Source organism: Streptococcus castoreus DSM 17536 (genome assembly GCF_000425025.1).
GTDB lineage: Bacteria > Bacillota > Bacilli > Lactobacillales > Streptococcaceae > Streptococcus > Streptococcus castoreus.
The window spans coordinates 1-57,671 of record NZ_KE384294.1; the positions used below are offsets into that span (position 1 = coordinate 1).

General features: G+C 37.9%; 55 protein-coding genes. 5 read left to right on the plus strand and 50 right to left on the minus strand.

Annotated elements, in window-relative coordinates:
• On the plus strand, positions 1–878 hold an 878-nt coding region (locus H346_RS0108065), incomplete at its 5' end, for an IS30 family transposase (RefSeq protein ID WP_027970616.1).
• A gap of 53 nt (positions 879–931) precedes the next feature.
• Here the strand turns inward: H346_RS0108065 and H346_RS0108070 are convergent.
• From H346_RS0108070 to H346_RS0108140, 15 genes are all read right to left on the minus strand, one after another.
• The gene (locus H346_RS0108070; RefSeq protein WP_027970627.1) at positions 932–1,822 is read right to left on the minus strand and encodes an LPXTG cell wall anchor domain-containing protein; all 891 of its coding nucleotides are present in this window, start codon (positions 1,820–1,822) and stop codon (positions 932–934) included.
• 118 nt (positions 1,823–1,940) lie between these two features.
• Entirely contained in the window at positions 1,941–3,602 is a 1,662-nt protein-coding gene (recN, locus tag H346_RS0108075; RefSeq protein ID WP_027970628.1) for a DNA repair protein RecN, read from the minus strand.
• An 18-nt stretch (positions 3,603–3,620) separates the two neighbouring features.
• Complete coding sequence (locus H346_RS0108080) at positions 3,621–4,091, minus strand: arginine repressor (protein WP_027970629.1); 471 nt, start codon at positions 4,089–4,091, stop codon at positions 3,621–3,623.
• A complete protein-coding gene (locus H346_RS0108085) occupies positions 4,078–4,905 on the minus strand; it encodes a TlyA family RNA methyltransferase (RefSeq protein ID WP_027970630.1) in 828 nt (275 codons plus the stop codon). The genes H346_RS0108080 and H346_RS0108085 overlap by 14 nt, the downstream gene beginning before the upstream one ends.
• Positions 4,898–5,767 (minus strand): polyprenyl synthetase family protein, encoded by an 870-nt coding sequence (locus H346_RS0108090; protein WP_027970631.1) that lies wholly within the window; start codon positions 5,765–5,767, stop codon positions 4,898–4,900. The genes H346_RS0108085 and H346_RS0108090 overlap by 8 nt, the downstream gene beginning before the upstream one ends.
• Positions 5,767–5,982, minus strand: a complete 216-nt coding sequence (locus tag H346_RS0108095; protein WP_027970632.1) for an exodeoxyribonuclease VII small subunit — start codon at positions 5,980–5,982, stop codon at positions 5,767–5,769. The genes H346_RS0108090 and H346_RS0108095 overlap by 1 nt, the downstream gene beginning before the upstream one ends.
• A complete protein-coding gene (gene xseA, locus H346_RS0108100) occupies positions 5,960–7,300 on the minus strand; it encodes an exodeoxyribonuclease VII large subunit (RefSeq protein ID WP_027970633.1) in 1,341 nt (446 codons plus the stop codon). The genes H346_RS0108095 and xseA overlap by 23 nt, the downstream gene beginning before the upstream one ends.
• Positions 7,301–7,458: 158 nt before the next feature.
• Positions 7,459–8,313 (minus strand): bifunctional methylenetetrahydrofolate dehydrogenase/methenyltetrahydrofolate cyclohydrolase, encoded by an 855-nt coding sequence (locus H346_RS0108105; protein WP_027970634.1) that lies wholly within the window; start codon positions 8,311–8,313, stop codon positions 7,459–7,461.
• A 154-nt stretch (positions 8,314–8,467) separates the two neighbouring features.
• Entirely contained in the window at positions 8,468–10,162 is a 1,695-nt protein-coding gene (locus H346_RS0108110; protein ID WP_027970635.1) for a phospho-sugar mutase, read from the minus strand.
• Between the two features lie 228 nt (positions 10,163–10,390).
• The gene (locus tag H346_RS10565) at positions 10,391–10,543 is read right to left on the minus strand and encodes a hypothetical protein (RefSeq protein WP_027970636.1); all 153 of its coding nucleotides are present in this window, start codon (positions 10,541–10,543) and stop codon (positions 10,391–10,393) included.
• The gene (feoB, locus tag H346_RS0108120; protein ID WP_027970637.1) at positions 10,543–12,702 is read right to left on the minus strand and encodes a ferrous iron transport protein B; all 2,160 of its coding nucleotides are present in this window, start codon (positions 12,700–12,702) and stop codon (positions 10,543–10,545) included. The genes H346_RS10565 and feoB overlap by 1 nt, the downstream gene beginning before the upstream one ends.
• Entirely contained in the window at positions 12,699–13,175 is a 477-nt protein-coding gene (locus tag H346_RS0108125) for a ferrous iron transport protein A (RefSeq protein WP_027970638.1), read from the minus strand. The genes feoB and H346_RS0108125 overlap by 4 nt, the downstream gene beginning before the upstream one ends.
• 204 nt (positions 13,176–13,379) lie before the next feature.
• Positions 13,380–14,114, minus strand: a complete 735-nt coding sequence (locus tag H346_RS0108130; RefSeq protein WP_027970639.1) for an amino acid ABC transporter ATP-binding protein — start codon at positions 14,112–14,114, stop codon at positions 13,380–13,382.
• Entirely contained in the window at positions 14,114–14,800 is a 687-nt protein-coding gene (locus H346_RS0108135; protein ID WP_027970640.1) for an amino acid ABC transporter permease, read from the minus strand. Before H346_RS0108135 ends, H346_RS0108130 begins: the two co-directional genes overlap by 1 nt.
• 128 nt (positions 14,801–14,928) lie before the next feature.
• A complete protein-coding gene (locus H346_RS0108140) occupies positions 14,929–15,159 on the minus strand; it encodes a YkuJ family protein (RefSeq protein WP_002983885.1) in 231 nt (76 codons plus the stop codon).
• Positions 15,160–15,458: 299 nt separating this feature from the next.
• Between H346_RS0108140 and H346_RS0108145 the strand changes: the two genes are divergently transcribed.
• From H346_RS0108145 to H346_RS0108155, 3 genes are all read left to right on the plus strand, one after another.
• A complete protein-coding gene (locus H346_RS0108145; RefSeq protein ID WP_027970641.1) occupies positions 15,459–17,726 on the plus strand; it encodes an ATP-dependent Clp protease ATP-binding subunit in 2,268 nt (755 codons plus the stop codon).
• A 126-nt stretch (positions 17,727–17,852) separates the two neighbouring features.
• Positions 17,853–18,317, plus strand: coding sequence for an NUDIX hydrolase (locus tag H346_RS0108150; protein WP_027970642.1), 465 nt, complete (start codon positions 17,853–17,855; stop codon positions 18,315–18,317).
• 36 nt (positions 18,318–18,353) lie between these two features.
• Positions 18,354–18,656 carry a DUF1827 family protein gene (locus H346_RS0108155; protein ID WP_027970643.1) on the plus strand — a complete coding sequence of 101 codons (303 nt, stop codon included), beginning with the start codon at positions 18,354–18,356 and terminating at the stop codon, positions 18,654–18,656.
• A gap of 165 nt (positions 18,657–18,821) precedes the next feature.
• On the opposite strand, the gene ileS is transcribed toward H346_RS0108155, so the two are convergent.
• From ileS to H346_RS0108245, 18 genes are all read right to left on the minus strand, one after another.
• On the minus strand, positions 18,822–21,617 hold the full coding sequence (ileS, locus tag H346_RS0108160; RefSeq protein WP_027970644.1) for an isoleucine--tRNA ligase: 2,796 nt from the start codon (positions 21,615–21,617) through the stop codon (positions 18,822–18,824).
• 261 nt (positions 21,618–21,878) lie between these two features.
• Positions 21,879–22,637, minus strand: a complete 759-nt coding sequence (locus tag H346_RS0108165; RefSeq protein WP_027970645.1) for a DivIVA domain-containing protein — start codon at positions 22,635–22,637, stop codon at positions 21,879–21,881.
• A 9-nt stretch (positions 22,638–22,646) separates the two neighbouring features.
• Entirely contained in the window at positions 22,647–23,438 is a 792-nt protein-coding gene (locus tag H346_RS0108170) for a YlmH family RNA-binding protein (protein ID WP_027970646.1), read from the minus strand.
• Positions 23,438–23,692 (minus strand): YggT family protein, encoded by a 255-nt coding sequence (locus H346_RS0108175; protein WP_027970647.1) that lies wholly within the window; start codon positions 23,690–23,692, stop codon positions 23,438–23,440. Before H346_RS0108175 ends, H346_RS0108170 begins: the two co-directional genes overlap by 1 nt.
• A gap of 4 nt (positions 23,693–23,696) precedes the next feature.
• Entirely contained in the window at positions 23,697–24,341 is a 645-nt protein-coding gene (locus H346_RS0108180) for a cell division protein SepF (RefSeq protein ID WP_027970648.1), read from the minus strand.
• Between the two features lie 12 nt (positions 24,342–24,353).
• Positions 24,354–25,025 carry a YggS family pyridoxal phosphate-dependent enzyme gene (locus H346_RS0108185; RefSeq protein WP_027970649.1) on the minus strand — a complete coding sequence of 224 codons (672 nt, stop codon included), beginning with the start codon at positions 25,023–25,025 and terminating at the stop codon, positions 24,354–24,356.
• Positions 25,026–25,027: 2 nt separating this feature from the next.
• Complete coding sequence (gene ftsZ / locus H346_RS0108190) at positions 25,028–26,347, minus strand: cell division protein FtsZ (protein WP_027970650.1); 1,320 nt, start codon at positions 26,345–26,347, stop codon at positions 25,028–25,030.
• A gap of 23 nt (positions 26,348–26,370) precedes the next feature.
• Positions 26,371–27,735 (minus strand): cell division protein FtsA, encoded by a 1,365-nt coding sequence (gene ftsA / locus H346_RS0108195; RefSeq protein ID WP_027970651.1) that lies wholly within the window; start codon positions 27,733–27,735, stop codon positions 26,371–26,373.
• A gap of 264 nt (positions 27,736–27,999) precedes the next feature.
• The gene (locus H346_RS09975) at positions 28,000–29,082 is read right to left on the minus strand and encodes a cell division protein FtsQ/DivIB (RefSeq protein WP_083940771.1); all 1,083 of its coding nucleotides are present in this window, start codon (positions 29,080–29,082) and stop codon (positions 28,000–28,002) included.
• Positions 29,083–30,162 carry a UDP-N-acetylglucosamine--N-acetylmuramyl-(pentapeptide) pyrophosphoryl-undecaprenol N-acetylglucosamine transferase gene (locus tag H346_RS0108205; protein ID WP_156888886.1) on the minus strand — a complete coding sequence of 360 codons (1,080 nt, stop codon included), beginning with the start codon at positions 30,160–30,162 and terminating at the stop codon, positions 29,083–29,085.
• Positions 30,159–31,517, minus strand: coding sequence for a UDP-N-acetylmuramoyl-L-alanine--D-glutamate ligase (murD, locus tag H346_RS0108210; protein ID WP_027970653.1), 1,359 nt, complete (start codon positions 31,515–31,517; stop codon positions 30,159–30,161). The genes H346_RS0108205 and murD overlap by 4 nt, the downstream gene beginning before the upstream one ends.
• Before the next feature lie 356 nt (positions 31,518–31,873).
• Positions 31,874–33,478: a transglutaminase domain-containing protein gene (locus H346_RS0108215; protein ID WP_027970654.1), complete on the minus strand. Its 1,605-nt coding sequence runs from the start codon at positions 33,476–33,478 to the stop codon at positions 31,874–31,876.
• A gap of 317 nt (positions 33,479–33,795) precedes the next feature.
• Positions 33,796–34,047, minus strand: a complete 252-nt coding sequence (locus H346_RS0108220) for a DUF3165 family protein (protein ID WP_027970655.1) — start codon at positions 34,045–34,047, stop codon at positions 33,796–33,798.
• Positions 34,048–34,159: 112 nt separating this feature from the next.
• Complete coding sequence (gene typA, locus H346_RS0108225) at positions 34,160–36,001, minus strand: translational GTPase TypA (protein WP_027970656.1); 1,842 nt, start codon at positions 35,999–36,001, stop codon at positions 34,160–34,162.
• 196 nt (positions 36,002–36,197) lie between these two features.
• The gene (locus H346_RS0108230; RefSeq protein WP_027970657.1) at positions 36,198–36,578 is read right to left on the minus strand and encodes a rhodanese-like domain-containing protein; all 381 of its coding nucleotides are present in this window, start codon (positions 36,576–36,578) and stop codon (positions 36,198–36,200) included.
• Positions 36,579–36,587: 9 nt separating this feature from the next.
• The gene (locus tag H346_RS0108235; RefSeq protein WP_027970658.1) at positions 36,588–37,559 is read right to left on the minus strand and encodes an ROK family glucokinase; all 972 of its coding nucleotides are present in this window, start codon (positions 37,557–37,559) and stop codon (positions 36,588–36,590) included.
• Positions 37,534–37,767 (minus strand): YqgQ family protein, encoded by a 234-nt coding sequence (locus H346_RS0108240; protein ID WP_027970659.1) that lies wholly within the window; start codon positions 37,765–37,767, stop codon positions 37,534–37,536. The genes H346_RS0108235 and H346_RS0108240 overlap by 26 nt, the downstream gene beginning before the upstream one ends.
• 146 nt (positions 37,768–37,913) lie before the next feature.
• Positions 37,914–38,444 carry a Dps family protein gene (locus H346_RS0108245; protein ID WP_027970660.1) on the minus strand — a complete coding sequence of 177 codons (531 nt, stop codon included), beginning with the start codon at positions 38,442–38,444 and terminating at the stop codon, positions 37,914–37,916.
• Between the two features lie 420 nt (positions 38,445–38,864).
• On the opposite strand from H346_RS0108245, the gene H346_RS0108250 reads away from it, so the two are divergent.
• Entirely contained in the window at positions 38,865–39,287 is a 423-nt protein-coding gene (locus tag H346_RS0108250; RefSeq protein ID WP_425262083.1) for an A24 family peptidase, read from the plus strand.
• Here the strand turns inward: H346_RS0108250 and H346_RS0108255 are convergent.
• The 17 genes from H346_RS0108255 to argF all read right to left on the minus strand — a co-directional run bounded on the left by H346_RS0108255 (position 39,282) and on the right by argF (position 57,478).
• The gene (locus H346_RS0108255; RefSeq protein WP_027970662.1) at positions 39,282–39,878 is read right to left on the minus strand and encodes a response regulator transcription factor; all 597 of its coding nucleotides are present in this window, start codon (positions 39,876–39,878) and stop codon (positions 39,282–39,284) included. The two genes, H346_RS0108250 and H346_RS0108255, sit on opposite strands and share 6 nt — an antisense overlap.
• Positions 39,859–40,971 carry a sensor histidine kinase gene (locus H346_RS0108260; RefSeq protein ID WP_027970663.1) on the minus strand — a complete coding sequence of 371 codons (1,113 nt, stop codon included), beginning with the start codon at positions 40,969–40,971 and terminating at the stop codon, positions 39,859–39,861. Before H346_RS0108260 ends, H346_RS0108255 begins: the two co-directional genes overlap by 20 nt.
• Positions 40,971–41,696: an ABC transporter permease gene (locus tag H346_RS0108265; protein ID WP_027970664.1), complete on the minus strand. Its 726-nt coding sequence runs from the start codon at positions 41,694–41,696 to the stop codon at positions 40,971–40,973. Before H346_RS0108265 ends, H346_RS0108260 begins: the two co-directional genes overlap by 1 nt.
• Before the next feature lie 3 nt (positions 41,697–41,699).
• A complete protein-coding gene (locus tag H346_RS0108270; RefSeq protein ID WP_027970665.1) occupies positions 41,700–42,584 on the minus strand; it encodes an ABC transporter ATP-binding protein in 885 nt (294 codons plus the stop codon).
• Between the two features lie 146 nt (positions 42,585–42,730).
• Complete coding sequence (locus H346_RS0108275; protein WP_027970666.1) at positions 42,731–44,464, minus strand: ABC transporter ATP-binding protein; 1,734 nt, start codon at positions 44,462–44,464, stop codon at positions 42,731–42,733.
• A complete protein-coding gene (locus H346_RS0108280; RefSeq protein ID WP_027970667.1) occupies positions 44,454–46,202 on the minus strand; it encodes an ABC transporter ATP-binding protein in 1,749 nt (582 codons plus the stop codon). Before H346_RS0108280 ends, H346_RS0108275 begins: the two co-directional genes overlap by 11 nt.
• Positions 46,203–46,283: 81 nt before the next feature.
• Positions 46,284–46,796, minus strand: coding sequence for a VanZ family protein (locus H346_RS0108285; protein WP_027970668.1), 513 nt, complete (start codon positions 46,794–46,796; stop codon positions 46,284–46,286).
• On the minus strand, positions 46,793–47,884 hold the full coding sequence (rlmN, locus tag H346_RS0108290) for a dual-specificity RNA methyltransferase RlmN (RefSeq protein ID WP_027970669.1): 1,092 nt from the start codon (positions 47,882–47,884) through the stop codon (positions 46,793–46,795). The genes H346_RS0108285 and rlmN overlap by 4 nt, the downstream gene beginning before the upstream one ends.
• Before the next feature lie 3 nt (positions 47,885–47,887).
• Positions 47,888–48,481, minus strand: coding sequence for a YutD family protein (locus H346_RS0108295; RefSeq protein ID WP_027970670.1), 594 nt, complete (start codon positions 48,479–48,481; stop codon positions 47,888–47,890).
• A 576-nt stretch (positions 48,482–49,057) separates the two neighbouring features.
• Entirely contained in the window at positions 49,058–50,095 is a 1,038-nt protein-coding gene (locus H346_RS0108300; protein ID WP_027970671.1) for a SepM family pheromone-processing serine protease, read from the minus strand.
• Positions 50,082–50,573 carry a pantetheine-phosphate adenylyltransferase gene (gene coaD / locus H346_RS0108305; RefSeq protein WP_027970672.1) on the minus strand — a complete coding sequence of 164 codons (492 nt, stop codon included), beginning with the start codon at positions 50,571–50,573 and terminating at the stop codon, positions 50,082–50,084. Before coaD ends, H346_RS0108300 begins: the two co-directional genes overlap by 14 nt.
• A complete protein-coding gene (gene rsmD, locus H346_RS0108310; RefSeq protein WP_027970673.1) occupies positions 50,563–51,102 on the minus strand; it encodes a 16S rRNA (guanine(966)-N(2))-methyltransferase RsmD in 540 nt (179 codons plus the stop codon). The genes coaD and rsmD overlap by 11 nt, the downstream gene beginning before the upstream one ends.
• 99 nt (positions 51,103–51,201) lie before the next feature.
• Positions 51,202–52,194: an aspartate--ammonia ligase gene (gene asnA / locus H346_RS0108315; protein WP_027970674.1), complete on the minus strand. Its 993-nt coding sequence runs from the start codon at positions 52,192–52,194 to the stop codon at positions 51,202–51,204.
• A gap of 302 nt (positions 52,195–52,496) precedes the next feature.
• Positions 52,497–53,447, minus strand: coding sequence for a carbamate kinase (gene arcC / locus H346_RS0108320; RefSeq protein ID WP_027970675.1), 951 nt, complete (start codon positions 53,445–53,447; stop codon positions 52,497–52,499).
• A 24-nt stretch (positions 53,448–53,471) separates the two neighbouring features.
• Positions 53,472–54,800: a dipeptidase gene (locus H346_RS0108325; RefSeq protein WP_027970676.1), complete on the minus strand. Its 1,329-nt coding sequence runs from the start codon at positions 54,798–54,800 to the stop codon at positions 53,472–53,474.
• Positions 54,801–54,817: 17 nt separating this feature from the next.
• Positions 54,818–56,311 (minus strand): YfcC family protein, encoded by a 1,494-nt coding sequence (locus H346_RS0108330; RefSeq protein ID WP_027970677.1) that lies wholly within the window; start codon positions 56,309–56,311, stop codon positions 54,818–54,820.
• 153 nt (positions 56,312–56,464) lie between these two features.
• Complete coding sequence (gene argF / locus H346_RS0108335; RefSeq protein ID WP_027970678.1) at positions 56,465–57,478, minus strand: ornithine carbamoyltransferase; 1,014 nt, start codon at positions 57,476–57,478, stop codon at positions 56,465–56,467.
• Between the last annotated feature and the right edge of the window lie 193 nt (positions 57,479–57,671).

The window sequence follows — 57,671 nt, forward strand, 5'->3', positions numbered from 1 at the left end:
TCAAAATAGCTCAATCGCTTAAGCGAAGCCGACAAACGATTCATAAGGTTGTAACTTTCCTAAAACAAGGAAAGTCAGCCAATGACTATTATCAGTTCTACAAGGCCAATAAATCTCGCTGTGGACGTCGTCAAGCTATTCTTTCTGATGATGAAAAGACCTTCATCCAAAGTTATCTGAAGCAAGATTGGAGCCTAGATGTGATTAAAGGGACCTTTCCAGACTGCATTTCTTATTCTATGAAAACCTTGTATCGTCTGGTAGATCGTGGGGGACTCAAGGCAGAGGAGATGCCTTGGAAAGGCAAACGGAGACCAAATGGTTATTCAGAGAAACGTGGGAAACAAGCTTTTCGACGTAATCTACGTGAGCGAGCCGAGAAATACCCTGACTTTGAGACAGAATTTGGTCATTTAGAAGGGGACACCATTGTCGGTAAGAACCATAAGAGTGCTGTTATCACCTTGGTAGAACGCTTATCTAAAGCCATCATTACCCTTCAAACAAATGGAAGAAAAGCTAGCGATGTCGAAACCTCTATTCATCGTTGGTTGGCTAGATTTCCAAAGCATGTGTTCAAGTCCATTACCTTTGATTGTGGCAAGGAATTTTCAAACTGGAAATCACTGTCCAATGCGCACGATATTGACATTTTCTTTACGGATCCTGGTTGTCCAGGTCAGCGTGGTCTCAACGAGCATTCGAATGGTCTCCTAAGAAGGCATGGTTTACCCAAACAAATGGACTTTAGTGGCATTTCTCAAGAAGTATTATCAGACATAGCTGATAAGAGGAACATAATCCCACGAAAATCCTTGGACTATAAAACACCCTACCAACTATTTCTGAGTCACATCATGATGTCCAACTTAATTTGACAATTTGAGAGTTAATTAATCATAATTGTTCCCCTTTGAAAGGAATGCTTTGATTAGTTTGTTGACTTTCTTAATTTGATAAACAAGGCTGCCACTAAAGAAGTTATCCCTAGTAAGGAAATTAGCATGGACGATTTGTCTCTCGTTGCTGGGAGAGTTATCTTTTTCTTGGTGACAACCATGCTCACTTTACGGTTATAAGGGATGGAAATATCCTTTTTATAGCCTCCAATATAGGAAATAAGGCGCCCCAACTCATCAATAATGGCACTTGGTTTTTCAATGGTCTGATCGAGGTATTTAGTTTTATAAAGAGATTGCTCCATTTGTTTCTTTTCGTGGTAAGCAGCCATTACTTCACCAAAAGAGTCACCAACAGAATAAACTTGAGTCGTCAAATCAGATTTTTGCGCCATCATCGTAGTGAATTTGGCAGTGGCACTATTGAAAGCTTCCATTTTCTCAAATAAGTTATGTTTAGCTATCATGTATCTTAGAATTGAACTTGATGAACTCCTCATATGTGGTGTTGGATTGGTATCTAATTGGTCATCAGCAGTAGGTAAACAAGTAACTCTGGCATCTTCTAAAGGTAAATTATCACTCTCTCCACCACGAATAGGTAAAGGCTTAAGATCCTCTGAATTGTCTAGATTGACTGACTTATCTAACTGAGACGATGAGAACTGCCCATGAGTCACATTTTCTAATTTTTCTATTTGAGAAGCTTCCGGAAAATCTTCAAACGTCTTTTCTGTCGATTCCCCCGTCTGATCTTCCATCACATGTTCTTCTTTAGAGGGTAAGGCGGATTCAGTAGGAGACATCTGTTTTTCCACCTTTGTTTCCATCATCGAAAGCTGATCGGCTGTAATCGTCCAACTGCCACAACTCAAAGTTGCTAACACAATAATGCTCGCTAAACACACTTTTTTATTAAGCATCTATGCCTCCCAGCTTAAAATTCTCTTATCTATTCTACTATTTATCATAGCTTTGTCAAGAGAACTAACAAAACATAGCTGCCCGCTTTACAACTCCATTTTTTACTCTATATGATTATTAATACTTGAATAGCAATTCGCGAGCCTGTGTCAAGGCAGCCTCAGTTATATCAGTACCAGCAATCATCTTTGCAATTTCTTCAACACGCTCTTCTGATGTGAGTAGTCTTACTGTAGAAACGGTTGAATCTTTCTTACTTTCTTTAGAAATAAAATATTGATAATCTGCAATAGCTATCACTTGGGGCAAATGAGAGATCGCCAAAACTTGACCATGGCGACCAATTTTAGATATTTTCTGTGCAATTGCCTGGGCAACACGTCCTGAAACACCAGTATCAACCTCATCAAAGACAATACTTGTCTTATCTTCTTTTTTTGAAATGGCTGCTTTAATAGCCAACATTAACCGTGATAATTCACCACCAGAAACGACTTTTGCCAAAGGTTTAAAGCCCTCGCCAGGGTTAGTTGAAATATAAAATTCTAGATGCTCATTCCCCTCACGATTAAATTTTGATTTGGTAAACTGAACGCTAAAATCGGCATTCTCCATGCAAAGATCTTTGAGTTCAGCTTTAATAGCCGCTTCTAATTGTTCGGCAAGGGCATGGCGTTGTTCACTCAATTCTAATGCAGCAGTAACTAATTGCCTTTCTAGTGCTTTTAATTCCAACTCTAAATCTCCTGAAAAACCATCATTACCTGTTAGTAATTGATACTCTTTTAGACTATTGTCATAGTAATCAAGAAGATCATTTACATTCCCACCATATTTTTTGGTTAAACTATTGAGAGTATCCAAGCGAAACTCAACTTCTTGCAATCTTCCTGAATCAAAATTCAACTGATCAATGGTAGCTGATAATTGTTTACTCACTTCTTCTAAAATATAGTAAGCTTCTGAAATCGTTGCTGACATGGTTTTATAATTAGAATCAAAACTTTCAATAGACTGCAAGTCATTCATACTAGAACGAATATTGGAAAGACTTGAAAAATCTTCGTTATCTAACATGGCATAAGCATTAGTCAAGGTGTCTGCAATTTTCTTATGATTCAGTAGGCGGTCTCTTTCTTGATTTAGACGCTCATCTTCTCCTCGACTTAGATCTGCTGCTTCTATTTCTGCTATTTGAAAAGCTAACATCTCAATACGAGCCTTGTGCTCTTTTTCGTTCTTTTGCTTTTCAACAACTTGTTGTCGTAAGGTTTTATAACGATCAAAAATAACTTGATAGTTTTTTTTGGCATGATCAAAATCAGCATCACCAAACGCATCTAAAATCTGTTGATGCAATTGTGGTCGCATTAACTCTTCTTGATCGTGCTGACCATGAATATCGACTAGAAATCGACCAACCTGTTTCAAGGTTGCCAAATTGACCATTTGACCATTAATGCGACTAACACTTCTGCCATTAGCAAAAATATCACGACGAATAATTAATTCCTCTTCCATCGCGATACCTGAAGCTTCCAAACAAGCAACTAAACCAGGGCTAGCATCCACTGAAAAGAAGCCTTCAATTTCTGCTTTATTAGCTCCATGACGAATCACCTCTATGCTAGCACGCGCCCCTAGCATCATATTCATCGCATCAATAATAATGGATTTTCCTGCACCAGTTTCCCCAGTTAAGACTGTCATACCATTTTCAAAATTTAGGGAGATTTCCTCAATAATGGCAAAATTCTTAATAGAAATTTCTAATAACATCAATTTCTCCCTATTTTCTTAGGCTAGACCCTTCATCCAAAGTGATACCTCTTGACGAATAAGACTAGCATCTGCTTCTGATTTGGCAATCAATAATAAACTATCGTCATCTGCAATAAGGCTAAAAATAGCTTCTGAAAAATCTGTTAGTAGGTAACGCTTGATTAATTTGCTATTTCCAGGAACAACCTTTAAATAAATGTGTTGCTCCAAACCTTCTGTCTTATCAGAGATGCCTAAAATAGTACTTTTAATAGACCTTGGACCTTGGATAACTTTCTTACCACTATCTTGTGACAAACCGTAAACGTAACGACCACTTCCTGATGGAATTTTGACAATACCAATCTCATTCATATCTCTTGAAATTGTTGCCTGTGTCAGTTCCAAACCATGCTCGTTTAGTAATTTCAACAAATCATGTTGCGTCTCAACAGCATGTGTCAAAACCATCTTTTTAATTAATTCAAGTCGTTTATTCTTTTTCATGTTTCTCAAATTCCTTATGTGCATTGGTAACCACTTCCTGAATCACATGAGATGCCACCGTTTCAGGAACATCTGATTTAATAAGATGAACTAAAAACTCAATATTGCCATGACCACCTTGGATAGGAGAAAAATCAAGCCCCTTAACTATAAATCCGTAATCTAGCGCAAAATCAACAACTTTTTGGATAACTTTTTCATGAATCTGTCGATCTTTAACAATCCCTTTTTTGCCAATTTGATCACGCCCCGCTTCAAATTGCGGTTTAATCAAGGCAACAACCTGCCCTTGATCTGGCAAAATAGCATGCAAGGCTGGTAAAATCAAACAAAGCGAGATAAAAGACACATCAATACTGGCAAATTCTGGTTGACCCTCAGTAAAATCTGCTGGCTTGGCATAACGGAAATTGTACTGTTCCATACTTCTTACACGAGGATCTTGTCGCAATTTCCATGCTAGTTGATTGGTGCCAACATCAACTGCATAAACCAACTTTGCCCCTGCTTGCAGCATGACATCTGTAAAGCCACCTGTTGAAGCGCCAATATCAATACCAATTTTTGCGGCAATGGATAAGCCAAAAACTTGTAACCCTTTTTCCAATTTTAAACCGCCTCGGCTAACATACTTGAGTTTGTCACCTTTAAGCTTCAATTCTATGCCGTCATCAATTTTTTCTCCTGGCTTATCATAACGTTCACCATTAATGACTGAAACCACCAAGCCCGCCATAACACCACGTTTTGCTTGCTCTCGTGTTTCAAATAACCCTTGCTTATAGGCTAATACATCTACTCTTTCCTTAGGCATTGAGTCGCAACCCTTCTATCATTTTAATAATAGTCTGAGGTTTAAAGTCTATTTCACTTTCTAATGTTCGGAAAATAGCAAGAGCCTGATCTAATGTATCATTTAAGACAAAGTAGGATTGTTCTAGCCCAAGTAAACTTGGATAAGTCACTTTTTCAGCTGCCAAGTCTTTTTGAGGTGTTTTTCCAATATCCTCAAAGCTAGCTGTGACATCTAAAATATCATCTCTTATTTGAAAAGCATGCCCAACCAACAGGCCCACTTGCCATAATTGTTGACAGATATGTTCTGCTTGCTCTGCCACAATGGCAGCTGCCAAAAAAGGATAGGCTAGTAATTTTCCTGTTTTATTGGCATGAATCGCTGATAATTGGGAACTATTCAAGTTTTGATTTTCCCCTTTCATATCTAGCATTTGACCACCTACCATGCCAGAGGTTCCAGAGGCAAGCGAAAGATGGTGAATTAACTGAATCTTGATTTTGCTTGGTAAGCTAGCTTGTGCAACAAGTCCAAAAGCATCTAGAAACAGACCATCTCCAGCCAAAATAGCGGTTACCTCATCAAACTGCTTGTGGTTGGTCAATCTCCCACGACGATAATCATCATTATCCATAATCGGTAAATCATCATGAATAAGGCTACCTGTGTGAATCATTTCAAGTGCCGCAGCGAGGTCAAAATGTGCCTCATTTAAAATGACACCAAAGCCCTCCAAAACTTCTAATAACAACAGTGGGCGAATGCGTTTGCCACCACCGTTAATAGAATATAAAATAGCTTCTGTAAGTTCCTCAGAAACTGTCAAAGAACTTTTATAGTATCGACAAATAGCAGCATCAATTTTAGCTAATTTGTTCATTAGGTGTCCATTTCCACTTCCGTATCATCTGCCTGCATTACCTTAACAAGTGTTTTTTCTGCTGTTTGTAAGGTTTTTTGTAAGTCTTTTGACAGAAGCATTCCTTTTTGGAATTCTGAAATAGCTTCTTCTAGAGGCACATCACCATTTTCAAGTTTAGTGACAATCGCTTCTAAATCCTGTAAGTTTTCTTCAAATGTTTTCGTTTTTGACATTTTTTACCTCTACTTCTAATTGACCATCACGCATCATAATACTCAGTTGATCTCCTTTGACAACGTCTCGTATTGAAGCCACAAGTTCTTGATCCTTTTTTACCATAGCATAGCCACGTGCAATAATGCGATTGGTATCAAGCGACAACAAAGCATCCTGTGCTTTCTCAAAGCGTGCTAATTGACCATCATACTGGTTTGTCATATTGGAGATGAGCAAACGACTTGTAGTTCTAACACGGTCCTGATAGCGCTCAATTTTTGTTTGTAACTGTAAACCAATCAGTTGATGATCAAGTTGTAATTTTCTTTCCCTTGCCTTTGTTATCCTATCTTTCAAATTGGCTCTCAAGGCAACATCAAAGCGATCAATTTTTTGCACATAAGCATCGTAAAGCCGTTCTGGCTGTCTAAAAATAACTGATTGGGATAGGTTCGCCACTTTTTCTTGATTTTGTTTAATCCGACGTAAACAGGCTTGATAAGACCTATTTTGCTGCTGTGCGATCCAAGAAATAAGATCTGCTTTTGTGACCGGGGTTGCCAGTTCTGCAGCAGCTGTTGGTGTAGCGGCTCTACGATCTGCAACAAAATCTGCCAAGGTTGTATCGGTTTCATGACCAACACTAGAAATAATTGGAAGCTTAGATTCAAAAATGGCTTGAACCACTATTTCTTCATTAAAGGCCCAAAGATCCTCTATCGAACCGCCACCACGCCCAACAATCAAAAGATCTAAATCATCTCTCTGATTGGCTCTCATAATGTTAGTTCTAACTTCTTGCGCCGCACCTTCTCCTTGAACTTTGGTGGGAAATAACAAAATCTCGACCCCCGGAAATCGTCTAGATAGGGTCGTAATAATGTCTCTGATAACAGCTCCGCTTGAACTCGTAATAACTCCGATTTTTGACACAAACTGTGGAAGAGGTTGCTTATGTTTCTGATCAAAATATCCCTCAGCTGTCAATTTTTTCTTTAATTGTTCAAACTGCAAAGCCAAGGCACCAACACCATCTGGCTCTGCTTTTTCGATAATAATCGAATAAGACCCTCCGGGTTCGTAAAGCTGCACACGACCGATAACATTAAGTTTCATGCCCTCTTCAAGATCAAACCCTAATTTTTTATAGGCTCCCGCCCACATAGTGGCTTGAATGACAGCCCCTTCGTCTTTCAATGAAAAATACTGATGGGTCGGTCTTTTGCGAAAATTGGAAACTTGACCAGTTAGATAAACTCGCTCCAAATAAGGATCCCGGTCAAATTTCAATTTCAAATATTTTGTCAAATGAGTAACCGTTAAATATTCTGTCATCAAGCCACCTTTCACTTATTTGAATTATTAGGATACCAATGTATACTAACGCAATTATACCATTTTTTGGAATAAATAGTGAGCAGAAGATCAGAAAAAGAGCCAAGTCCGACTCCTTTTTCTGTTATATCTATCAAACCAGTTGAACGATTACTACTTCAATGACTAACGCTACGAAGAGCTGCCTGGTAAGTTTGTTCTAACAACATGGTAATGGTCATCGGACCAACACCACCCGGAACAGGGGTTATCTTGCTAGCAACTTCTGCAACCTCGTCAAAGGCGACATCACCAATCAATTTACCGCTATCATCACGGTTCATGCCAACGTCAATCACAACAGCCCCCTCTTTAATAAACTCCTTTGTGACAAAATGCCCTTGACCAATTGCCACGATGAGAACATCCGCATGACGACAAACCTCTTTTAAGTGACGAGTTCTAGAATGCGTTAGGGTTACTGTTGCATTTTTATCTAGCAACAGCTGTGCCATAGGCTTTCCAACAATATTTGATCTTCCAATAATAACCGCATGTTTGCCTTCAAGGTCAACTTTATAGTTACGAAACATCTCCATAATTCCAGCTGGTGTGCAAGGGACCATTAAGGGACGTCCTGACCAAAGATGACCTGTATTCATAGGATGAAAACCGTCAACATCTTTTTTGGGATCAATGGCGAGAATGATCTTTTTATCATTAATATGTTTTGGCAGAGGGAGTTGTACCAAAATACCATGAATAGAGTCATCTACATTATAGTGTTCAATCACTGCAATAAGTTCTTCTTGGCAAATTGATTCTGATAGCCTAACGGTCTCGCTCTTAAAACCAGCTGCAAGGGCAGCAAGTTCTTTATTACGGACGTAGACTTGACTCGCAGGATTATCTCCCACGAGAATCACTACTAGACCTGGAACAATCCCTTTTTCCCGCTTTAATTGGGTAACTTTTTCCGTCAATTCTGTTTGCATTTTTTGGGCTAGGACCTTCCCATTAATTATTTCAGTCATCGACATCCCCCTTCATGTTAATTCTCTATATTATATCAAAAAATGGCATTATGCTCTCTTATTTTATCTTTTGATGTTACTAAATTCCTCTTACCTGACCTTGGTTATAAATCAAAAGAGACTTTGAGTTTCTCTCATCGCCTCTTATCGTTTTTTAAATGATGTTATCCATTTTTGCCTGACAAGCTGCTTCAATAGCATCTAACTTGGCAATGCTATCTGCTTGCGTTTGACCGATAGTATAGAGATATAGTTTAATTTTAGGCTCTGTTCCTGATGGTCTAAGGGCATACCATGACCCTTCATTAAAATAATATTTTAGACAATTTTGTTTTGGAAAATTTTGATAGCCGTCTTTAAAATCAATTCTTGTTTTCAAGGTCATGTCATCCACCGTTTGTATCGGATTTTGCCGAAAATCTTCCATAATTCTAGCAATACGGTCTTGACCCTCAACACCCTCTAATTCTAAAGCAATTTGACGTTCATTGTAATAACCGAACTCCGTATAAATGGTTTGTAAAACATCTAAAAGAGACTGTCCTCTTTTTTTATAATAAGCAGCCATTTCCACTACCATCATTGAAGCACTAACAGCATCCTTATCTCGCACGAAAGTGCCATAACAAAAGCCAATACTTTCCTCGTAGCCAAACAGATAAGTCTTTGATTTGGTCAGTTCATATTCATTAGCCTTACCACAAATATTTTTAAAGCCAGTTAAAGTTTCGACAGTTTCAATACCATACTGATTGGCAATCTTCCGTGACAAATCTCCCGTGACAATCGATTTTACCAAAACCGGATGATCCGGTAAATTCCCCAAGGCAAAACGTTGTGAAAAAATGTAGTAAGAAAGCAGGGCACCTATTTTATTTCCATTCAGAAAGACATAATTGCCGCTTGCATCTTTGACTTCTAGAGCTAATCGATCACAATCAGGATCAGTTGCGATAAGAATATCAGCCTCAACAGCTTTGCCCAGTTTTTCTGAATAAGCAAAGGCTTTTGGAACTTCTGGATTTGGGTAGCCCACTGTCGTAAAATCAGGATCTGGCAATTCCTGTTCTGGAACAACATAAACATGATCAAACCCACGACGTTTCAAAATTTCACGCACTGGTAAATTCCCAACACCATTAAGCGGCGTATAAACCACACGCACAGTTTTATCAATAGCAGTGTCATTAATGGACAAGTCAAGCACTTCTTCTTTGTAAGCTTCTTCAATATGCTCATCAATATAACTTGCTAAGCCACTCGTTAAGGCATCTTCAAAAGGCATTTGTTTAATCGCTTGATAATCTGTAATAACTGCCATGTGAGTGGCAATCTGGTCAGCAATCGTCTCTAAAATCTGCGAGCCCTCTTCCCAATAAACCTTATAACCATTATAATCTTTTGGATTATGACTGGCGGTAATCATCACACCTGATATACATCCCAAAGCACGGATGGCATAAGAACACATTGGAGTCGGACGAATCCCTTTATAAAGATAAGACTTAATGCCATTTGCTGCCATAACAGAACAGGTGAGTTCTGCAAATGCCTTAGACTGATGACGAACATCATAACTGACCGCAATTCCACGTGCCACTGCTTCAGGTCCATAATCAATAATCGTATCAGCTAACGCCTGCGCTGCTTTACCAACCATATAAGTGTTCATACGATTAGTACCTGCACCAAGCTTTCCTCTTAGCCCTGCGGTTCCAAACTCAAGTGTCTTGTAAAAACGATCCTGAATCTCAGCCTCGTCAGTTTTAATGGCTTCTAAATCTGTCTTAATGTCTTGACTTAGAAAATCATTGGCTAGCCACTCTTGGTAAATGTCTTTGTCATTCATATTACTTATCCTCTTCTAAGACCAAATGGTAAAATTCACCCCATTAGGAGACACTCATTTCATTGAAAGAGCTATCTAAATGGTAACAAACAACCGTTGTAAAGTCAACTTAAATTATTAATTAACTGCACCTTATACAATTACTTTGACCTGCTAAGGACATCTTGAATAATTATGTCGCTAAAAATGGTCTAGGCAGTTCCTAAACCAATTATCATAATATGTCATTTACCTAAGAGTTGATTTATTAGAAGACTTCATTTCATCTTTAATCGGACAAGAACAGTGACAATCGCCACAAGCTCCCTTTTGTCTAAGCAAGTGAGTAACACTTAAAATAACCAAAATACCTAATAACACAGCAATGAGTAATGTTGACATTAGTAATCTTCCTCCTGACTCATTTTTTCAAGATTAGTGATACCAATTACTTGAGAGTAACCCGTATAAGGTTTTCTAAAAAGAACATACAAAAGTCCTAGCAAACAAATCAATGCCCAGATTGTAAAGAAACTTACAGGAGATCCTGCTAGCAATAACCCAAATTGATACAAAATCATGCTTAGTAAATAGGCTAACCCTGTTTGAAAACCAATCGCTGCTAAAGACCACTTAACACTACTCATTTCACGTTTTATGGCACCAATCGCTGCAAAACATGGGGCACACAAAAGATTAAAGAGCAAGAAAGAATAGGCTTCCAAAGCAGAATAATCCATCTGCAAACTGGACCACAAGGCTTGACTTGTCTCGCTGGCATCTACCTGATGATATAAAATACCAAAAGTAGCAACGACTGTTTCTTTGGCCAACAAGCCAGTTAGAGCCGCTACTGTTGCTTTCCAGTTCCCAAAGCCTAAAGGCTTGAAAATCCAAGCAAATAAGTGACCAAAATGAGCCAAAATACTTTGCTCCGTCTCAACAGCCTGTAGCCGAATGTTATAGTTAGACATAAACCAAATCAAGATGGTTAGTACAAAAATAATGGTTCCCGCCCGTTTCACAAAACTCCAAGCTTTCCCCAAAGCATAGTGAGTAACTGTCAACAGATTTGGCAGATGATAAGCTGGCAGTTCCATAATAAAAGGACTGGCTTGACCACCCAAAAGCTTGGTTTTTTTAAGCGCAATTCCTGATAAAATAATCGAAGCAATGCCAACAAAATAAGCACTTGGAGCGATGAACGGATTATCAGAGAAGAAAGCACCCGAAATAAGGGCAATAATAGCTAACTTGGCAGAACAAGGCATAAAAGTAGCCGTCATAATAGTGATTTTGCGATCACGTTCATTTTCAATCGTACGACTTGCCATAATAGCCGGTACACCACAACCAGTAGCGATAAGCATCGGAATGAAAGATTTCCCAGAAAGACCAAAACGTCTAAAAATACGATCCATAACAAAAGCAATCCGACTCATATAACCAATATCTTCTAAAATACCTAGACAGATAAAAAGAACAAAAATTTGGGGAACAAAACCTAAAACAGCCCCAATTCCTGCTAAAATGCCATCAATTATCAAGGATTGCAACCAAGGTTCAACGTTTACATAAATCAAAAATGCCTTAGTTGCATCAGGAAGCCACTGACCAAACAAAACATCATTCACCCAATCCGTTCCTAATGTTCCAACCGTTTGAATTGATAGAAAGTACACCAAAAACATCACCAAGGCAAAAATTGGTAGGGCCAAGAAACGGTTGGTGACAATCCTATCAATCTTGTCTGACAATCGCCACTCAAAATCATTGATCTCAATTTGTGCCATATGGCAAACCCGCTCAATATAGGCATAACGTTCATTAATTATAATCGATTCTGCCTCTTCTTCAAAGACCGCTTCTGTGATATTAATAATGTTTTCAATTTCAGCTACCACCTCTTGATCCAATGCCAATGTCTCTTGAACCAAGGGATCACGCTCAAATAATTTAATGCTATAATAACGGGCTCTATTAGCTAAATCAACTTCTTGCAATACATCAACAATTTGTACCAACGCAGCTTCTAAACGATTATCGTAAAGAGGAAAATAAGGAACTTCTTTAGGATGTGCGATTTCTTGCTTGCAACTGTTAACTAACTGGCTAAGACCTTTATTTTTCAAAGCACTCGTTGCTATAACTGGAATGCCAAGTTGGTAACTCAACTGATCAAGATTAATCTGTTTTTGGCTAGTTTCTAAAATATCTGACATATTGAGCGCCATGACCAAGGGTAACCCCATTTCCATAAGCTGGGTTGTCAGATAAAGATTACGTTCTAGATTAGTGCCATCCACCACATTAATAATCGCTTGAGCTTCTTGACCCAAGAGATAGTCCCTTGCAATCATTTCTTCAGGACTATAAGGTGACATGGAATAAACACCAGGTAAGTCTTGAATTTCAATCTCCTTATCAGACTTTAAAAGACCACTTTTTCGATCAACTGTTACCCCAGGCCAATTCCCAACCCGCTGATTCGTTCCGGTTAACAAATTAAAAAGACTCGTTTTTCCACTATTAGGATTACCAATTAAAGCTATTTTTTTCATAGTAAATCCTCTTTTTCTAGCTTCCTCACCGAAATTAATTGGGCTTCCGACTGACGTAAACTTAATTCATAGCCCCTCAAACTAATTTCTAAAGGATCACCCAAAGGGGCCCGTTTACGCAACTGAATAGTTGTCCCCCTAGTTAGCCCCATGTCCATTAAACGGCGCTTAGCTTCTTTGCTAGCATAAATATCTTGAATCACAGCAAAATCGGAAACAGCTAGTTCTGACAAAGGAAAACGGTGTTCTTGCTCCGCTATTTCACTAACCTCAATTGCTTCTAGAATACTATCATCAAAGGCCAATCGGCTTTTTTTAACTACAATAATAGCACTTTGCTTGGTTTTTGAGATCACTTTTAAATGACTCTTTTCCTTGATTCCAAGATGCGCCAAATGTCTTTGATGATCTTTTGACAAGCCAATTTTAACAACCTGATAATCTATTCCAATGGTTGCTTGAGATAATTTCACCATAAAAGCTCCTTTTAATTACACTGTCAATTATAGCATATTATCCAATGACCCACTCATTCTTATTTTAGTTTTTTGTCTTTTTAATCTCAGATAAGAATGACTCTAATAAAGGGATTGCCCAAAAGGAGCTCATACTTTTATGAGTTATTATTAGAATATTTTAAACAAAAAAGCCCGAGAAACTTCCCAAGCTTTAAAACTCTATAAAATCTTACTTAAAAAATCTCTTGTCCGCTCTTCTTTGGTCTGTTCAAATAACTGGCTTGGACTACCTTCTTCCACAATGAGACCACTATCCATAAAAATAACACGGTCTGCTACTTCTTTGGCAAAGCCCATTTCATGGGTAACAATCACCATGGTCATTCCTGATTTAGCCAAATCCTGCATAACTGCCAAAACTTCACCCACCATTTCTGGATCAAGTGCTGATGTTGGTTCATCAAATAATAAGACGTCTGGATCCATAGCCAGACCACGTGCAATCGCAATCCGCTGTTGTTGCCCACCAGAAAGACTAGCTGGATAGGCATTGGGTTTTTCCGCCAATCCAACTCTTTTCAACAATCTCAATGCTGCCTTTTTAGCTTCTGCCTTAGGAATGGCTTTTGTTTTAATAGGTGACAAGGTGATATTATCTAAAACAGTCATATTAGGGAATAAATTAAATTGTTGAAAAACCATCCCCATTTTTTCACGCATTTTGAAAATATCATTCTTCTTGTCTGTAATGTCAACCCCCTCAAAAGTAATTTGTCCTTTGGTTGGAATCTCCAATAAATTTATGGTACGCAACAAGGTTGATTTCCCTGAGCCAGATGGACCAATAATCACCACCACTTCACCCGGCATAATGTCAAGGTCAATACCTTTTAAAACTTCATTTTGACCATAATATTTGTGCAAATCCTTAATTGAAATAATTGCGCCAACCATCAGTGATTACCTCCTTGTGCCATACGGCGTTCCAATATTCTCAACAACTGTGACATCACTGTCGTTATCACCAGATAATAGAAAGCAGCAAACAATAATGGAGCAATTGGCGAATAGGTTGCTGTCACAACAGACTGTGCCCCATTCCAAAGTTCCATAACTCCAATCGTTTGTAGGAGAGCGCTGTCTTTAATAATCGTAATAAATTCATTTCCCAAGGCTGGTAAAATATTCTTTAACGCTTGAGGTAAAATCACATAACGCATGGCATTTTTAGGACGAATCCCTAATGAGTAAGCCGCCTCTAATTGCCCCCTTGGAACAGCATCAATACCTGCTCTGACAATTTCAGAAATATAAGCACCACTATTCAACGAGATGATAATAATACCGGGAATAAGTCTTGAAAAATCCAAATTCAAGACACCAAATCCAATGGTTGGCATATGGTTAAAGTGCATCCAGGCAAAGGCTATCATGATCTGAACCACCATAGGTGTTCCACGAAAGACCCAAACATAAAGGTGAACTAACCAAGTCAACGGTTTGACTTCGCTTCGTTTAATCAAAGTCACCAGGACACCGAAAATGGTTCCAAAAAAAACGACACTAGCTGAAATCATAATGGTAACAAAGACACCGTAGTTAAAGTAGGCCCAGTATTTGGGTAAGAATGAAAAATCCATTTATATCTCCTCATAAGCGACATGGTCATCGCAATAAAGATAATTATACCATTTAATGAATATTAATACAATGCTTTTTGGTTATTAAAAAAACCTGCCTCGGGCAAGTCTCTTTACTATACTCAAATTTAATATAATAAATCGTAGATTTCCATCGCAATCAAGTCAATGCTATCAAAAGAATATGACTCACGGGCTTCAACATCACGCAACGTAAAAACTGGTCCATTTTCCGGATCATTTGAAAAGGCAACTTCTGCCACAACAACACCATCACGCTCAAAGTTTCGTTTAAGATTACCGCCATCTGTCACCATCAATTCCAAGCGATTGATGATTCTCACCAAATGTGATTCCATTTCGTTTCTCCTATTCGTTTTTTATCCCTACTATTTTAACACAAATCAGAGGAAACAAACAAGAAAAGTAGCATATTTCTCAATATTTACTGATTTTTAGCCCTTTGTGACACCTTTCAACTGTCTTTATTAGGGAAATAGCAAAACTGACTAAGAATTAACACTCCACATGCGATAGTGCTAAAATCATAAACTTTTTACTTGCTTTCCCAAGCGGTGGTGCTATAATATGAGTATAAAGTTTGACCATTTTTGACTAAATGTTTTTAACTTTTTAGATAAACCTTTGGAGGTATGCCATGCTTTGTCAAAATTGTAATTTAAACGAATCAACCATTCACCTTTATACAAATATTAATGGAAAACAAAGACAAATCGACCTTTGTCAAAATTGTTATCAAATCATGAAAGCCGGTCCTTTAGGCGAGTTAAACGGTGGACAAAAAACTCAGGAACGCTCATCAACTCCCTTCTTCGATGATTTCTTTGGTGATCTAAATCATTTTAGACCTTTTGGAAAATTACCAAATACTCCTCTTGGAGCAACTGGCAATAACGGAAACCACAATGGTGGTTATAATAATCAGCGTTCTCCACAATCACAATCACCAAATAGCCAACCCAAAGGGTTGTTGGAAGAATTTGGCATCAATGTTACCGATATTGCTAGATTTGGTGATATTGATCCTGTTATTGGTCGTGATGAGGAAATTATCCGTGTGATTGAAATTCTTAATCGCCGAACTAAAAATAATCCTGTCCTTATTGGAGAGCCTGGTGTTGGTAAAACAGTCGTTGTCGAAGGCTTAGCCCAAAAGATTGTTGATGGGGATGTCCCTCACAAATTGCAAGGCAAACAAGTTATTCGCCTTGATGTGGTCAGCCTCGTTCAAGGAACTGGCATTCGTGGACAATTTGAAGAACGCATGCAAAAATTAATGGAAGAAATTCGCAACCGTAAAGATGTTATTCTCTTCATTGATGAAATCCATGAAATTGTCGGAGCGGGTTCTACTGGTGATAGCAATATGGATGCTGGCAATATCTTGAAACCTGCTCTTGCACGAGGTGAGTTACAATTAGTTGGTGCCACAACACTAAATGAATACCGCATCATTGAAAAAGATGCCGCCCTTGAACGTCGGATGCAACCTGTTAAAGTTGATGAACCTTCTGTTGAGGAAACCATTACCATTTTAAAAGGGATTCAACCCAAATACGAAGATTATCATCATGTCAAATATAGCCAAGCTGCTATTGAAGCTGCTGCTAAACTATCAAATCGTTACATCCAAGACCGGTTCCTTCCAGACAAGGCCATTGACCTTTTGGACGAAGCGGGTTCTAAGATGAATTTAACCCTCAACTTTGTTGATCCAAAAGAGATTGACAACCGTTTAGTTGAAGCTGAAAACTTAAAAGCTCAAGCTACCCGTGATGAAGATTACGAACGTGCCGCTTATTTCCGTGATCAAATTGCCAAATACAAAGAAATGCAAGCCCAAAAAGTCGATGAGCAAGATATTCCAATTATTACTGAAAAGACTATTGAAGCTATTGTCGAACAAAAAACCAACATTCCAGTTGGCGATCTCAAAGAAAAAGAACAATCTCAGTTAGTTCGCTTAGCGGATGATTTGAAAGCTCATGTGATTGGTCAAGATGACGCTGTTGATAAAATCGCCAAAGCTATTCGTCGTAATCGTGTTGGTCTTGGCACCCCAAATCGCCCAATTGGTTCTTTCCTCTTTGTCGGACCAACTGGAGTTGGTAAAACAGAATTATCTAAACAGCTAGCCATTGAACTCTTTGGTTCTGCTGATAATATGATTCGTTTTGACATGTCTGAATACATGGAAAAACATGCTGTCGCAAAATTAGTTGGTGCCCCTCCAGGCTATGTTGGCTATGAAGAGGCTGGACAATTAACCGAACAAATTCGCCGGAATCCTTATTCTCTCATTCTCTTAGATGAAGTCGAAAAAGCCCATCCAGATGTCATGCACATGTTCTTACAAGTTCTTGACGATGGTCGACTAACCGATGGTCAAGGTCGTACGGTCAGTTTTAAAGATACCATTATCATCATGACTTCCAATGCAGGAACGGGCAAAACAGAAGCTTCCGTCGGCTTTAGTGCTGCTAGAGAAGGACGAACCAACTCCGTCTTGGGAGAATTGAGTCATTTCTTTAGCCCAGAATTTATAAACCGATTTGATGGCATTATCGAATTTAAAGCCTTGAGCAAAGATAATCTCCTTCACATCGTTGACCTAATGCTTGATGATGTTAATAAACGTTTAGCTTATAAGGCTATTCATCTTGACATCACACAAAAAGTCAAGGAAAAATTAGTTGACCTCGGCTATGATCCAAAAATGGGAGCTAGACCTTTACGTCGTACTATTCAAGATTATATTGAAGATGCCATCACCGATTATTACCTTGATCATCCAACAGAAAAAAACTTACGTGCTGTGATGACAAGCAATGGCAACATTGTGATTAAAGGCATTAAAAAAGGAGAAGTCATCACTTCCGACAAGAATGACAAAATAGAAAATTGAAGTTAAAAGAGAGATTCTGCTTAGAAATCTCTCTTTTAATGTTAGGTGCTATTTTTTTGATAAAATGCAAAATTTTATAAGAATAATTGCTTAAAATTTAGTATAATAAAACAAAGGAGTGATACGATGACAATTCCAACTTTTGGTAATCAGAATGAGCATGAAAACTACGTGACACGTCAGGGTGTCTACGCCGTTATTCCTAATCAAGACCGCTCTAAAATTATTCTCGTTCAAGCCCCTAATGGCGCTTGGTTTTTACCTGGTGGTGAAATTGAGATCGGTGAAAACCATCTCCAAGCACTAGAGCGTGAATTGATTGAAGAACTTGGTTTCACCGTCAAGATTGGTTCCTATTACGGCCAAGCTGACGAATACTTCTACTCCAGCCATCGTGATACTCATTTTTATCACCCTGCCTACCTTTACGAAGTAACTGATTTCCAAGCTATTTCAAAACCTTTAGAAGATTTTAATCATTTGGCTTGGTTTCCTGCCGATGAAGCCATCGCGAAATTAAAACGTGGCAGTCATAAGTGGGGAGTCACAGAGTGGCAAAAAAAACAGCCATCTACCAATTCTTTAACATAATGCTATAATAACACAGGAATACTCAGGAGGACATTCATGAGACTCATAAACACAACTAGTAGTCACCCCGAACTCGTCAGAAACCAGTTGCAAAATACAGATGCTCATTTAGTTGAAGTCTATTCAGCAGGAAATACAGATGTTATCTTTACTCAAGCACCGAAACATTATGAATTATTAATTTCAAATAAATACCGTGCGATCAAAGAGGATGAACTTGAAGTGATTCGTGAATTTTTCTTAAAGCGCAAAATCGATCCCTCAATTATTATTCCTGGACAATCAAAAACCCTCCACACCAATAACCTCATTGAAATTTCATTTCAAACCTCTGTATAAGCGTCAAACGACACCGACAAACTCTACCCCTTTAGGATTTTCAATTTTCTGAAAAACCTAAAGGGGATTTTGTTGTTTTTTTGATCAAAAATCCAAAAAAACTAGACTTTATTAACTAAGCCTAGTTTTTAGCTTTTCTAATAAAGAACAGCTAATGGTAATCAATTAATTATCTTCAAAGCCTTCGATAACAGCTTCTGGGAAGTTTTCTTCGATAATTCTAGCACTATGATCACAAACAAAAGCATTGTAAGAACGCATACGAGTCGTTGGATCAATGCGACGCGAACGCTCACAGACCTCGCCTATGGCATGCTCTACAGTAAAGGCAACTCCATCAAATGCTACCGCCTCAGCAGGCGCATCTGCCAAATCAGCAATCGTTAATTGAGACACAATCAAAAGAAGAGCAATATCACTATCTAGAGCAGATAATAGTGTTTTTACTTCTTCACCAGCATAAATGGTTAAGTGAGCCTCTAAAGACTTACCAATAATTTTAGCATGACGTGCTTCTTCCAAAGCTTTTTGCGCTTGAGTACGAAGTGTCATAAAGGCTTCCCAGGCTTCTAAAATTTCCTCTTGTCCAGTGAAGGTTTCTGATAATGGCAACTCAGATAATTGAACATATTCTTCAGTCTCATGTTCTAAATATGACCAAATTTCCTCAGTTGTATGAGGTAAGATTGGTGTTAATAATTTAGTGATTTTAACCAAAATGTCGTAAAAGACTGTCTGCATGCGACGACGTTCTAAACTATTAGCTGCTTCAATGTAAACCACATCCTTAGCAAAATCAAGATAAAATGCCGATAAATCAACCGTTACAAAGTTAACAACCGCTTTATAAATGGTCATGAAATCATAATTTTCATAGGCAGCTGTAATTGTTGCAACTAATTGATTAAATTTGATGGTCATGTATTTATCAACAGCACCAAGATCAGCATATGTAACGCTATCTGTACTTGGATTAAAATCAGTAGTATTAGCAATCAAGAAACGAAGAGTGTTACGAATTTTACGGTATGTTTCAGATACTTGACCAAGAATGTCCATCGACACACGCACATCGTTATCCGTATCCACAGAAGCGACCCAAAGACGAAGAATATCAGCACCATATTGTTTAGCCACATCGCTTGGTGAAATAATATTACCTTTTGATTTAGACATTTTCTCACCCTTACCATCAAGAACAAAGCCTTGAGATAAGATGACTTTGTACGGTGCATGACCGTTAACCGCCACAGATGTGATCAAAGATGAGTTGAACCAGCCACGATACTGGTCAGAACCTTCCAAATATAGGTCTGCTGGATAAGTAAGGTTTTCTCTGGCATTCATGACACCGTTCCAAGATGAGCCTGAATCGAACCAGACGTCCATAATATCTGTTTCTTTCGTGAATTCACCATTTGGTGATCCTGGATGAGTGAAGCCTTCTGGCAATAAGTCTTTAGCTTCTTTTTGCCACCAGATGATCGACCCATTTTCTTGGAACAAATTGGCCACATGGTCTGTCACTTCTTTTGTCATGATAGCTGTACCATCTTCAGCATAGAAGATAGGAAGGGGAACTCCCCATGCACGTTGACGTGAAATCACCCAATCACCACGATCACGAATCATATTGTAAAGCCGCGTTTTACCCCATGATGGATGGAAGGTGACCTTTTCAATTTCGTCCAGAATATCTTGGCGGAAGTCAGAAACCGAAGCAAACCATTGAGGTACAGCACGCCAAATGATTGGTTTTTTCGTCCGCCAATCAAATGGGTAAGAATGATTGATCACTTCTTGTGCTAACAAGAGATCACCAAGTTTATCAATAACAATCGGTGTTACCTTATCATAAAATTGTCCGTGGAAATCTGACCCTGCATTTTCCATCATTAGACCACGTTCATCAACTGTCACAGCAACTTCCAATCGGTATTTCATCCCCACATTGTAGTCATCCTCACCAAAACCTGGTGCTGTGTGGACAATCCCTGTCCCTGACTCAAGGGTAACGTGGTCGCCTAGGATAACCAATTCTTCCACATCAGTATCCCATGGGTGCTCTGTCACAATATATTCTAAGTCAACCCCTTTATGGCTAGCCACTATTTCAAATGATTCCCAACCAAATTTACCTGCAAGGCTATCCAAAAGACCTCCTGCCACAACATACTTATGATCTGAACCAGCAGGTTTAACCACGAGGTAATCCATATCAGGTCCAATTGTCAACCCACGTGAGGCTGTTACTGTAAATGGTGTTGTCGTCCAAACAACAATATAAGTATCGGTGTCAAGAATACCCTTACCATCTTTAACTTTATTGGCATAATATAAAGAAGTAGAATCAATGTCATGGTATTCAATTTCGGCTTCTGCCAAGGCAGATTCAGATGACCACGACCAATAAACCGGCTTTGCACCACGATAAATATATCCTTTATCAGCCATGGCACCAAAAACACGAATTTGGTCAGCCTCAAATTGTGGATCCAAAGTGACATAAGGGTTTTCCCAATCCGCAGAAACCCCTAAACGTTTGAAATCATCTCTTTGTTTAGCCACTTGACTTAATGCATATTGCTGACACAGATCAAGATACTCTGCCAAGTTCATTTCTTTACGTTTAACACCCTGTTTTGCCAAAACTTGCTCAATAGGTAAACCATGTGTGTCCCAACCAGGAACATATGGGGCATTAAAGCCGGACATAGATTTGGAACGGACAATAATATCTTTTGAAATCTTATTAAGAGCGTGTCCAACGTGAATGTTTCCATTGGCATACGGAGGTCCATCATGAAGATGGAAAGCTGGCTTACCAGCATTCAATTCTTGACGCTTTTTGTAAAGCTCTGCTTGCTCCCAAGCGGTTTGCCATTGTGGTTCTTTATTAGGAAGACCAGCACGCATTGGAAAAGCTGTTTTCCCTAGATTAAGTGTTTCTTTTAATTTCATTATATCAAACTCCTTTAAGCAATCTCACAACTAAAAAAGCCTCGCCTTAAAAAGGACGAAAGCTCGCGGTACCACCTTTAATTCAGAATAGTAAAAAGCCTTCACTATTCCCTCTTTGCTCGTAAGGTGAGCCGTCCTCTTTGCTTACTTTAATTCAGCAAAGATTTAAGAAAATGATAATCTTATGCTTAGGGAATGCGGGACTTTCATCATCTCCCGCTTGCTGTGATTATAAGCAAGCAATCGTGTTTTTCTTCTTAATTAAATATTCAATTTAAATGTCTGTGTCTCACTTAGGTTTACTTCGGGCTCAACGACTGGATTGTCATGATGTTCAAGCTGGAAAGCTTCCAATTCTTTATTACTTTCATCCACACGACGTTGTAACTCCTCTAGTTCTTCAGCAGTAAACTGGCGTGTTGCATCAAATGACGTGCTGTCATCTGACTCAGGAATCTCTTCATTGAGAACTGTTTTAACCACCTCTTTAAAAGCTGCATCAGAATTTTGAAGGTAAATTGCAGTTGGTTGTAATAATTCATCCCATTCAGGTGAATTTGACAAGCTTAGTTGAGACTCAATAGATGAAATCAAACGTTGATGGAAAACACGTGTCTGACGTTTCAATTCCTCTGTCTCAATAGCAACACGTTTGGCTTCATCAGTGGCATCGCGCAACATTTGGTTGGCTTTTGCTTTAGATTCATCAAGTAAATGTTGGGCATCGTAAGTTGCCTTGCTTACTAAGTTTGTTGCCTCAGCATTTGCTGTTGCTTTTACCTTTTCCGCTGTCTCTTGCGCCAAAATAACAGATTGGCTAAGTGATTCTTTCATTTCATCAAAGTAAGATAATTTTTCTTCAAGATCTTTAATCCTAGCTTCATTTTCACGGTTTCTACGAACTAAAGCCTCATAATCGTCAACAACAATATCAAGAAATTCATGAACTTCTTCTTCGCTGTATCCGCGGAACTTCATTTTGAATGTTTTATCTTTAATTTCTAGTGCTGTAAGTGCCATTATTTCTCCTTATTTATGCATTATCTTGCTGAGTGTTAATTTGTATTTCTCATTTTTGGTCAAACCATTGTCTGTTAAAAGAGTAAACCGACCATAGCCCCTAATACTCACCATATCACCAATAGCTACATTATCAGATACCTTGTTGACAAGCCGATAGTTCACTTTAACCTTGTCAGATTCAATCAATTTAATAGCTTGACTGCGAGATTGCTTTAACACACTTGCAATCAGGCGATCAAGACGAAGACTTGAAACCATAATATCCATATGCTTCACTTCCCCACTTGACATTATCAACTGATCAAAACTGATTTCCTCTAACTTAACACTCACTTTCGCTATTTTAGAAATATTCCCTAAAAAATAACTTAATAACTGCCGATTAACCATGAACTGCGCGTGTCCTATTTCTACGAAAATATCACCAATTAGATCACGCCGTATTCCCAATTCATTGATCAAGGCTCCTAAAACTTGACCATGCGTCAACTGATTAAACTTTGCATGGTAGGTAATACCTACCAAGGCTATTTGAAAATCATCTTTGTCCAATTCATAATAATCTGGTGCAATGATCACACGACCATACTCACTAGGATAATAATCAGTGGAGGCAAAAATGGTTAAATCAGTCGGTGCAACCAAACTTTTAAGGATTGCAATTTCTCTGGGATTTAAAAAATCTGTAACCTCTAAAAGGTATTGACTTTCCACTCTGTCAACAATATCAGACATTTTTTCGATAAAGGGATATTCATCCGGATGAAAATGCTGATAAAGGTCTTTTTGAACAACCATCAGACAAACACTTTAACCAAAATTTGACTCAAGAAATTTAAACCAATGATAATTGCAAAAATAGTAAAATCGATACCAGCAAATTGTAGATTCAATGACCTAAATGGTTTTAAGATTGGTTCAACAATACCACTGAGTAACTGACCAATCCAAGAATGATAAGCCCCAGGAAACCAAGATAACAAGGCATAAGCCACAAGTAAGTAATTGTAAACTCTGATTAGCTGAAGAAGAATCTGTAATATCACTGTCATTTAATTACCTTCGCTTCATATCAAAATCAAAACTAATGTCTTGACCGTTATTTGGAATATTCACATCTTCAATATTAACAGATACATTTGATGGGGTCAACAGATACATAGATGCCCCAACTTTTTTTAATGTCCCATAAAGAACCTTACTAGCACCGTCAATGAAATCTAAACACCGTCTTGCTTGAGCATCTAGCATATACTGAAAATCAATCAAAACACATTCATTATCAATCAGAAGATCAACAATTTCTTGAGCATCTTCATATTTACGAGGGTATTTCAAGGCAATTGTTGTTTGATTGGATTGATTTGAATGCTGATATTGTTCACGACGACTAGCAGCAGAAGACACTGCTTTATTCGATTTTCTTTCAGTTGTCTCAAGAGGAACCCTAGCTTGAGATGACTGGTATGGGCGCTCAGAAGAGGGTTGTTTCGGTCTCGGTTGAGGCTTAGGTCTTGTTTGTTGAACCTGTTGGGGGTGTTTTGGTCTAGAAGCTTGTGGCTGACTACTAGGTCTAACTGACTGCTGCGTTCTTGTTACAGCTTCTTCTTTCTTTGAAGCAGTTGTTTCCTCCTCCACTTCGTTAACCCCGTCAGTATCAAAATAAGAAATCATCTTATTGAATGTGTCTTTAATTGCCATCTTATTCTCCATTTAGTGAAAGAAAGACGTTCCAATACGAACAAAGGTTGAGCCTTCTTGAATAGCAATTTGATAATCGCGACTCATACCCATACTCAATTCTGTAAATGGCATATTCTTTCTTTTTTTTGACTGCAAGTTTTTTCTCAATTGATTTGCTTCTTGGAAAATAGCTGCAATGCTTTCTTGGCTAGCATCTGCTGGTGCCATGGTCATTAGACCCACCAACTGGATTTTTTCCATCTTACCTATCTCATCAATCGCTTCTTCGATTTCAGAAACCTTAAAGCCATGCTTACTTTCTTCTTCAGAAATATTAACTTGTAGAAAACACTTTACAGGATGGTCAGCTCTCTTTTCAATCTCTGAAGCCAATCTTACAGAGTCCAAAGCATGAAAATAATCAACCAGATTGATAACTTCCTTCACTTTACGACGTTGTAAGGTTCCAATCAGATGCCATGTCACTGGCTTGTCTTTTAAAGCCTCATATTTATCAAGAAACTTATCAACACGATTTTCAGCAATATGCTCAACTCCTGTATCAATAAGCTGACCTGCAACTGCACTGTCCACATATTTTGTCACAGCAATAACTGAAACACTGTTTTCAGGTCGATTAGCTGTTTTAGTGGCTAAGCGGATATTTTCAAAAACAATCGTTTTATTCTTTTGTAAATCCATTATCAACGATTCTTAAAGAATGGTGGTGTCTCTAACTCATCATCAACATCTTCATTTGCTGAGAATGTTGACATGTTTAATTGATTATCAAGTTCGCCTTCTGTTGGACGAGCGATATTATCACGTCTTAAATCCCAGTTTCCAAATGCTGATCCTTGATTTTGATTATGCGGCGAAATTGCTTGTTGTGTATTTGTCATTTCACGTGTCTCACCCATGTCAAAATCAAAACTTGAACGGCGATCAAAACCAGATTGAACAGGTTGTTTCACCTGATCTGATGCATACTGAGCACCTGCTGCTTGTTGAGCATTAGCTTGAGTAAATGTGCGAGGTTGACGGAAACCCGATACTTGCTCAGCCCTATCTTGACGCACACCTGTTGCAACAACCGTCACACGAATTTCATCTTTCATGGTGTCATCAATAGATGTTCCCAACCAAATATTAACACCTTGACCAGCTGCTTGACCAACAATCTCAGAAGCTTCTTCGGCTTCTGTAAGAGTCATGTCAAGACCACCAGTAACATTAACGATAACATCCTCTGCACCATCAATAGTCGTTTCAAGAAGTGGTGAGTAGATAGCCTTACGGGCTGCTTCGACAATACGCTCTTCACCAGACCCAATACCGATCCCCATAAGAGCATTTCCTTTGTTTGCCATAACCGTTTTCACATCAGCAAAGTCAAGGTTAATGAGACCTGGACTTGTAATCAAGTCAGTGATTCCTTGAACCCCCTGACGTAAAACATTGTCAGCTTCACTAAGCGCTTCAAGCAAAGGGGTCTTTTTATCAACAATTTCAAGAAGATTGTTGTTTGAAATAATTAATAAGGTATCAACTTGCTCACGTAATTCTTGAATACCCTCAATCGCAAAATTCCCACGTTTATTTCCTTCAAACCCAAAAGGACGAGTAACAACTGCCACGGTAAGAGCACCCAAACTTTTTGCAATGCGCGCAATCACTGGAGCAGCTCCTGTCCCAGAACCACCGCCCATACCAGCTGTGATAAAGACCATATCAGCTCCGGTAAGCGCCTCTGTTAAGATTTCTTCGCTTTCTTCTGCCGCTTTACGACCAACTTCAGGTTGACCGCCAGCACCAAGACCACGAGTTAATTTGGGTCCAAGTTGAACAACTGTTTCAGCTTTTGATGAACTTAATGCTTGAATATCAGTGTTTGCAGCGATAAACTCAACACCTGCAACACCTTCATCAATCATACGATTGATAGCATTACCGCCACCTCCACCAACACCGATTACTTTAATGATTGCACCTTGAATTGATGCCGTATCGAATGAAAATGCCATTTTATTTCCTCACTTTATTACTTTTAGTCAAACATGCTTCCAAAAATACCACGTACCCGTTCTGAAATCTTTTGTTTTGGTTCATCTGGTGCTTGTGGCTCATAATTTGCTTGTGGTACCTGTTGCTCATAACTAACTGTTGACTCAGGCACTCTAGAATTATTGTAATCTGGTAAGTAGGTCTCTTGACCTGTAAAGTCAATTGGTTTACGTCTCAAGAGTTCCTCACCTGACACTGCATTTTGTGCTAAAACATCCACTTCAGACATCATGCCAACATATTCCACTAAGCTGATAACATTAGCAAACATTGGATTTCTAATACCAACCTGATTAGGAACATGAAGCTTAACCGTTGTTCCAAATATTTCTTGGGCCACTTCAACCACACCCGGCATAATCGCACCACCGCCAATCAGAACAATGCCACCTGGTAGATCAAGCAAACGTCCTCTTTCCAAATCTTGTTTGACACGATCCAGAATATGACGAACACGGGCTGAAATAATTTCAGACAAATAACGTTCGGTGACCTCAACCGGTTCTTCACTACCGACAACATCCACTTTAACCGTTTCTGTTAAGCTAGCCTCGACCACATCAGCTCGACCAAAATTATATTTCAAGGCTTCTGCGATAGACAAAGAGGTTTTTAACACTTTGGAAATATCCTTAGTGATATATTCACCGCCCTCAGCATAAATATTAGTGTACTGTAATTCTTGAGCCCTCATTGAGGCAACAGTCGTTTGGCCACCACCCATATCAATAACTGTGGCTCCAAATTCACGTTCACCTTCATTTAAAACAGTTTTAGCCATCGCTAAAGGTGAAATAATAATATTTTCAACCTTAATGCCTGCACGTTCAACCGTTTTACGTAGATTATGTAAGATTGTACTTGGTCCAGTGTAAATCAATCCACGCATTTCTAACCGAATTCCCATCATACCTCGTGGATCACGAATCCCTTGGAAACCGTCAACAATAAATTCTTCTGGAACCAATGAAATGACTTCACGCTCTGGTGTAATGCTCTTTGTTAAGGCTGATTTAACAACACTATCAACATCTTCATCTTTAATTTCTTTTGACTCACTTGGAACAGGGATCATTCCTTGTGTTGGTTCAATTTGAAGAAGATTAGCTGGTAAACCAACATTTACCCTTTCGATTGTTATTCCTGCTTTTTCTTCAGCTTGTTCTACCGCAGTTTTGATAGCAGCTGCTGCTGCCTCAATATCAATTATTATGCCATCTTTTACGCCGGTACTTGGAACATTGCTCACACCAATAACGTTCATTTCGTCAGAAATAAATTCTGCAACCAAAACCTTTATTGAGCTTGTTCCAATGTCCAAACCAGTAAAAAAGCCATTTCTAGCCATTCACTTGACCTCACTTACTTTCCAAACTTTTACTATTCTAAAAACTGCTTAAAAACAGAATTATTCAGAAAATATTATAACATAAAAAAACGTAAAATGTTATCATTTTACGCATTTTGTTATATAAACTTAATTTTTTTAGTTGATTCAACAAAACCTTTTTTCAAAGATTTTTCAAAGGTTTTCAATGCCGTTTTTATTCTCTCATCTAATTAGTTAAATGAGATTGTTGTGCTATGTTTAGCTGATAACTCTGTCGCAGACCTACCTTGTCTCAGTAGTTTGTTCTGTTCTTGTTTGTTCCTGATTGTCGACAGATTTCTCATCTTTCTTGTCAGAATCGTTTTGTTGTGACTTAATCGGTGTTTCTGGTTGATTTTCAATAGCTTCTGTTGTCCTATAAATTCCAACCTCCATATCAATTATACTGCCACTTTCAAGATTTTTTTTCAATTTTTGATAATAAGGGAGTTTCACAGTCACCTGTGATTGAGGAACTCTGATAAGGTTACCATCTTGCATTTCAATCAATAATAAATCCGGTGTCGTTTTTGAATTCGCTAAAGATATTGATTTAATACTTTTCACTAATTTTTTAGGTAGTTTTGAAAGCCGCTTAACCAGATCCTGAATCGCTTGCTCATCTTCCAAATTCAGAATCAAGAAAGATTTTGGCAATTCTGACTGAGTAATTTTAGCAACACGTTTGCCATTTTCTAAAATCGGCTGATAACCACCATCAACTTGTGCATAGGCAATAATATCAAATTCTGTCACATTAAATTGAAAATGATTTGGAAATTCATAGGTGATACTAACTCTTTTCACCCAAGGGTTAGACCTAAGAATAGCTTGCTCATAGGGACCTGGTGAGGCAAGTAACGTCAACCAGTAATCTGTTGTTTTAACCTTGCTAGCCTTAACTAACGCTTCAAGATTAGTTCGACGATTTCCCTTAACCGAAAATTTTTTGACTTTACTGTAAGGCGTAATCATAAAAATTGACGCTACCATAACTACTGAAGCTAACAGTAAGACTGGTAAGGCCTTTTGAAAAGCCAGTTGCCCTAAACTTTTCTCTTTAGGTGCTTTAATTTTTTTCTCTTTTTTGAGTTTAGAAGTTACCTTTTCTTCAACCGCTTTCTCTTTGACTTCTTCTGATATTTCCTTAGTTTCAACCACTTCAGAATCCACTTGAAGTGGTATTTTTTCACTCAATAGTTTCTCTTTGAGTTTTCTTTCCTCTTCTGCTTGCTGTTTCTTTTTCTTTAAAAATTCAATGTTACGTTTCTGCCATTCTGTTAAAGCGACCAGTTCTTCTGCTTGCTTATTTTTTTCTTTTGCCATTTATTTCTCCTTAATTGTGGAGCTAATATCGGCTCTCAAAAGTTCATAAAACAAGTCTGGCGACTGAATTTCTTTAGTCGCTGACATGGTTGAAATATAATCAGCCCGATGCTCTAATAAATTAACAATCGCTATTTTTAGATTGTCTAATGTTAATTCCGACTCTAGTAATTGTTTAGCATAACCTTTCATTTCAAAATAGTTGGCATTTTCTAATTGATCTCCTCTGCTAGCTTCTTTTCCAAGAGGCACAATCAGGTGTAATTTCGCCATGGCTAATAGCTCAAAAAGGGTATTGGAGCCTCCACGAGTAACAACCACATCAGCCATACCCATTAGAGGTTCGTAAAGATCAGTCACGTAATCCACCCGATAAAGGCGATCACTCAATTCATTTAAACTAGAGTCTCCAGTGATATTAATGATATTATAGCTTTCTTTTAACTCTGGGGAGTTACTAATAAACTGATTGAAAACCTTTGCCCCTGCTGAACCGCCAATAAAAAGTAACGTCTTTAAATCAGGATTGAAAACTTCCTTGATTTTTCTTAATTCCGGATAAGGTTTCATCAACCTTTCACTTGCGACCTTGGTAACAGCTCCTACATGTTTGACCTTATTTAAGCCATTTAATTGCTCAAAAGTGGTATACATAATTGTGGTAAATTTATAAGCAATTTTGTTAGCTAAACCCATAGAACGGTCTGATTCATGTACAAATACAGGCTTTCCAAGTAATTTTGCAGCTATAACAGGTGGCACTGAGACAAAACCGCCTTTAGAAAATAAGGCTTGAGGTCTTATTTTAGCAATAATCACTAGAGATTGCAGTAAGCCAAAACTAACTTTGAACACATCTACCAAATTTTGCCATGAAAAATAACGGCGCAACTTCCCTGTCGTAATTGAATGGAATGTCACATCAAGTCCTGACTTTTTTATTTCCTTGTGTTCAATACCATTTTTGTCACCAATGTAATGAACTTCCCAACCGTCCCGAATAAACTTGGGAATAAGAATCAGGTTTAAGGTAACATGACCAACCGTTCCGCCACCTGTAAAAATAATTTTGGACATCAGGCTTCTCCTTTTAAGCGACCAAAGGTCGCCAAAAACTCATCCCCACGGACTTCAAAATTAGGATACCTATCCCAACTGGCATTGGCTGGACTTAGTAAGATAATATCACCTCTCTGAGCCTGTTTAAAAGCAAGTTGGGTAGCGGCTGCAACATCTTTTGCCTCAAGGTAAGCAACTCCTGCCTTATCAGCAGCTCGTTTCATCCGCTCTGCTGATTCTCCCAAAATAATCATCTTTTTAACTCCTAGAAGATCAGGCACTAGGTCGTCAAACTCATTACCACGGTCTAAACCGCCTGCAATCAAAATAACACGACTATTATCAAAACCTGATAATGCTTTTTGAGTAGCCAATATATTAGTCGATTTACTGTCATTATAGAAGGTTATGCCATTAACTTGACCAACCATCTGAAGGCGATGTTTGACCCCACCAAACTGTGCTAACCTTTCTGCAATCACTGCATTCTCAATACCACGTAATTTAGCGACGGCAATAGTCGCTAGTGCATTTTCAATATTGTGCTGACCTGGAACCCCTATATCCGTAGCTGCCATAATCTCTTCACCTTTAAAACAGAGCATGCCATCTTTTAAGTAGGCGCCATCAACCACCTCTTGAGTTGAAAAAGGTATTAGCGTTGCTGACGTTTTTGGTACCAACGCTTTCATAGTCTCCTGATTTGCATTTAAAACAAGGTAATCAGTTACTGTCATTTGTTTTTGAATCATCCATTTAGCAGCCACATAATCCTCAAAATTCCCATGGTAATCAAGGTGAGTTGGCATTAGGTTAGTAATAACTGCAATATGAGGATGGAAAGCTTCAACCCCCATCAATTGAAAAGAGGAAAGTTCCATGACCAAAGTATCATCAGCAGTTGCTTTTTGAACAACTTCTGAAGCAGGATAACCAATATTACCAGATAAAAGAGCCGATTGCCCACCTGCATTTAAGACATTGGCAATCATTGTTGTAGTGGTTGTTTTCCCATTTGAACCCGTAATACCAATAATTGGTGCTTCAGATACTAAATAAGCCAATTCGACTTCAGTCAAAATCGGAATTTGTTTATCAAGCGCACGTTTAACCATTAGGTTATGGTAAGGAATTCCTGGATTTTTAACCATATACTGGAATTCCTCATCCAACAATGATAGAGGATGACTGCCACAAACCACCCTAATACCCGCTTCCAACAAAGACTGTGCAGTAGGGTTTTCTTCAAAAGGCTTGCCATCATTTACGGTAACAAGGGCACCCAACTTGGTCAAAAGCCTTGCTGCTGCCTCACCAGATCTGGCTAAGCCTAATATTAATACTTTTTTGTTCTGAAAATCTCTGATTTTTTTCATCTAAACCCACACTATCTATTCTATTTAGTTTCTATTTTACCCTTATTTAACCGCTTTTTCAAGATTTTAAAAGTTGACATTCTTAAACAAGAACGGTCGTTCCTTTTCATTTCAATTCTATGTCAAAGTCATTAAGCACCAGAAAAACCAAAAGGGAGCGGGGAAAAACTCAAGCAATCAAAAAAGAGTTCGTCCCCCCTGCACAGTTGATTAGACCGGATTTGGAGTGTAAAATACGAACAAATCTGCCAATCAACCACTGCGCTGAGAGGTTTACGCAAACTATGAGAGGTGAGATTGGACTTTTTGCCCAGCCTCTTTCCATAATACTTGACCTCTAGACTTCCCTTACTCTGTTAAGATAATCTTCCAAAACGGTCAAAAAAGTACCAACTTCCATCGATCTGATGCCAACCTGTAACAGCATTGCAATCATCGTCACAATAATAATAGTTATGGCCATCTTTTACCCATTTATTTTGAACAAAATAGCCATTCACAGCGTAACGGTAATACCCCCATTCATTACGATACCATACGCCCTCACTGACGATACTATCTGAAGTCTTTGGTCTATTAGAAACCTTTTGGCGTTTAGAAATGACTGAGCCATTTTGATTGGTATAAGTATCAAAGCTTTCTTTTGGAATCGTGAAAAGATTTGTTCTTGATTCAAGATTAGATTTAAAAAGGTTTGCATAAGCATTATCAGTCAAGTAGGTTGTTGCACTAGCTTTCTCTCCACTAATATTACTGCCATAAATGAGCCATTCGCTTGGCTGACTACGAACCATCCAATCTTCAAAATCTTTACTATACTCCATTTCTCCAATTCCAGTTGCCTCACGCACTGTCATCTCTACCGGGGTATAAACTCTACCAAAGTATTCTATTTTAACCCTTTTCCCTGGAAGATTGCCACTCGTTGTATCAAGAAAATACCAAGAACCATCATAATGAACCCTAGTTATTTGATGAGGAATTCCCTTATGGTTGATACCACCAACAACATAGGCTTTGATTCCCATCAAGTTAAGTGCTCGTGCAGTGATAGCACTATAACCGACACAAACAGCCTTTTGGCGTTCTGTCACAGAAAAAATATCCGCAGCTCTATAATAAGCAGCCTTGTCATCAATGCTACCACCTCCTAAATCATATTGAAATGTATTTGTAACATAGAGACACCACTTTCTCAATCTTCCTTTTTCCGTAGTTTCGCTCAAAGCTCCTGATTTTTTTATCAATTCTTTAATTTTTTCGTCATTAGTAAGATAACGATAAAGTCCAGCATTGGTATTTTCATACCCTCTAATAGAGCCATTTCCAACACCTTCCACGTAATTCATCATTCGAATTTTCCGAGAATAAATCGTTTGAGAACCCATTGTTTTTTGATAAGATTGCTGACCAATTGACAATCCAGCATTAGCTAATAATAATTTTAAAGGAATACTCTCATTTAAGTTAAAACTGGCAAAAACTGACTTCTCTTTCAAATCAAAATCCTGAATTGTTTTACGAACTATGGCATTAAACTCTTCTAAGCTATTAAGAAGGTAGTCCGTTTTTTTAATCAGTAAAAGCGTTTCTCCTCCACTGATCCACTTATTGTTGGTTTTTACAAAATCATATTTCGTGTGATAATCTGAGCCTAATTGGTTAGATAAACCCCTTTCAATTTCAAAAGACCAAACCCTGAAACTTTCATTTGTTCCCAGCACATAAACATTTAGACTTGAGACACGGTCACCACCTCTTTCTTGAGCAAGCGCTTGTAATACTTGTTCGGCACTGACACTAACTTTTTCAAGACGATCGGTTTGTAAAAGGTGATCTTTTCGATCAAGCTCACTTGATACCATACTTGAATAATTGGAGTAAGCGTTTGCATTTATCGGTGCTAACCCAAGACAGGTCAAAAGCACCACAAGTCCTAATCGGCATCGTATATTTTTCATCACTAATTTTCCTTTTCTTTCCATAATTTTCTAATATCATTATATTATATTATTAAAAAAGATAAATTCATTAATGATTTATCTGCTGTAATGATAAGAGTGATTTAAACACCCTCAAAATAAGTTCATCGTTTTTCTATCTAATTACCCACTCCTATAGTCATAGCGTGCTTAATCCTTAATTTTTAGGGATCCCATTAATGAAAAAAGACCAAGCTCTGTATAAAACAGAGCTCAGCCCTTCACAATGAAATGTTAATGAATTAATGTTTTAAGTCCTTAAATTTGAAATCAAGGTAGAAAATAACAGATTACATTTATTTGACTCTAGTTTTTTTAGGCATTTTTAACAAATCCTTGAGGGCAAAATAACCTAATATAATCAGTCCAATTCCTACAAAAATTTCAGGTGGTGTCTGCATTATTTTTATAAAACTGAGACCTGCCAGAACAATCAGCAAAGCCACTAAACCGACCAAACCAATCATACCGAGCGTATTACGGACACTTTTAGGTGCCATAAATAGATAGTAGGAAGTGATTAAGACGGCAATGATAAGATAAAACATCACAATCTCCTTTCCCTCTCATTTGTATCAAGACTAAGACGTTTTTAGACCCAAAAGCCCTTCAAATCATCTATTCTAAACATTTTTTTGAGGGCTAAACCAGTGATTACACTTATTCAGCTGATTTTTTCTTTTTATTCGCTTTATCACGCGCAGCCTTATTCAAAATTTGTTTACGCAAACGAATTGACTCTGGTGTTACTTCCATGTATTCGTCGTCGTTTAAAAATTCTAATGATTCTTCAAGAGTCAAAATACGAGGAGTTTTAATAACAGCGGTTTGGTCTTTGGTTGCTGAACGAACATTTGTCATTTGTTTAGCAGTTGTAATATTAACCCCAAGGTCATTGTCACGTGAATTTTCACCAACAATCATTCCCTCATAAACTTCCGTTCCTGGATTTACAAAGATTGTGCCCCGCTCTTCAATACGCATGATTGAGTAAGTGGTTGCTTTACCATTATCAATAGAAACAAGAGCTCCACGGTGACGGCCACCAATCTCACCGGCAACAACCGGCATGTATTGGTCAAATGTGTGATTCATGATACCATAGCCACGTGTCATCGAAAGAAACTCTGTTGAATAACCAATCAGCCCACGAGCAGGAATCAAGAAAATCAATCGGGTTTGTCCATTACCAACCATTTGCATATCAAGCATATCCCCTTTACGTTCTGAAAGAGATTGGATAATAGCCCCTTGATATTCTTCTGGTGTATCAATCTGCACACGTTCAAATGGCTCACATTTCACGCCATCAATTTCCTTGATAATTACTTCTGGACGTGACACTTGCAGTTCATAACCTTCACGACGCATGGTTTCAATAAGAATAGACAAGTGCAACTCTCCACGACCCGAAACAGTCCATTTATCTGGAGAGTCTGTTGGATCAATTCTAAGCGAAACATCTGTCTGCAATTCAGCTAAGAGACGCTCTTCAATTTTACGTGACGTGATCCATTTTCCTTCACGACCAGCAAATGGTGAATTATTTACTAAGAAAGTCATTTGAAGAGTTGGCTCATCGATTCGAAGAATCGGCAAAGCCTCTACACAGTCAGTCGGTGTAATGGTTTCACCAACGAAGATGTCTTCCATACCAGAAACAGCAATCAAATCACCAGCTTTAGCTTCTTGGATTTCTCGACGTTCCAAACCGAAGAAACCAAACAGTTTTGTGACACGAAAGTTTTTCGTTGTGCCATCTAGTTTTGAAAGTGTAACTTGGTCACCGACTTTAACTGCCCCACGAAAGACACGACCAATACCAATACGACCAACAAAATCATTGTAATCAAGAAGTGATACTTGGAATTGTAAAGGCTCATCCGAATTATCCACTGGTGCTGGAATATGATCAATAATAGTATCAAAAATCGGTGCCATTGTATGCACTTGATCAGCCGGATCATCTGATAATGACGAGGTTCCATTAATTGCTGATGCGTAAACAACTGGAAATTCTAGTTGCTCATCATCTGCACCAAGTTCAATAAATAATTCAAGAACTTCATCCACAACCTCAGCTGCACGAGCTGATGGTTTGTCAATCTTATTAACAACAACAATCGGGATAAGGTTTTGCTCAAGCGCTTTTTTCAATACGAAACGTGTCTGAGGCATAGTTCCTTCGTAGGCATCCACAACAAGAACAACCCCGTCAACCATTTTCATGATACGTTCAACTTCGCCACCGAAATCCGCGTGTCCTGGAGTATCCATGATGTTAATACGAACATCGTTGTAAGCTACCGCAGTATTTTTCGCAAGGATAGTAATCCCACGTTCTTTTTCAAGGTCATTGGAATCCATGGCACGCTCTTGAAGCTCTTTACGCTCATCAAGAGTATGAGATTGTTTTAATAATTCGTCAACAAGTGTTGTTTTTCCGTGGTCAACGTGAGCAATAATCGCTACATTACGGATGTCAGTTCTTAAATTAATCATTTGTTCCTCTAAGTAAATATATTTTAACCTATAGATTATAACACAAATTTTTTCAAAAAACTGATTTTAGTTAATTGTAAATGTTTTCAGTATTTTAGGAGTTGATTACAGCTAAAAAAGAAAGTTAAGTCTGATTAAAATCGTTTGATTTCAATAGATCTAACTTTCTACACTATATCTCTTTATATTTTAGGCTTTATTTGACCTTGCCATTCCAATAATCAAGCCCCTCTTTCAAGATATAAATATCGTTGAAACCAGCTTTTTTAAGCTTTTTGACCGCACGCACACGGTATTGAGGTCTCATGTTTTCGTAAATGAGGACCGGTTTATCTTTACGCAACCCTTTGATAGCAGCATCAAATTGTTGCACAGGAAAATTTCTTGCTCCTAGAATATGCTTGGCTCTAAAAGCTGCAGGCTCTCGTAAATCAATTAGTTGACCTTGACGCATTAAGTCTTTAAAAGTGTCATTGTCTACCTGCTTTGCCATTCTCTTAAAAGAGAAATAATTCCATGTATAATAAGCAGCAACTCCAACTAGGAGCGACCATCCGATAAATGTCATTGGGGACATCATTAACTCCTATTCTGTGATAAATTGCCTTGCAAGGCTAGCCGCACCGATAATCCCAGCATCGTTACCAAGCTCTGCAATTTTAAGTTTAGTAGAGTTTCTTACCTGTGGGAAAGTAAAGGTAACAAAATATTTTTCAATGCGCGAGCGTAAAAACTCTCCAGCTGCTGAGACACCTCCACCAATCACGACTGAATCTGGATTAAGAATGTTGGAAATATTGGCTGAAGCAAGTCCAAGATAATACCCAACTTTTTCAACGACTGAGTCTGCAAAAGAATCCCCTGCCTGAGCTGCTGTAAAAATATCCTTACTGGTTACTCCTTCGCCATTATCAATAGCTGCTTTAATCACTGAATCCCCTTCATAGGCTTCGGCTAAAAGTCTAGCAACCTTAACGACACCTGTCGCAGAAGCAACCGTTTCTAAACAACCATATGAGCCACAAGTGCAGGCAAAACCATTTTCTGGTTCAACAATCATGTGACCAATCTCGCCACCTGCTCCTGCAACCCCATGAATCAAGTTTCCATCAGCAATAATGCCTCCGCCAACACCTGTTCCTAATGTCATAAAGACTACATCTGGATTGTTTTCACCAGCTCCAATCCAACGTTCACCAAGGGCAGCAACATTGGCATCATTATCAATAGCGAAAGGAATGCCTAATTCTTTCTCAATCATTGAACCTACCTCTTGAGTCTCTTTCCAGTTAAGATTGAAAGCCCCTGTAACCGTATTAGTATCACGGTCAACAGCTCCTGGCGAACCCATACCAATACCCACAAAATCATCACTGCTTAGACCATACAACTTTAAGCGATGTTTTATGGAGACAATAATATCAGGAACAATGTGCTTGCCCCCTTCTAAAATATTAGTTTCAATCGCCCACTTTTCTTGTACTTCACCTTCTAACGTTAAAATTCCAAATTTAACAGTTGTTCCACCTAAATCAATCCCCAATAATTTTTGCCTCATTTGTCTGCCCTTCTTTTTCCATTTCTATACGATGCTCATGCCGTAAAATCAACTCTGCATTTAGGTACTCGCACTTATCTAACAACCCGCTATCATACAAGCCTTGAAGTTCAATTTTCATCATCTCAATATCATAAAGACGCTTTCCAAGATAAACAAAAATACCAAAGTTTTTTAATAATTGCTGCACATCATATAATGTTTTCATAATAACTAAATTTTAGCAAATTCTAAGGAAGATTTCAAGATAATGATGCAATCGCTTTCTACATTTCTGAAAACACTATGAGCTTTCTCAAAGATAAAAGAAGCCAATAATTATTATCGACTTCTTGAATACTATCATCTTATCATTTAAAAGATTGCTGGACCTTGACCACGTTCTGCCTGAAGCATCCAGATGGTTTTTTCAGCATCTGTTTTTGCTGCTGTGAACAAATCATTGGTTCCTGCGTCACCTTCTTCATCAGTGATGTCTAAACCAACTTGGTAAAGGCTACTCAAATAAAGGTAAACTTCTACCAATCTTGCTAAATGCTGAGCAACTGTTTTATCATAAGTTCCTTTTGTTTCGTCCAATTTAGAATGTTGTGAAAACTCTACTAATGTGGAATAAGGTGCTCCACCAATGGTAATCAAGCGCTCACTCATGTCATCTAAATTAGCATTCAAATTATCTAATAATTCATCCATTTTGGGGTGAAGATACAAAAATCCAGGACCACGCATATACCAATGAACTTGATGAACAATTGAGGCGGCAACAGATAAATCTGCAACTGCTTGATTTAAAACAGCTTTTGTTTTTTCATTTTTTGCTGCTTCTTTCTTAGAAATGTTGTGGGTCACTGAAGCATAAATATTTTCAACAAGTGTGTTTGTCATAATCGTCTCCTCACATTTAAGTTAATAGGGCAAGAATAGAACTAAATCGAACACCGCAACTATTGCAAGTAACGACCGTTTCCAAATTCTATTCGACACTAACAGACTGAATCTAACCAAAGAACTCCCTTAATTAGAATCATTCTTGTTTTTATAGTTTTATTCTACAACGTTTTAAAAAAGATTGCAAGTATTTGATTTATTTTCGAATAACTAAGTATGATAGTTTTTTGTAGTATTAGTTTTGGCATTATTTTAGCCCAATGTTTCAGATACCTTCTCAACTTTTTTTCAAACAATGATCAAAATCTAGCAGTAAAACCAAGCAGAACCTTTCAGACTCAAAAATCACTTTTTCTAATTGGTTTAAGACATTTTTCAGCTAATAAAAAAAGAGAACTTAGTCTAGAGTTAAGCCTAATGGCAATTTTATTTAGCTACCAGCTGCACTGGCTAACTACCACTTACTGCTATTTGGCAATGATTTCCCTGTTATTTAGTCTATTTGATTGGCATTTCCAAGAATACCCATTCCTTTTGTGGCTCGTGAGTTTTCTGGCGCTGCTGATCTTTTATCCTCTTAATCATGTGACACTTCTTCTCCTTTTACTGGGTCTTTTAGCTTGTTTTTTAACTTTTCCGGTTGGTGCTGGAGACTTTTTTTATCTTGCTAATCTAGCCTTAGTATTTGATCTCATATCACTTCTTTGGATTATTCAGTTAGCCAGTCTATTAGGCATTATTGCCTGCTTAGTATTGGCAGTCAAACGAATTCCTTTTATTCCTTATTTAAGTTTTGGTCTGATTGGTGTCCTTATTCTTGAAAAAATGACTATATTATAACCAACCATTTTGCTTAGCAAGACTAATAGCTTCAATACGATTAGAAACACCAAGTTTATCAAAAATTGATGAACTATAATTTCGAATAGTTCCACTAGATAAGAAAAGTAATTGACTTATTTCTTTACTTGTTTTTCCTTGGTTGATTAACCGAAGAATGGTCATTTCCTGTTGACTTAGAGGATTTGGATTTACAAAAAGATTTTCCATCAATTCTGGAGAGTACTCTTTGCCTCCCTCCAAAACAGTGTGAATAGTCTTCATTAATTCAGAGATAGAGCGCTCTTTTAAAACATAGGCATCTACGCCAGCCTTAACCGCTCTTTGAAAATAGCCAATACGTCTAAAAGTAGTAACGATAATAACTTTAGTATCACTTCTTTTTTTAAGCCACTCCAAAACTTCTAAACCATTCATTTCTGGCATCTCTACATCTAAGATGGCCACATCAATTGCTTTCTTTTGCAAAAGGACTTGGGCTTCTTTTCCATTTCCCACAGCTTCGACAGATTCAACTGATTCTTCCATTAGTAATAATTGCTTTAAAGCATCTCTCAACATCACTTGGTCTTCAGCAATTAATAATTTCATGACACATTCCTTCATTTAGATAAATTGTAATTATTGTAGGTTTTTTTAAGGAGCTAAGTTCAACTTCTCCTTTAACTAGTAAAAGCCTTTCTTTGATAGAATGCGGTACCTCCACATCCACATCTTTAAATCCAATACCATCATCTTCAATTTGTAGGATGACATGAGTATCCTGTCGATGAAGGCTTAGCTGGCAATGACTAGCTTTGGCATGCTTAATAACATTTGTTGCTAATTCCCTAACCAACATTACTAGTGTCGATTGAAGCAGCGGACTTAATTGATCATCGCTGATTTTCTTTTCAAAGGTAAATTGGATTCCTGATAAATCAAACAAATCAGAAATAGCAACTATTTCTTCTGATAAACTACGAAAAGTTACGTTATTAACCAATTGGCGCACTTCCTCCATAGATCTTCGACTAATTTGATTAAGTTCTGTTAACTCTTTTTCCACTGCTTGTAATCGACCGTGTTGTAATTGTTTTATCGCCAATTCTGTTTTTATCGTCATCAAGGCAAAGGTGTGACCTAGGGTATCATGCAAATCACGTCCAATACGATTTCTCTCATTTTCTGCCATTAAGAAATTAATTTCTTGGTTTTGTTTTGATATAGCAGCCTTCATGTCCTCTTCTTTTTGCAGCCACATGTTCATATAGGTAAGACCCACTATAAAAAATGCTATAACCACTAACATAACGCGAGAACTAAGCGACTGGGGGTGCGACCACAGATAGATAAAGGTTCCAAAAAAGACCAATAAAAAAGTCAGCCCTCGAAAAGATTGTATATCATTCTCAAAGCGCCAAATTAATAAATTAGCGTGGAAGAAAAAGAACCAAATCATATTCCCATCACTCAAACAAGTCATGTAAGCGACATAGAACAAAAGATAGAGCCATAATAAATTAATGGTCTTTTGGTATCTATCTCTCAGATGAATCAAAGCAAGGTAAGCTACTATAAAAAGTGTCGTGATGATTAAAGTCCACTTAGGATAATCGTAATAAAAAGCACCCATATAAGGAAAGGCAAGAAAGACAAGTCCAATATAATAAGGAATATCGGTAGTGTAAAAAGGTCTAAACATTAATGAACCTCAAAAAATTTTGTCATAAAATAGGTAACTAATAAACACAACATACAGAAGCCAATCAGATAAGATACGGAAGTTAAACTTATTGTACCATGAATTAGGTAATGCTCAAATAAATTTCCAAAATGATAGGTCGGTGTCCATCGTGAAATAGCCTGTAACCACTTAGGAAAACTACTAACTGGTATCCAAAGTCCTCCTATAATAGCTAAACCAATATATAAGATATTAGCTAAAGCTGACAGGACTTCTGACGATTTGATTTGGGATAGCAGTAAACCAAGGCTAATAAAGGCTACCGCTCCAAAAACAAGCAAAGCCACTGCGATTAACCAATCTCCCACAGTCATTCTAATATCCCGCATAAAATAACCGATGATAAAAACAATACCACACGATAACAGATAGTAACCGATAACCCTAATCACTTTAGCAAGGTAATATTGCCAAAGTGGTACTGGTGAATATCGAATAGATTTCAAGCGGTTACTCCTGCGATCCTCCTGTAAAGCAAACGGTAAGGTAAATAAGGCAAAGCCAATACTTGAAAAAGCTGTGATATTAAACATCATAAGCTTTAAAATAGTTTGTGAATCTGAAACAAAAGAAGAGTAAAAAAGAAAGAAAAAAACAGGCATTCCAATTGATAACACAAGAGATGGCAGAGAACGAATAGTTAATAAATATTCTGTTCGCAATAAGGCTTTAAAGGTTTTCATAACTTATCCTTTCGTTGTAGCAAACACACGATCCAGCAAGGTACGATTTGTCATTTCTATACTGTCGATAGGACAGGCAGCAGCTTCTAAGCACTCCCAAATAGCTTTGGGGGTCTTTGTAACAAAAGTGATGCTATCTCTTTTCTCCACAACTTCCTCTACATTCAGTTGAGGGTTCGATAATATCAAGGACCGATAACTAAGAGGTATCGTCATGACCTTCTCCTGCTCTTCTGCTGACATGGCATAAGGAGTGGTGTCTCGAATTAATTTACCTTGATTCAAGACCAAAATACGATCAGCAGTATGTTCAACCTCTTCAATATAATGAGAAGAATACAAGATAGTGACTTCGTGTTTTTTAAGATCGTTAATAATTGTCCAAAAATGTTTCCGAGTAGAGGTATCCATACCACTAGTTGGTTCGTCTAAGAATAAGAGTTCTGGTTGCCCAATCAAAATCAAGACAAAGGATAGGAGACGTTTTTGACCACCTGATAATTTTTCTGCTAATTGATGATATTGCTGTTCGGAAAATCCCAATAGTTTTTGAATGGCTCCCATACCTAAAGGATTATCCACAATATGTTGTTGAAAACGAATTAAGTCCAAAACTGTCATTTTTCCTTCAACCCTATTTTCTTGAAATAAAACAGCTCGTCGATGATTTAATTTTGGAGATTTGGGTGCTTGTTCAAAAATGCTGATGGCCTGTTCTGCTGTATTATAATCTCCCAATAAACAGTTAAATAAAGTTGTTTTTCCAGCACCATTTGGGCCAATCAAGGCGACACAGTCTCCCTTTTGAATTTGAAAAGTAATATCAGTTAATATGGTTTTCTTTTTTATGGTTTTGGTTAATTGCTTAACTTTGAGAATATCTTTCATCAATAAGCTCCTTTTCATTTTCCACTTATCTATCTGTTATTCAGTTTAAACTAATAGAGTATCAGATATTAGTTGGTTCTGTCATCGTTTGAGATGACAATTGTCATCAAAAAACCTAGCCATGGGAATGACTAGGAAAGAGGGAATTATAACATACCTGCTTGTAATTGATACATTTTGTAATAAGTTCCTCTTTGATCGAGGAGTTCTTCGTGACAACCACTTTCAATGATCTTTCCTTTGTCCAAAACATAAATACAGTTAGCATCTTGGATAGTAGAAAGCCTATGAGCAATGGCAATCGTTGTTCTCCCTTGACGCATCTTTGTTAGCGAGTGCTGCACAATTGTCTCTGTTTCTGAATCAATATTAGCAGTCGCTTCATCAAGAATCAGTATTTTAGGTTTGCTTGCAACTGTTCTGGCAAAAGCCATTAACTGCCTTTGACCTGTCGAAAAACCAGAGCCACGTTCACTGACTGTCGATTCATACTTATCAGGTAACTTCTGGATAAACTGATCTGCATCTACAAATTCTGCGGCTCTTTGTATTTCTTCATCACTAAGGTCTTGGTACATCCGAATATTAGAGGCAATAGTTCCATGATACAAGAAAGGTTCTTGTAAAACAAGCCCAATCGACTGCCGCAATTCCTTTTGAGAATAGTCTCGAATATCATGTCCATCCAGTAATACTTGCCCCGACTGAAATTCATAAAATCGCATAAAGACATTGATAATGGAAGATTTTCCTGAACCAGTTGAACCAACAAAGGCAATGGTTTCTCCTTTATTAACCTCAAAAGAAATATTATCTAGAATTTTTTGCTTGCCATCGTAAGAGAAAGAAACATTCTTAAAGGCAATATTTCCCTCAGTAACCTTAATAGCCTTATTAGCTTGTTTCGGCTCAAAATCAGTTTCATCAATCAATTTGAAAACGCGAGCTGCGGATACCATTGAAGTCTGTAGGGTTGAAAAATTTTGTGTCACTTCAATTAAGGGATCAAATAAACGATTGATGTACTGAATAAAAGCATACATCATTCCAGCTGTGATAGTACCATTGATCCCTTTAAAACCAAAATATGCCATAAGCACTGCATAAGCCAGTAACTTTAGAAGAGACATAGCAGGACGTAGAAAAATACTGTCAAGAGCAACCGACTTATTAGCAAACCAAACATGTTCCTCATTAACAGCTTCAAAATCATTCTTTAAACGTTCTTCCTGTCCAAAAGCTTGAATAATATGAATCCCTTCAATACTTTCTGACAACTTGCTATTGATGTCACTCATTAAACTCCTAGTTTTAGCAATGACTTGAACCGATTTCTTTCGGTAGAGATTAATCAAAATAACAATAAATGGTAGAAAAACAACTACAAGAGCAGTCAATTTTATATCTAAAAGCAACATTGTATAAAGGGTAACCGTAAAAATAAAAATCGCTGAGATAAAGCTTGATAAAATCCCCGAAAACATATCACTGATAGCTTCGGTATCATTTGTGATTCGAGAAACAATTGATCCTGCTGGTGTTTTGTCAAAATAAGACATCCCCAATGATGTCACATTAGCAAAAGCATCACGCCTAATATCCCTAACAATGCCGTAAGAAACACGTGCAAAGAAAAGATTACCCAAGTATTGAATCACACTTTGAAAAAGGTACATCCCATAATATCCCAGTAAAAGAAGAAATGCCGGCTGGCTTAATTTTGTCAAATAACGATCAATAAATTGAGAAGCAACCAAGGGAATAATACTCTTAATGACTGTCGTTAGCAATAAAAGCACAAGCGCAAAAAAGGTCAGCCATTTTGAAGGCTTTAAATAAGATAAGAGACGTTTGAAAACTTGCCATTGATTAGTTGCTATCATGGGTTTCAACCTCCATTTCTAATTGCTGTGAAGCATAGGTTTTCGCATACCAACCACCTGCTACTACTAATTCCTCGTGGTGACCATGTTCAATGATGCGACCATCTTGCATAACCAAAATGATATCTGCATGAACAACAGCGCTGAGTCGATGGGCCGTAATAATAGTTGTTTTATCCTGACGAGTTGCTTTAAGATTTTCAATAATAGCATGCTCTGTCTTTGCGTCAACTGCAGAAAGTGAATCATCTAAAATAAGGATGTCCGGATCTAAAACCATAGCCCGGCTCATGGCAATCCGCTGTTTTTGCCCACCTGATAAAGAAACCCCTTTTTCACCAATCAAGGTATCAAATCCTTGAGGCATCGCCATAATATCATCATAAACTTGTGACAAACGAGTTGCCTCCACTACTTGGTTATGGGATAACTTGGGATTTCCAAAACGGATATTTTCTAAAATACTGGTTGCAAATAAAAATTGATCTTGAGAAACATAACCCATTAAGTGACGTAAATCTGACAAACGATAGTCCTTAATATTGTGATCATTTAAATAAATGGCACCATCCGTAACATCATACTCTCTCAGCAATAACTTGATTAGAGTCGTTTTACCAGAACCAGTTTGACCGACAAGTCCTAATGTCTGTCCCTTTTCAAGTCTAAAATGAATAGCTGTTAATGTCTCTTTTTTATCGTAATAAAAATGGTTAATCTTGTATTCCAAAGGACCATTGACAATCGTTTTTAGTGGATGACGACTTTCATCAACACCTGATTTTTCTTCTAAAAGGTGATGAATTCGTTCATAAGACACACTTCCACGTTGAACCATATTAAATAAAAAGCCAACTGCCATTAATGGCCATACTAACATGTCTAAATAAGTCATAAAAGTAACCAAATCCCCAACTGAAACCTGACCTGCTTTAATCATAAAGGCTCCAACTAAGAGGGTCAAAACATAGGATAGCCCAATAAACAAAAGAACCAAAGGATCAAACATAACATCATAAAACATAGTTTTCATATTTTTTTGAAAAGTCATTTGATTGATTTCTTGGAAAGCGGCTAATTCTTCTGCTTGGTAACCAAACGATTTAGTAACTTTAATACCTGCAATACTTTCTTGGACTTTGTTGTTAAGTTCAGAAAAAGCAGCCTGTGATTCCCCAAAAGTTTTATGGGTTTTACGTCCTAATCGGCTAGTCGCATAAGCCATAAAAGGCAAAGGTAAAACCGCAATCAAAGTCATTTGCCAAGAAATGGTCAAAAGCATGGTCAGAAGGGTCACAATCGCCGTAATTGAAGCATCTACCGCTGACATCACACCTCCTCCTGCTAAACGTATCAGCGAATTAATGTCATTAGTTGCATGTGCCATCAGATCCCCAGTCCGATGTCGCTGATAAAATGAGGGAGACATTTTAGTAAAATGTTCAAACAATCTAAAACGCATGATACGACCTAAACGATAGGACGTTCCAAAAATACAAATACGCCACACATAACGCAAACCATACATGGTAATTGCTGTCAAAATCAACCCAAACAAGTACCAAAGCAGTTGTGATTTCGTTTGCTGTTGGCTAGTAATCCCATCAATAACGATTCCCATGATTTTTGGAGGTATCAAATTCAAAAAAGCCACTAAACTTAACGATAGAATACCAATAAGGTAGGGCTTCTTTTCTTGCTTAAAAAACCACCACAAATGTTTTAACGTTGACATGTTTTCTCCCTCTAAGTAATATATCAATCTAACTGTACTTCGGTAATAAAAAGTCTCTCCATAGGAGAGAAAGTAAAATTATCAGGTTATCAGTAGTTTGCGACGCAACCACTGGTAAGTATAAAAAGCCAATAAAGCACCTAAAGTGTTTGTCCAAAGGTCATCTAGTTCAAATACCCGATTAGCATTAACCAAAAAATCTAGCAATAACTGAGTTAATTCAATCGTAAGGCTGAGTCTAAAGCCTAACCACAAACTTTTTTGAGGGCTCTGCCATTTTTTCCAAAGGCAATGACTCAAGAAAACCAAGGGATAAAGCAAAAAGATATTCATAATATTTTGCCCAACAACCCACAAGATAGATGTCCCACTAGTTAATTTAGACAAGGACCATAAACTATTTAAGGGCACTAAAAGCAATCGAAAGCGCCCCACTGACATAACATTTGGGGTTTGAATTGTCTCAAATAACTGTGGTTGTGGGATAAAGCAGACTAAGAGAATTACTAGACTATAACAGCCTAAAACAATACTTAAAAAGTAACGCCACTTTCCTTTAGCTAATCCCTGTTCGTCAAAGATCTGTCTCCTCATAAAACTTCATTTGCTGCTATCACTAGTTTTTGACGATCTTCTTTCATGGTATTTGAGCGTAGCTGACCACAGGCAGCATCAATATCTGTTCCATGCTCCTGACGAACAACACAGTTAACCCCATTTTTCTTCAAGACATCATAAAAGGCTAATACATGTTCTTTAGGACTCCGACTATACTGATCATGTTCTGACACAGGATTATATGGAATTAAGTTAACGTAAGATAATTTACGAATAGCTTTGGTCAAATCTGCCAATTCTTGAGCTTGTTCAATACCATCATTAACTCCATTAAGCATGATGTACTCAAAAGTCACACGACGATTAGTCGTTTCAATATAATATTCGATAGCCGCAAAGAGTTTTTCGAGTGGAAAGGAACGGTTAATACGCATGATGCTTGAACGCAGTTCATTATTTGGAGCATGAAGAGATACTGCTAAATTAACCTGAAGCCGCTCATTGGCAAAGTCACGAATTTTATGAGCCAAACCTGATGTTGACACCGTAATGTGTCGGGCACCAATAGCAAGACCATTGTCATCATTAATCGTCCGAAGGAAACTCATGACATTTTGATAATTGTCAAAGGGTTCCCCAATCCCCATAACAACCACGTGACTAACGCGTTCATCTTGACCACGTTCATCTAAATATTTTTGAACCAACATGATTTGGGCTGTGATTTCACCACTATTCAAGTCACGTTGCTTTTTAATCAAACCGCTCGCACAAAAAGTACAACCAATATTGCAACCAACCTGAGTGGTGACACAAACAGAATGCCCGTAGTGCTGACGCATTAAAACCGTTTCGATAAGCATACCATCTGGTAATTCAAACAAATATTTAACTGTACCATCAGCTGATTCTTGAACAACACGCTGTTTTAGGGGATTGACACAGAAATTTTCGGTTAAGATAGCAGTAAACTCTTTGGAAATATTAGTCATTTCTCCAAAAGATTGCACACGCTTCTTGTAAAGCCAGTCCCAGATTTGAGTAGCTCTGAATTTCTTTTGACCGTGCTCGATTGCCCAAGCAATTAACTCATCACGGGTTAAGCTGTAAATAGATGGTTTCATGGATTAATTATCCTTCTTTCTGATGATAAAATGATCAGACTTAGCGTTCAGTTGGTTGGTCTGGCTTTTTACTGTGTTGTTAGTCTCTCGGCGTTTCTTACTGGTAAAAGCTTGTTTTTCTGGCTGTTTTTCTCTAGAAGCCTTCTTTGATTTACTTTTAGGCTTAGATCCCAGCTGGTTTGGTCTACGGCGATTGGGTTTTGATGATTTTTTACGTCTCGGTTGACGTTCCTCCTCAAAGGTCAGTTCTTTAGGATTCAGGTTTTCTAAAACAAAGTAAGCACAGCCAAAATTACAAAATTCTTTAAGATAATCTTCTAGCCGGGAAATGCGATTCGTCTTTTTGACGTCATTCGTATCCTTGTAAAATCCTTTTAGACGTAACTGCTCATTGCCCCAGTCTCCAACAATATAATCATATTTCAATAAAATGTCTGTATAACGTTGACTAAAGCTTGTCGTATTAAAAGCATCTTTAACATTTTCTAGTAGGTATAACTCAATCTCATCTGCTTTAACATGATGGTCAAAATGGATAAATTCTGGTCCAGGAAATTTATTGTAATTATACATTTCTGGTGAAATGTCTTTTTTCATATGACTCCTTTCTTGAGAATCCAGTCGTATTAAATAAATTGGTAATAGGGTAAAAATTTCTGATCTAGGGCTATTACTTGGCAAAAAATAAAACTAGTCAGACAAATATAGCGAAATCTCTCACCATTACCCATAACTCTTCTATTATACACTATTTTCTAAAATTTGTAAGAAAAGGAAATCTGTCATCAGGACAAACGCACAAGAGAAAGGGCAGTATCCTTTTTAAAATTTTTGCCATTTTTCTTTGTTAACTGATTTATTTCCTTTCTTTGATCTAATACATCAACCATACAGAGAAAAAGAGCTTACATTGTTACTTCCATTCATTTAGGACAACAATTAAAGGGACTCTATGTCCTTTTAATAATCTGGTATTATACCAAAACTATCACTAAATAATGGCTTTCAGTTTGCTTTAGTACCACCTTACCTCAAATGTCCAATCAACTTCTGACTCTTTTTATCACGTTACGTATAAAAATTGAGTAAGATAGACAGACCAATTCTTGGTCAAATGTTCTTACTCAATCATTGTTCATTATTTAGTTTTCTTCAGCTAGGTCACTGCCCATTCTATTTTCGAAGGTAATTCAAAGCATCTTGCACATTTGTGACAGGAACAATCTTCATTTTTGTTTTTAATCGCTTGGCAACTCTTTTGGCTTCTTCATAATTAGTAATTGCTTTTGGATTAACTTTCTTTAGGGCTTTATCCACAGGATTGTTAGGCACAAAGAAGATGTCTGCTCCAGCATCTGCTGCCGCTACAACTTTTAGTCCTGCACCGCCAATGTCTCCCACTTCACCATTTTTGCCAATCGTCCCAGTTCCTGCGATGACACGCCCCTTGCGCAAATCTTCTTTACTGATTTGATCGTAAATATCAAGTGTAAACATGAGACCAGCACTCGGTCCTCCCACCCCTTTTGTACTAAAATCAATTTTATCTTCTGAATTGACCTTGGTATGGTCTGTTAGGACAATGCCAATACCGTTTTTGCCATTTTTCAGTTTAATAATCCTGCCTGTTTCCGTTTTCAGCTTATTATTACTGATAAACTGAACCGTGACCTTATCTCCAAGTTTTAAATGAGAAACATAATTAACCAGCTCTGCTGAACTAGTGAATTTCTTACCGTTAACCCCAGTAACTGTGTCTGCTAGATTCAATAAGCCCTTAAAGGTTGACTTTTTACTGACATCTAACACATAAACTCCTTTATACTCCAAACTGACTTTTTTTCCAGCCAACGTCAAAGCTTGATAAATAGCGCTATTTTGCGAGGTTTCCATGTAAAAGTGATTGATACGAAGATAATCTGCATCGCTATAACCACCCGTTGTATTCTCTGCAGAACTAATTTCTGTAAAAGGTGTCAGCCAAGCATAAATTAGCTGTGCCAAAGTTGCCCGACTAAGACTAACTGCTACAAAATGATAGGATCCTTTCTTTTTGTCTTCTTTCCCATTGACTTTCAAAACGGAACGAATGTCATAGGCACCACCAGGCATTTCAATATAATATGGTAATGGGAAAAATAGGGCTACCAATAAGGCTACTAAAACAAAGAGACTAATCAGCCACCACTTGATTTTTTTAATTGTTTTCATTCATTTTCTCCACTTGAGTAATAACAGACTGAGGTACTAAACCTTCCAAAGAGGACTGAAAATGAATCAGTTCTCTAATACGACTAGAACTAAGAGGTTGCAACTCATTCTTTGAAATAAAATAAAGGGTATCAATACTTGGTGCCAACATATGATTAAAATATTCTAAGTTTGCTTCATATTCAAAGTCTGTAGGATTGCGTAATCCTCTAATCAGATGGGTAACTTGCAACTCTTGTGCTAAATCAACAGCCAAGCGGTTTTTAGCCATGACAACGGTTACATTCATAAACTTCTCAAGAGCTTGTGAAAGCATCAAATGTCGTATTTCGAGTTCGAAAAGGCTTTCTTTGTTAGGATTGTGAAAGACACCGACATAGAGTTGGTCGCACAAACAACTGGCTCTCTTAATAATATCAATATGCCCATTTGTCACTGGATCAAATGAGCCTGTATAAAGTCCTATCTTACTTGACATAAACCGTTACCTTACTAATTCCATAGGTTTTTTCTTTCCAAATACCAAGGGTTGCAATCGCTTCTGGTAAGATGACACTTTTGTCCGTCTCACAAATCACCATCACATTATCACTTAATAAGTTTTTGACCACTAGAGCCTCAATATTTGCCACAATCGTTTCCTTGGCATAAGGGGGATCTAAAAAAACTAAGTTAAATTGACCATTTAATTGATTAATTGCTCGTTCTGCATCCATTTTCAGTAAAGTAAACCGGCTATTAGTCTTAGTTATCCTAATATTTTCTTGAATAATAGCCTGTGCCTTACGGTCACGTTCTACCAAAACAGCTTCTGATATGCCACGAGAAACAGCCTCAATGGATAAGCCACCCGACCCCGCAAATAAATCTAAACTACGACCTCCATCAAAGTAAGGACCAATCATATTAAAAATAGCTCCCCTTACCTTATCTGAAGTGGGACGGGTTGTTTTTCCATCAAGCGTTTTCAAAAAACGCCCACCAAATTCACCTGATATAATTCTCATACTTCTCATTATAGCAAAATAATAAAAGTATCCTAGTAGAAATCATTCGATTTTGCATTTTTTAGTAAAAAAGAATAGATTACTCTATTCTTGTATAGGTTACAGGATATTATCAAAACGATCTCTAACCTCTTGTGGCCAAACGGACGTTTGAACTTCTCCAATATGCTTTTTACGCAACAAAAACATTGCCATACGTGATTGACCAATACCACCACCAATTGACAGTGGAAAAAGACCATTTAACAATGATTTGTGCCAGTCAAATTCCAGACGATCTTGGTCACCAGTTATTTCCACCTGGCGTTTCAGAGCATCTTCATCAACACGGATACCCATTGAAGATAATTCAAAGGCTGAACCTAACTGATCATTCCAGACAAGAATATCACCATTTAACCCATGATAGCCATTTTCAGATTCACTTGTCCAATCATCGTAATCAGGGGCACGACCGTCGTGAGGTTTGCCATCTGCTAAAACCCCACCAATACCAATCAAGAAAACGGCACCAAATTCCTCAGTAATGGCATTTTCACGTTCTTTTGGTGTTAGATCAGGGTATTTTGCAACCAATTCTTCAGTATGAACGAAAGTGATTTTCTTTGGTAAGACTGCTTCAATGTCATATCGGGCTTCAACTGCCAATTCTGTTAGGCGAATAACCTTGTAAATGGTTTCTACCGTTTCTTTTAGATAAGCTAGATTACGTTTGCCATCAGGAATGACCTTTTCCCAGTCCCACTGGTCAACGTAGACGGAATGCGTTTGATCAAGGGAATCTTCATCAGGCCGAAGAGCTTTCATATTAACAACAAGACCTTCACCTTCATTAAAGCCAAAACGAGCTAAAGTGTGACGTTTCCATTTTGCTAACGAATGCACCACTTCAAAGGTTGCATTAGGAATTTTCAAGACATTGACGGAAACGGGATTTTCAATACCAGACAAATTATCCTGCATACCGTCTCCGACCCGACTTAAAATGGGTCCTTGCACTTCAACAACATCAAGTTTAGCAATCAAATACTGTGTAAATGTATTTTTAACAAAGGAAATTTCCTCTTGTTGATGAATAAAACTTTTCTTCATAGCGCCTCCCTTTTTATGATGACTGATTTTCACTTTATATTGCCTTAAAAAGTAAAATATCCCTTATTATACACTTATTTTTGACAAATGAAAATACCATTTCCTCAAATCACATCATACGTCAAAAGAGAAAACAAGCACTTTTTCAAAAAGCTCTCACCGTTTTTATTTCTAAACCAGATTATTTTCAGTTCAAATGGAAAACCGTTTCTTGAAAATGGTGGTTTCTCCGCCCATTCAGTGTATTCTAAAATGCCTTTCGTGAAAAAAGTCTTGGAAAATTTCCAAGACTTAAACCACTATTAATCTGCAACCACCTGTGTCCCTGCACCGGCAGAAAGAACATTGTCAATATTTTCCAATGATGTAATGATAGCTCTGGCATTTGGTCTATTTTCTACAAAAGCAATAGCTGCCTCAACCTTAGGCAACATGCTCCCTGGGGCAAATTGGTTTTGTGTAATATATTCTTTCATTCTTGAAACGGTTACAATTTCTAATTTTTCCTGATCAGGTTTATTGTAGTTTACATAAACATTGTCAACACCTGTAAGAATGATGAACATATCTGCATCTATCAATTCTGATAAGGTTTGACTGGCAAAATCTTTATCAATAACAGCTTCCACACCTTTGAGTTCTTTTGTTTCTGGATTTTCAACAACCGGGACACCGCCCCCACCAGCACTAACCACAACAACACCAGAATCAATGAGTCTCCTAATCACATTAGCTTCTTTGATTCCAACTGGTTTTGGTGATGGTACAACCTTGCGCCAACCACGACCCGCATCTTCTTTAAAGCTAGCTCCTGTTTCTTCCATTTGTTTCTTAGCATCTTTTTCTGTTAAGAATGGACCAATCGGTTTTGTTGGATTTTCAAAGGCTGGATCATTCTCATCAACAATAACTTGCGTTACGATTGCAGCCACTTCTTTTTGGATGCCTTGAACTTGTAATTCATTATCAAGAGCATTCACCAACCAAAAGCCAATACTTCCTTCTGTCATTGCGACACAGGTATCTAGAGGCATCGCTGGATTTTTTTCAGAATCAGCTGCAGCTTGTTGCAGTAATAAATTACCAACCTGTGGTCCATTACCGTGAGTAATAATCACTTCGTTACCCTCTTTAATCAGTTTAACGAGTGATTTTGAAGTTGAGATTAATGCTTCTTGTTGTGCTTTTGCTGAGGCATCTGTTGAAAGAATAGCATTCCCACCTAGAGCTACAACAATTTTTTGTTTCGTCATATATCGTTTCTCCTCATGTCTTTCTTATCGTGTTAATCGGTAGATAGCCTCCGCATAAATATCCATTGCTTTGTAGGCATCTGCCAAGTTGATGTTTTCATTTTCTTGATGTTCTGTTTGATTGGCATCTGGAAATAGAGCGCCAAATGCGACACAATTTGACATTGTTCTGGCAAATGTTGCACCGCCTGATGAAAGAGCTGGACTCTGATCCCCTGTTTTTTCTTTGTAGACATCAAGGAGTGTCGTTACTAAGTCACTAGTTAACGGTACATATAAAGGTGCTAGATAATCAAATTCCTCATAAATTAGCCCGTATTCTTTTGCCTTTTGACACAGTTGAGCTACTAATTTTTCCTTGTCTGCAAGAACAGGGATGCGAATATCCAAACGGACTTCTGTTATTTCCTTATTTAAAGTCAAGCCTGCAACGTTAAAGCTTAATGATCCTGATGGTTCATCTTGAATAGGACCAAAAATATTAATCGCTCTACCATCTTCATCAATGACATTAGCTAAAAAATCAAGGGTTGAATCCGGCTCAAGAACCACTAAAGCTTTGGCAAGTCTAATAAGGGCATTGATGCCATCTGGGGCATCCTTAGCATGCTGCGCCAAGCCATAGACCGTCAATTCATCATCTTTAACTACGTATTCAAAACCGTGCTTATCAAGTTCTTCTTTTAAAGCGTCTAGTTTATCACCTTTATAAGATGCCCTAGCAGGAACAACATTATAGGCTTGACCAACTTCAAGATTAAGACGATCAGAACCTTTCCCCATTAATTTCGCTTGAAGCAAGCCTTTTTCCGCATACGTTAATGGGAAATGCGAATCGGGTGCAAAACCAAAGGTGGCTTCTTCCATCTCTTTATAACGGTTCATACAACGCCATAACGTTTCTTCGTCAGTTCCAAAGATAAAACGAATCCGTTTATTAAAGATTACTCCGGCATCTATCAAGGCTTTTGTAGCAAAAAGCGCCATCATGGAAGGTCCCTTATCATCCTGTGTACCACGACCAAAAAGACAGCCATCACTTTCCACACATTCAAATGGATCCGTTCGCCATAACTGAAGATCTCCTGCTGGAACAACATCCAAATGGCACAAAATCGCTAAGACTTCTTCTTGCTCACCCAGTTCGGCATAACCATAATAGCCTTCAGGATCAAGATAAGTCTTAAAACCGAGTTCTTGACACAAACTTAGAGTCTTTTCAAGAACATCTTGAATCGCCTGACCAAAAGGGGTCCCATTTTCTCCTTCATTTAGGACAGAAGGATACGAAACAATCGTCTTAATGGCTGCGATACAAGCTTTTTGATGTTTAGGTTTGATATAGGTCTCCATAGGAATCTCCTATTCTTTTAAAAGAACGTTGCGACCACAAGTAATAGCACACTAACAAGCATTACCATTACGATAAATTTACCGATAAATTTCCACCAAGTTCCAAGTTCAATACGACCAAGAGCAAGGGCACCCATAACGATTGCTGAGGTTGGTGAAATCATATTCAAGATACCAGATGCCGATTGGAATGCAGTGATAACAAGGTGAGCAGGGACATTTGAAAATTGTCCAAGTGGTGCCATGATACCCATTGTTGCCCCAGCAAGTCCTGAAGTTGATGGAATCAAGAAGGACATTGGCAAATAGAAAATGTAAGCAAGAATGATAAAGATTTGTGAGGACAAACCTGAAAGTCCAGTTTCACCCCAATGAAGAATAGTTGCAGTGATCATACCGCCATTCATGATGACTTGAATACCACGTGCAATGGCACAGATAATAGCAACACCAAGAAGATCCGCACAGCCTGCTAGGAATGAACTTAAAAAATCCTCTTCAGACATTTTATAAGCAAATGCCACCAAGATACTCATCATAATAAAAAGCATGGTTATTTCAGGGAAGTACCAGTCTCCCAAGGCAACTGCTGTTTTACCAAAGGCAGTTCCAAAACCTGGTAAACCTGTCAAAGCATTATTCAAATTGGCAAATAGTTTAATTCCAAATTTTTCCCAAGGGATCAAACTAATAATCATAATTAAGAAAGTAATGGTGAAGATTGCTAAAACATGACGTTGACGTTTACTGAGATCCTCACCAGAATTTTGCAACTGGAAGAATTCCTTATGCTCTTGTGCCTTATCAGCAACAAGGGATTTGCTTGGATCTTTTTCGATCTTGCTGGCATAATTATAAACAAACCAAACAGACATACCAACAAGAATAAACCATTGGATAATGCGCCAAACCATTCCATCTGCAAGGCTGATACCAGCAGCATCTGATGCCACACCTGTCGCAAATGGGTTAACCGTTGAGGCCAAACACCCAATTTGTGAACCAATAAGAATAATCGCTACTGCCACAATACTGTCAAAACCAACAGCAATCATAACAGGAACTAGGAGAGGGTAAAAAGCCATCGTTTCTTCCCCCATGCCATAAGTAGAGCCACCTAGGGCAAACAAAGGAATTAAAATAGCAATCAGCATTTTTTCTCTACCTTTATTTTTACGCACAACAGATGCAATGCCTGTATCGAGAGCACCTGTTTTATTGACAACTCCTAAAAAGCCACCAACCATCAGGATGAAGAAAGATACCTGAATAGCACCATCAGTCCCTTCGACCCCCAGCATGCCTCGAACAGGGGCCATCAAAATATCAAAGAACCCTTGAGGATTTGATTTTACAGTTTGATAAGTTCCTGAAATAACACCACCACCCTTGGCGGTCTCATAAGCACCAGCTGGAATAAACCAGGTTAATACTGCCATAATGGCAATGATAATGAAGAGAACGGTATAAGAAGAAGGAATTTTAAACCCACGTTTTTTTTCTTCTGTCATAATGATTACCTCTTACCTTTTCATAAAATAAGCCGTCCTAGTTCCGGTCAAGGACACGAGAACCAGAACGACTTGTCATGTAGTTAAAGTACGTTTTTAAGTAGTTAAATTGTTAAATTATATAAGAATTCATTAAAGAGTACCAATCCTTTATTACACTTTTGGAATAAAGAGGTTCCCAAGTGTTGCTGCCATAACCGCTTTAATAGTGTGCATACGGTTTTCAGCTTGATCAAAATGACGTGCGTATTTGCTACGGAAAACTTCGTCAGTAACTTCCATTTCTTTTACACCGAATTTCTCTGCGACATCTTTGCCATAAACAGTGTTTGTGTCATGGAAAGCTGGCAAGCAGTGCAAGAAGATAAGGTTGTCATTTCCTGATTTTTTAACAAGGTCCATGTTAACTTGATAGGGTTGAAGCAATTCAACACGTTCTTTGAATTTGTCTTCTTCACCCATTGACACCCAAACGTCAGTGTAAAGAACATCAGCGCCTTTAACCGCTTCGTCAGCATCTTCAGTAATAAGAATATGTGCACCGCTTTCTTTCGCATAACTTTCCGCTAAAGCAACAATTTCTTCTTCTGGGAAAAGTTCTTTTGGTGAGAAGATATGAACATTAACACCAAGGATTGCACCGGTTACCAAAAGTGAATTAGCAACGTTGTTACGACCATCACCACAGTAAACCAAAGTCAAGCCTTCAAGCTTACCAAAGTTTTCTTTCACAGTGAGATAATCAGCAAGCATTTGTGTTGGATGCCATTCATCAGTCAACCCATTCCAAACTGGAACACCTGAAAATTCAGCCAATTCTTCAACCATACGTTGGCTAAAACCACGGAATTCAATCCCATCAAACATACGTCCCAATACTTTAGCGGTATCTTCTGTTGATTCTTTTTTACCAAGTTGGATGTCATTAGCACCAAGGTATTCTGGGTGAGCCCCTAGGTCAATAGCTGCTGTTGTAAAAGCTGCGCGTGTACGTGTCGATGTTTTTTCAAACAAGAGAGCAATGTTTTTACCTTCTAAGTAGTGATGAGGCACACCACGTTTTTTCAAATCCTTCAAATGAGCTGAAAAATCAATAAGGTATTCTAATTCAGCACGTGTAAAATCTTTTTCTGCTAGGAAACTACGTCCTTGAAATACTTGAGTCATCTATTTCTCCTTTAAGTCTTAATGAAGTTATTATTGATTACGTTTCGTGAGATAGAGATAGCAGCCTAATAGACCACCAACAATCGCAACTAGCATTGCTATGTCCATGTTTTTCTCCAATTATCAATGCTTTTCATGAGTGATTGACAAAACTCCCCATCTTGAGTTACTTAGAACCAAAAGTTTAGTAACC

Excerpts from the sequence above, each read along its gene's own strand:
- H346_RS0108070 (WP_027970627.1), bottom strand. The coding sequence starts at position 1,822 with ATGCTTAATAAAAAAGTGTGTTTAGCGAGCATTATTGTGTTAGCAACT.
- recN (WP_027970628.1), bottom strand. The coding sequence starts at position 3,602 with ATGTTATTAGAAATTTCTATTAAGAATTTTGCCATTATTGAGGAAATC.
- H346_RS0108080 (WP_027970629.1), bottom strand. The coding sequence starts at position 4,091 with ATGAAAAAGAATAAACGACTTGAATTAATTAAAAAGATGGTTTTGACA.
- H346_RS0108085 (WP_027970630.1), bottom strand. The coding sequence starts at position 4,905 with ATGCCTAAGGAAAGAGTAGATGTATTAGCCTATAAGCAAGGGTTATTT.
- H346_RS0108090 (WP_027970631.1), bottom strand. The coding sequence starts at position 5,767 with ATGAACAAATTAGCTAAAATTGATGCTGCTATTTGTCGATACTATAAA.
- H346_RS0108095 (WP_027970632.1), bottom strand. The coding sequence starts at position 5,982 with ATGTCAAAAACGAAAACATTTGAAGAAAACTTACAGGATTTAGAAGCG.
- xseA (WP_027970633.1), bottom strand. The coding sequence starts at position 7,300 with ATGACAGAATATTTAACGGTTACTCATTTGACAAAATATTTGAAATTG.
- H346_RS0108105 (WP_027970634.1), bottom strand. The coding sequence starts at position 8,313 with ATGACTGAAATAATTAATGGGAAGGTCCTAGCCCAAAAAATGCAAACA.
- H346_RS0108110 (WP_027970635.1), bottom strand. The coding sequence starts at position 10,162 with ATGAATGACAAAGACATTTACCAAGAGTGGCTAGCCAATGATTTTCTA.
- H346_RS10565 (WP_027970636.1), bottom strand. The coding sequence starts at position 10,543 with ATGTCAACATTACTCATTGCTGTGTTATTAGGTATTTTGGTTATTTTA.
- feoB (WP_027970637.1), bottom strand. The coding sequence starts at position 12,702 with ATGAAAAAAATAGCTTTAATTGGTAATCCTAATAGTGGAAAAACGAGT.
- H346_RS0108130 (WP_027970639.1), bottom strand. The coding sequence starts at position 14,114 with ATGGTTGGCGCAATTATTTCAATTAAGGATTTGCACAAATATTATGGT.
- H346_RS0108135 (WP_027970640.1), bottom strand. The coding sequence starts at position 14,800 with ATGGATTTTTCATTCTTACCCAAATACTGGGCCTACTTTAACTACGGT.
- H346_RS0108140 (WP_002983885.1), bottom strand. The coding sequence starts at position 15,159 with ATGGAATCACATTTGGTGAGAATCATCAATCGCTTGGAATTGATGGTG.
- H346_RS0108145 (WP_027970641.1), top strand. The coding sequence starts at position 15,459 with ATGCTTTGTCAAAATTGTAATTTAAACGAATCAACCATTCACCTTTAT.
- H346_RS0108150 (WP_027970642.1), top strand. The coding sequence starts at position 17,853 with ATGACAATTCCAACTTTTGGTAATCAGAATGAGCATGAAAACTACGTG.
- H346_RS0108155 (WP_027970643.1), top strand. The coding sequence starts at position 18,354 with ATGAGACTCATAAACACAACTAGTAGTCACCCCGAACTCGTCAGAAAC.
- ileS (WP_027970644.1), bottom strand. The coding sequence starts at position 21,617 with ATGAAATTAAAAGAAACACTTAATCTAGGGAAAACAGCTTTTCCAATG.
- H346_RS0108165 (WP_027970645.1), bottom strand. The coding sequence starts at position 22,637 with ATGGCACTTACAGCACTAGAAATTAAAGATAAAACATTCAAAATGAAG.
- H346_RS0108170 (WP_027970646.1), bottom strand. The coding sequence starts at position 23,438 with ATGGTTGTTCAAAAAGACCTTTATCAGCATTTTCATCCGGATGAATAT.
- H346_RS0108175 (WP_027970647.1), bottom strand. The coding sequence starts at position 23,692 with ATGACAGTGATATTACAGATTCTTCTTCAGCTAATCAGAGTTTACAAT.
- H346_RS0108180 (WP_027970648.1), bottom strand. The coding sequence starts at position 24,341 with ATGGCAATTAAAGACACATTCAATAAGATGATTTCTTATTTTGATACT.
- H346_RS0108185 (WP_027970649.1), bottom strand. The coding sequence starts at position 25,025 with ATGGATTTACAAAAGAATAAAACGATTGTTTTTGAAAATATCCGCTTA.
- ftsZ (WP_027970650.1), bottom strand. The coding sequence starts at position 26,347 with ATGGCATTTTCATTCGATACGGCATCAATTCAAGGTGCAATCATTAAA.
- ftsA (WP_027970651.1), bottom strand. The coding sequence starts at position 27,735 with ATGGCTAGAAATGGCTTTTTTACTGGTTTGGACATTGGAACAAGCTCA.
- H346_RS09975 (WP_083940771.1), bottom strand. The coding sequence starts at position 29,082 with ATGGCAAAAGAAAAAAATAAGCAAGCAGAAGAACTGGTCGCTTTAACA.
- murD (WP_027970653.1), bottom strand. The coding sequence starts at position 31,517 with ATGAAAAAAATCAGAGATTTTCAGAACAAAAAAGTATTAATATTAGGC.
- H346_RS0108215 (WP_027970654.1), bottom strand. The coding sequence starts at position 33,478 with ATGAAAAATATACGATGCCGATTAGGACTTGTGGTGCTTTTGACCTGT.
- H346_RS0108220 (WP_027970655.1), bottom strand. The coding sequence starts at position 34,047 with ATGTTTTATCTTATCATTGCCGTCTTAATCACTTCCTACTATCTATTT.
- typA (WP_027970656.1), bottom strand. The coding sequence starts at position 36,001 with ATGATTAATTTAAGAACTGACATCCGTAATGTAGCGATTATTGCTCAC.
- H346_RS0108230 (WP_027970657.1), bottom strand. The coding sequence starts at position 36,578 with ATGTCCCCAATGACATTTATCGGATGGTCGCTCCTAGTTGGAGTTGCT.
- H346_RS0108235 (WP_027970658.1), bottom strand. The coding sequence starts at position 37,559 with ATGAGGCAAAAATTATTGGGGATTGATTTAGGTGGAACAACTGTTAAA.
- H346_RS0108240 (WP_027970659.1), bottom strand. The coding sequence starts at position 37,767 with ATGAAAACATTATATGATGTGCAGCAATTATTAAAAAACTTTGGTATT.
- H346_RS0108245 (WP_027970660.1), bottom strand. The coding sequence starts at position 38,444 with ATGACAAACACACTTGTTGAAAATATTTATGCTTCAGTGACCCACAAC.
- H346_RS0108250 (WP_425262083.1), top strand. The coding sequence starts at position 38,865 with ATGGCAATTTTATTTAGCTACCAGCTGCACTGGCTAACTACCACTTAC.
- H346_RS0108255 (WP_027970662.1), bottom strand. The coding sequence starts at position 39,878 with ATGAAATTATTAATTGCTGAAGACCAAGTGATGTTGAGAGATGCTTTA.
- H346_RS0108260 (WP_027970663.1), bottom strand. The coding sequence starts at position 40,971 with ATGTTTAGACCTTTTTACACTACCGATATTCCTTATTATATTGGACTT.
- H346_RS0108265 (WP_027970664.1), bottom strand. The coding sequence starts at position 41,696 with ATGAAAACCTTTAAAGCCTTATTGCGAACAGAATATTTATTAACTATT.
- H346_RS0108270 (WP_027970665.1), bottom strand. The coding sequence starts at position 42,584 with ATGAAAGATATTCTCAAAGTTAAGCAATTAACCAAAACCATAAAAAAG.
- H346_RS0108280 (WP_027970667.1), bottom strand. The coding sequence starts at position 46,202 with ATGTCAACGTTAAAACATTTGTGGTGGTTTTTTAAGCAAGAAAAGAAG.
- H346_RS0108285 (WP_027970668.1), bottom strand. The coding sequence starts at position 46,796 with ATGAGGAGACAGATCTTTGACGAACAGGGATTAGCTAAAGGAAAGTGG.
- rlmN (WP_027970669.1), bottom strand. The coding sequence starts at position 47,884 with ATGAAACCATCTATTTACAGCTTAACCCGTGATGAGTTAATTGCTTGG.
- H346_RS0108295 (WP_027970670.1), bottom strand. The coding sequence starts at position 48,481 with ATGAAAAAAGACATTTCACCAGAAATGTATAATTACAATAAATTTCCT.
- H346_RS0108300 (WP_027970671.1), bottom strand. The coding sequence starts at position 50,095 with ATGAAAACAATTAAAAAAATCAAGTGGTGGCTGATTAGTCTCTTTGTT.
- coaD (WP_027970672.1), bottom strand. The coding sequence starts at position 50,573 with ATGTCAAGTAAGATAGGACTTTATACAGGCTCATTTGATCCAGTGACA.
- rsmD (WP_027970673.1), bottom strand. The coding sequence starts at position 51,102 with ATGAGAATTATATCAGGTGAATTTGGTGGGCGTTTTTTGAAAACGCTT.
- asnA (WP_027970674.1), bottom strand. The coding sequence starts at position 52,194 with ATGAAGAAAAGTTTTATTCATCAACAAGAGGAAATTTCCTTTGTTAAA.
- arcC (WP_027970675.1), bottom strand. The coding sequence starts at position 53,447 with ATGACGAAACAAAAAATTGTTGTAGCTCTAGGTGGGAATGCTATTCTT.
- H346_RS0108325 (WP_027970676.1), bottom strand. The coding sequence starts at position 54,800 with ATGGAGACCTATATCAAACCTAAACATCAAAAAGCTTGTATCGCAGCC.
- H346_RS0108330 (WP_027970677.1), bottom strand. The coding sequence starts at position 56,311 with ATGACAGAAGAAAAAAAACGTGGGTTTAAAATTCCTTCTTCTTATACC.
- argF (WP_027970678.1), bottom strand. The coding sequence starts at position 57,478 with ATGACTCAAGTATTTCAAGGACGTAGTTTCCTAGCAGAAAAAGATTTT.